Annotated in this window: 44 protein-coding genes and 3 pseudogenes; 21 read left to right on the top strand and 26 right to left on the bottom strand. The window is 49.6% G+C overall.

Going from position 1 to position 47346, the window contains the following annotated elements; translation table 11 throughout:
* Window positions 1-98 precede the first annotated feature (98 nt).
* The 4 genes and pseudogenes from HMPREF1487_RS27140 to HMPREF1487_RS26570 all read right to left on the bottom strand — a co-directional run bounded on the left by HMPREF1487_RS27140 (window position 99) and on the right by HMPREF1487_RS26570 (window position 3036).
* Window positions 99-904 (bottom strand): IS5 family transposase gene (locus HMPREF1487_RS27140; protein ID WP_154982434.1). Its coding sequence is split into 2 segments (ribosomal slippage): window positions 99-574 and window positions 574-904, totalling 807 coding nucleotides; the frame shifts between segments, so codons are not numbered across the junction.
* Window positions 905-935: 31 nt separating this feature from the next.
* Window positions 936-1223, bottom strand: a complete 288-nt coding sequence (locus tag HMPREF1487_RS25820; protein WP_010799754.1) for a phytochrome family protein — start codon at window positions 1221-1223, stop codon at window positions 936-938.
* 779 nt (window positions 1224-2002) lie between these two features.
* Window positions 2003-2364: pseudogene (locus HMPREF1487_RS28215) on the bottom strand (hypothetical protein); the annotation flags it as partial.
* A gap of 102 nt (window positions 2365-2466) precedes the next feature.
* A complete protein-coding gene (locus tag HMPREF1487_RS26570) occupies window positions 2467-3036 on the bottom strand; it encodes an HD domain-containing protein (RefSeq protein WP_154982433.1) in 570 nt (189 codons plus the stop codon).
* A 107-nt stretch (window positions 3037-3143) separates the two neighbouring features.
* Between HMPREF1487_RS26570 and HMPREF1487_RS25805 the strand changes: the two genes are divergently transcribed.
* From HMPREF1487_RS25805 to HMPREF1487_RS25785, 5 genes are all read left to right on the top strand, one after another.
* Window positions 3144-4013 (top strand): BrxR family helix-turn-helix transcriptional regulator, encoded by an 870-nt coding sequence (locus HMPREF1487_RS25805; RefSeq protein ID WP_010799750.1) that lies wholly within the window; start codon window positions 3144-3146, stop codon window positions 4011-4013.
* A gap of 469 nt (window positions 4014-4482) precedes the next feature.
* Entirely contained in the window at window positions 4483-4785 is a 303-nt protein-coding gene (locus HMPREF1487_RS25800; RefSeq protein WP_010799749.1) for a type II toxin-antitoxin system HigB family toxin, read from the top strand.
* Window positions 4786-4840: 55 nt separating this feature from the next.
* Window positions 4841-5245, top strand: a complete 405-nt coding sequence (locus HMPREF1487_RS25795; protein ID WP_010799748.1) for a helix-turn-helix domain-containing protein — start codon at window positions 4841-4843, stop codon at window positions 5243-5245.
* A gap of 636 nt (window positions 5246-5881) precedes the next feature.
* A complete protein-coding gene (locus tag HMPREF1487_RS25790; RefSeq protein WP_010799747.1) occupies window positions 5882-6652 on the top strand; it encodes a ubiquinol-cytochrome C chaperone family protein in 771 nt (256 codons plus the stop codon).
* Window positions 6645-7595, top strand: a complete 951-nt coding sequence (locus HMPREF1487_RS25785) for a hypothetical protein (protein ID WP_010799746.1) — start codon at window positions 6645-6647, stop codon at window positions 7593-7595. The genes HMPREF1487_RS25790 and HMPREF1487_RS25785 overlap by 8 nt, the downstream gene beginning before the upstream one ends.
* A gap of 350 nt (window positions 7596-7945) precedes the next feature.
* On the opposite strand, the gene HMPREF1487_RS25780 is transcribed toward HMPREF1487_RS25785, so the two are convergent.
* Window positions 7946-8668: a hypothetical protein gene (locus HMPREF1487_RS25780; protein ID WP_010799745.1), complete on the bottom strand. Its 723-nt coding sequence runs from the start codon at window positions 8666-8668 to the stop codon at window positions 7946-7948.
* Window positions 8669-8817: 149 nt separating this feature from the next.
* On the opposite strand from HMPREF1487_RS25780, the gene HMPREF1487_RS25775 reads away from it, so the two are divergent.
* Window positions 8818-9147 (top strand): cyclic-phosphate processing receiver domain-containing protein, encoded by a 330-nt coding sequence (locus HMPREF1487_RS25775; RefSeq protein ID WP_010799744.1) that lies wholly within the window; start codon window positions 8818-8820, stop codon window positions 9145-9147.
* A 295-nt stretch (window positions 9148-9442) separates the two neighbouring features.
* Window positions 9443-9736 (top strand): hypothetical protein, encoded by a 294-nt coding sequence (locus HMPREF1487_RS27635; protein WP_177325237.1) that lies wholly within the window; start codon window positions 9443-9445, stop codon window positions 9734-9736.
* 538 nt (window positions 9737-10274) lie between these two features.
* On the opposite strand, the gene HMPREF1487_RS25770 is transcribed toward HMPREF1487_RS27635, so the two are convergent.
* From HMPREF1487_RS25770 to HMPREF1487_RS27630, 5 genes are all read right to left on the bottom strand, one after another.
* Window positions 10275-13268 carry an AAA family ATPase gene (locus HMPREF1487_RS25770; RefSeq protein WP_010799742.1) on the bottom strand — a complete coding sequence of 998 codons (2994 nt, stop codon included), beginning with the start codon at window positions 13266-13268 and terminating at the stop codon, window positions 10275-10277.
* On the bottom strand, window positions 13265-13858 hold the full coding sequence (locus HMPREF1487_RS25765) for an ABC-three component system middle component 1 (protein ID WP_010799741.1): 594 nt from the start codon (window positions 13856-13858) through the stop codon (window positions 13265-13267). Before HMPREF1487_RS25765 ends, HMPREF1487_RS25770 begins: the two co-directional genes overlap by 4 nt.
* A complete protein-coding gene (locus HMPREF1487_RS25760; RefSeq protein ID WP_010799740.1) occupies window positions 13852-15798 on the bottom strand; it encodes an ABC-three component system protein in 1947 nt (648 codons plus the stop codon). Before HMPREF1487_RS25760 ends, HMPREF1487_RS25765 begins: the two co-directional genes overlap by 7 nt.
* 346 nt (window positions 15799-16144) lie before the next feature.
* The gene (locus HMPREF1487_RS25755; protein ID WP_010799739.1) at window positions 16145-17068 is read right to left on the bottom strand and encodes a Kiwa anti-phage protein KwaB-like domain-containing protein; all 924 of its coding nucleotides are present in this window, start codon (window positions 17066-17068) and stop codon (window positions 16145-16147) included.
* A 3-nt stretch (window positions 17069-17071) separates the two neighbouring features.
* Complete coding sequence (locus tag HMPREF1487_RS27630) at window positions 17072-17650, bottom strand: hypothetical protein (RefSeq protein ID WP_010799738.1); 579 nt, start codon at window positions 17648-17650, stop codon at window positions 17072-17074.
* Window positions 17651-17864: 214 nt separating this feature from the next.
* On the opposite strand from HMPREF1487_RS27630, the gene HMPREF1487_RS25745 reads away from it, so the two are divergent.
* From HMPREF1487_RS25745 to HMPREF1487_RS25720, 6 genes are all read left to right on the top strand, one after another.
* A complete protein-coding gene (locus HMPREF1487_RS25745; protein ID WP_010799737.1) occupies window positions 17865-18341 on the top strand; it encodes a hypothetical protein in 477 nt (158 codons plus the stop codon).
* A 44-nt stretch (window positions 18342-18385) separates the two neighbouring features.
* The gene (gene hsdR / locus HMPREF1487_RS25740) at window positions 18386-20761 is read left to right on the top strand and encodes an EcoAI/FtnUII family type I restriction enzme subunit R (protein WP_010799736.1); all 2376 of its coding nucleotides are present in this window, start codon (window positions 18386-18388) and stop codon (window positions 20759-20761) included.
* Entirely contained in the window at window positions 20761-21489 is a 729-nt protein-coding gene (locus HMPREF1487_RS25735) for a DUF3800 domain-containing protein (RefSeq protein ID WP_010799735.1), read from the top strand. The genes hsdR and HMPREF1487_RS25735 overlap by 1 nt, the downstream gene beginning before the upstream one ends.
* A 127-nt stretch (window positions 21490-21616) precedes the next feature.
* Window positions 21617-23086 carry a type I restriction-modification system subunit M gene (locus HMPREF1487_RS25730; RefSeq protein ID WP_010799734.1) on the top strand — a complete coding sequence of 490 codons (1470 nt, stop codon included), beginning with the start codon at window positions 21617-21619 and terminating at the stop codon, window positions 23084-23086.
* Window positions 23083-24804, top strand: coding sequence for a restriction endonuclease subunit S (locus tag HMPREF1487_RS25725; RefSeq protein WP_010799733.1), 1722 nt, complete (start codon window positions 23083-23085; stop codon window positions 24802-24804). Before HMPREF1487_RS25730 ends, HMPREF1487_RS25725 begins: the two co-directional genes overlap by 4 nt.
* A gap of 15 nt (window positions 24805-24819) precedes the next feature.
* Window positions 24820-25902 (top strand): endonuclease NucS domain-containing protein, encoded by a 1083-nt coding sequence (locus HMPREF1487_RS25720; protein WP_010799732.1) that lies wholly within the window; start codon window positions 24820-24822, stop codon window positions 25900-25902.
* 25 nt (window positions 25903-25927) lie between these two features.
* Here the strand turns inward: HMPREF1487_RS25720 and HMPREF1487_RS25715 are convergent, their stop codons facing one another.
* On the bottom strand, window positions 25928-26890 hold the full coding sequence (locus HMPREF1487_RS25715; protein WP_010799731.1) for a tyrosine-type recombinase/integrase: 963 nt from the start codon (window positions 26888-26890) through the stop codon (window positions 25928-25930).
* A gap of 234 nt (window positions 26891-27124) precedes the next feature.
* Between HMPREF1487_RS25715 and HMPREF1487_RS25710 the strand changes: the two genes are divergently transcribed.
* The 7 genes from HMPREF1487_RS25710 (at window position 27125) to HMPREF1487_RS25685 (ending at window position 32758) form a co-directional block, all read left to right on the top strand.
* On the top strand, window positions 27125-27670 hold the full coding sequence (locus HMPREF1487_RS25710) for a hypothetical protein (RefSeq protein ID WP_010799730.1): 546 nt from the start codon (window positions 27125-27127) through the stop codon (window positions 27668-27670).
* Between the two features lie 23 nt (window positions 27671-27693).
* On the top strand, window positions 27694-28134 hold the full coding sequence (locus tag HMPREF1487_RS25705) for a hypothetical protein (protein ID WP_010799729.1): 441 nt from the start codon (window positions 27694-27696) through the stop codon (window positions 28132-28134).
* 655 nt (window positions 28135-28789) lie between these two features.
* Window positions 28790-30604, top strand: a complete 1815-nt coding sequence (locus HMPREF1487_RS28630) for an inositol monophosphatase family protein (RefSeq protein ID WP_010799727.1) — start codon at window positions 28790-28792, stop codon at window positions 30602-30604.
* 84 nt (window positions 30605-30688) lie between these two features.
* On the top strand, window positions 30689-31087 hold the full coding sequence (locus HMPREF1487_RS25695) for a hypothetical protein (protein ID WP_010799726.1): 399 nt from the start codon (window positions 30689-30691) through the stop codon (window positions 31085-31087).
* A gap of 96 nt (window positions 31088-31183) precedes the next feature.
* Complete coding sequence (locus tag HMPREF1487_RS27625) at window positions 31184-31957, top strand: hypothetical protein (protein WP_010799725.1); 774 nt, start codon at window positions 31184-31186, stop codon at window positions 31955-31957.
* Window positions 31958-32127: 170 nt separating this feature from the next.
* Window positions 32128-32391 carry a hypothetical protein gene (locus HMPREF1487_RS25690; RefSeq protein ID WP_010799724.1) on the top strand — a complete coding sequence of 88 codons (264 nt, stop codon included), beginning with the start codon at window positions 32128-32130 and terminating at the stop codon, window positions 32389-32391.
* A gap of 19 nt (window positions 32392-32410) precedes the next feature.
* Window positions 32411-32758, top strand: coding sequence for a hypothetical protein (locus tag HMPREF1487_RS25685; RefSeq protein WP_010799723.1), 348 nt, complete (start codon window positions 32411-32413; stop codon window positions 32756-32758).
* Between the two features lie 490 nt (window positions 32759-33248).
* On the opposite strand, the pseudogene HMPREF1487_RS25680 reads toward HMPREF1487_RS25685, so the two are convergent.
* The 4 genes and pseudogenes from HMPREF1487_RS25680 to HMPREF1487_RS25665 all read right to left on the bottom strand — a co-directional run.
* Window positions 33249-34219 (bottom strand): annotated as a pseudogene (locus tag HMPREF1487_RS25680) (IS5 family transposase).
* A 163-nt stretch (window positions 34220-34382) separates the two neighbouring features.
* Window positions 34383-35549, bottom strand: coding sequence for a hypothetical protein (locus HMPREF1487_RS25675; protein WP_010799720.1), 1167 nt, complete (start codon window positions 35547-35549; stop codon window positions 34383-34385).
* A 559-nt stretch (window positions 35550-36108) separates the two neighbouring features.
* Window positions 36109-36477, bottom strand: a complete 369-nt coding sequence (locus tag HMPREF1487_RS25670) for a histone-like nucleoid-structuring protein, MvaT/MvaU family (RefSeq protein WP_010799719.1) — start codon at window positions 36475-36477, stop codon at window positions 36109-36111.
* 395 nt (window positions 36478-36872) lie between these two features.
* Window positions 36873-37175 (bottom strand): annotated as a pseudogene (locus HMPREF1487_RS25665) (integrase core domain-containing protein); the annotation flags it as partial.
* 555 nt (window positions 37176-37730) lie between these two features.
* Here HMPREF1487_RS25665 and HMPREF1487_RS25660 point away from each other — a divergent pair.
* Entirely contained in the window at window positions 37731-38069 is a 339-nt protein-coding gene (locus HMPREF1487_RS25660; protein WP_010799717.1) for a hypothetical protein, read from the top strand.
* 862 nt (window positions 38070-38931) lie between these two features.
* Here HMPREF1487_RS25660 and HMPREF1487_RS27620 read toward each other — a convergent pair.
* The 11 genes from HMPREF1487_RS27620 to HMPREF1487_RS25620 all read right to left on the bottom strand — a co-directional run bounded on the left by HMPREF1487_RS27620 (window position 38932) and on the right by HMPREF1487_RS25620 (window position 47208).
* The gene (locus tag HMPREF1487_RS27620; RefSeq protein ID WP_010799715.1) at window positions 38932-39117 is read right to left on the bottom strand and encodes a hypothetical protein; all 186 of its coding nucleotides are present in this window, start codon (window positions 39115-39117) and stop codon (window positions 38932-38934) included.
* Window positions 39080-39403, bottom strand: coding sequence for a hypothetical protein (locus tag HMPREF1487_RS26560; protein ID WP_010799714.1), 324 nt, complete (start codon window positions 39401-39403; stop codon window positions 39080-39082). The genes HMPREF1487_RS27620 and HMPREF1487_RS26560 overlap by 38 nt, the downstream gene beginning before the upstream one ends.
* Window positions 39404-39439: 36 nt before the next feature.
* Window positions 39440-39805, bottom strand: coding sequence for a 3'-5' exonuclease (locus HMPREF1487_RS28200; protein WP_010799713.1), 366 nt, complete (start codon window positions 39803-39805; stop codon window positions 39440-39442).
* Between the two features lie 5 nt (window positions 39806-39810).
* The gene (locus HMPREF1487_RS28195; RefSeq protein ID WP_256205802.1) at window positions 39811-40179 is read right to left on the bottom strand and encodes a hypothetical protein; all 369 of its coding nucleotides are present in this window, start codon (window positions 40177-40179) and stop codon (window positions 39811-39813) included.
* A 315-nt stretch (window positions 40180-40494) separates the two neighbouring features.
* On the bottom strand, window positions 40495-40644 hold the full coding sequence (locus tag HMPREF1487_RS27615) for a hypothetical protein (protein ID WP_010799711.1): 150 nt from the start codon (window positions 40642-40644) through the stop codon (window positions 40495-40497).
* A gap of 483 nt (window positions 40645-41127) precedes the next feature.
* Complete coding sequence (locus HMPREF1487_RS25640; RefSeq protein WP_010799710.1) at window positions 41128-42180, bottom strand: helix-turn-helix domain-containing protein; 1053 nt, start codon at window positions 42178-42180, stop codon at window positions 41128-41130.
* Between the two features lie 215 nt (window positions 42181-42395).
* The gene (locus tag HMPREF1487_RS26555) at window positions 42396-43478 is read right to left on the bottom strand and encodes a ParB/RepB/Spo0J family partition protein (RefSeq protein WP_010799709.1); all 1083 of its coding nucleotides are present in this window, start codon (window positions 43476-43478) and stop codon (window positions 42396-42398) included.
* Window positions 43478-44659 (bottom strand): AAA family ATPase, encoded by a 1182-nt coding sequence (locus HMPREF1487_RS25630; protein ID WP_010799708.1) that lies wholly within the window; start codon window positions 44657-44659, stop codon window positions 43478-43480. Before HMPREF1487_RS25630 ends, HMPREF1487_RS26555 begins: the two co-directional genes overlap by 1 nt.
* Window positions 44660-45116: 457 nt before the next feature.
* The gene (locus HMPREF1487_RS28190; RefSeq protein WP_010799707.1) at window positions 45117-45392 is read right to left on the bottom strand and encodes a hypothetical protein; all 276 of its coding nucleotides are present in this window, start codon (window positions 45390-45392) and stop codon (window positions 45117-45119) included.
* Between the two features lie 47 nt (window positions 45393-45439).
* Window positions 45440-45562, bottom strand: coding sequence for a hypothetical protein (locus tag HMPREF1487_RS28185; protein WP_010799706.1), 123 nt, complete (start codon window positions 45560-45562; stop codon window positions 45440-45442).
* Window positions 45563-46428: 866 nt separating this feature from the next.
* The gene (locus HMPREF1487_RS25620; RefSeq protein ID WP_010799705.1) at window positions 46429-47208 is read right to left on the bottom strand and encodes a 5'-nucleotidase, lipoprotein e(P4) family; all 780 of its coding nucleotides are present in this window, start codon (window positions 47206-47208) and stop codon (window positions 46429-46431) included.
* Window positions 47209-47346 lie beyond the last annotated feature (138 nt).

The raw sequence follows: 47346 nt of genomic DNA, 5'->3' as shown, positions 1-47346 counted from the left end.
CTCGGTCGCTGCAGCCTGGGTATGGCTGGCCAATGCGCGTATCTTGCTCAATAGACTGGCTTGAAAGGTTTTGTTTTGTCTACACCCTCTAAGAGCCGCTAACAAAACCTCTCTAATGACCGTAGACAGATGATGCTACACGCCAGCGATAACAGGGCTCGGTGAGTATCTAACCTGCGCTCAAAACGGATACGCAGCTTGCCCATACCGGCCAACCAGGCATGGGTACGCTCCACCACCCAGCGATGCTGGCCAAGTCGTTCCTTGCTATCTACCCCTTTACGGGCGATTCGATCAGCGATCCCTCGCGTGCGCAGATATCTGTGGCAGCGCTCTATGTCATACGCTTTGTCAGCGTGTAGCTTCTCAGGCCAACGCCTGGCTCTACTGGGTTTGTCTCTAGGTGTAGGTAAGGCATCAACCAGCGGCTCGAACATAATCGAGTCATGTCGATTAGCTCCGCTGACATAGAAGGCAAGCGGCACACCGTTACGGTCGGTAATCAGGTGCCGCTTGCTGTCAAGTTTGCCTCGATCTGTCGGGTTTGGGCCGGTGCATAGGCCCCCCGGGGGCTGGATACGCTGGCAGCATCCACGCTGGCCCGGCTCAGATCCAAACAATCGGCGTCGCGCAGCTCTTCGAGCAAGACACGATGCAAGCGGTGCCAGACACCGCACGCTTGCCATTGCTTAAGACGCCTCCAGCAGGTCATACCGCTGCCATAGCCAAGTTCCTGGGGTAGATCTTCCCAGGGAATGCCGGTACGCAGGACAAATACGATGCCATTAAGGGCGAGCTCATCCTCCAGGCGAGGACGACCGCCTTTGGGTGAGAGTTTATGCTCTGGTAATAGCGGCTTGATGCGCTTCCACAGCGCAGCCGTAATCTCTTTGCGATGTCTCATGCCTCTATCGTGGACATAGCCAAGCTTAGATTCAAGGGGGTTTTGTTAGCGGCTCTAAATACACGGGCTCAGCTTGGTCAGGCTCAACCAGTGAAAGAGAGGCGGCGGCTTTAGCCCCCAGAACCGTAGCGACAGCCTGCCCCAGCAAATCATCAGGGGCCTTGGATAAGAAGGCTAAGGTATCACCGGCTACCTGTTGGATAACCTGCGTGTGAGGGTCAACTGCCAGCAAAACACCGTGTGGTTGAACTGATCCAGGAATATGAATTGGCTCTTTATCACACTGGGAAAGATCAAGGGGCTGGGTTGTTTGATCCATAACAAAAGGTACGCCTGTGGCCGGTGTACGGGTAAAGCAACAGCCTCATGCACGCCTGGCTGCGGCTTCGCTTGCTCTAGGTCTGAGTCAAGACGCCACCATTGGTTCGTTAAAGTTTGCCTTTTTGGCAGGTCTGCTATTTTAACAAAACATTAAGAGCGGAGATGGTTGGATGGATAAGGCAAACTTGTCAGCCGCGCGTCTGTATCAATCACCTTGACCAGAAGGCAGTGCTTTTCCGTTTGCTAGGCTGGGTGTACGAGGAGAGAGATGGGTATAACAATAGAAAAGCGCTTTCTTGAAGCTGACTGGGTTGTCAGACTCAATCATATGAAAGTGGCATTTTCAACTGAAGCGCAGGCCCGGGCCTATGCGGATCGGTTGCATGCTCGATTAAGTGCCACTCATACAGCTCCCATAGGGGGGTATGAAGCATGAGCTAAACAAACCCTCAGAAAACAGGAATAGCCTGATCAATTCTGACGGTTCCGCCTGTTAGCCTCTTCAGCTATGCGGCGAGCCCTTTTCTCTAGGGAACTTGTGCTACTCGTCTTTTTTGTAAACCAAGCCTTTATGCATAAAAAGAAAATAAACAGGCCACTAAAAATTGAAAGTGCTACTACCCAAGTGTTATAGGCCGCAGCGCTGGGAATACTCTCAATTAAAAGCCATGGCAGGAGCACTACGGCAATCAATATAAGAGCTAATGGAATGGTAAAGCGCATCTTGTCTTCCGGGCAAAGCGAGCATTTTACCATGTGCCCTATATCCAAGCCGAGTTAATGGATTGAGGCAGGCCACAGAGGCAAACAAGGTAAATACAGATTAACGGGGTAGAACCCCTTGAGATTGGCCTGAATCAGATTGTCGAAGGCGCCTCCATCAAGTCGGGTCAGCTTGGGCATGTAGCGCGAGTAGACGCGGAGCAGCATCTCGGTAGTCGGGGACCCATCTGCCGAGCGATCCACCCCGGCTTTTCACCCGCAGCCAGCCATAGGGTCGCGGCTGTATGGCGAGTCTGATAAGGGCGCCGCTCACGCAATCCTAAGTGGCGAAGCAGAGGAAACCAGATCCTGTTATTGATGTTGCGATATGAATAAGGCGTGCCTTCTCGAGAACAGAAAACAAAATGACCAGTGCCTTATGGACCGGCCCATGGCTAACCTGCAATTTTTATTCAAGTAATAGCACTGATTGGCAAAGCGTGTTTAATGCCTAAAGGCAATTATACTTGCTCTAGCTATTAGCCTGCTTTAAGCATTACCCGCGTGACAACATCCTTAAGGGCCTTGTACGGTATCAGGGGGTATTTTGAGAAACCCCAGATAAGCGACTCGTAATAACTGACCGCGGTCAGCCTGTGATGGGCACTCCTATAACGTGCATCGCCCGCATGAAGGGCACGTAACAAGCGGTTCGCGCCGTCAATGGCCGAGCAAACACTGACCAATAGGGAGTCGTGCTGCATCTCGGCTAGGTGGTCCATAAGTAGGCCTGAGTCCACTGGCTCAAGATAGCCTTGCTTTGGCATGAGCAAACCGCATTCCAATACGATGCGCAGCACGCGGCCGCCAAACTGACGATGAATACGCGAGACATGAGTGGGCTGATGCCCGTGGACATGGCCTAGAAGTAGGGCAGCGATGACCTGTTCTTCATCACCGCCGTTTTCCATCACCAGCGCAGCGGTACCCATGGCTTGAGCAAGATTCTGCTCACCTCTGTTATATGCGGCTACTGCTTGGGCAAACGCAATAAAAAGGTTGCCAGTGCCATAGGCGTCCTTGCTTCTCTGCATCAATGTACTGCTCAAGATTGTTGCTTCCTGACTATTCGGTAAGTCAAACGATATGTATCCTGAGACGACACGTCTACCGTGTAGACGTGTACAGGTAAACAATTCGTACAGATGAGGAAGACATGAAAAGGCAGCAGTCCTTGGACCAGATTCGCTGGGATCTGGCCCTGCGGTATCGACTGATCGAAACCATTGCCTGGTGGGAGGGACGCCTGACCACAGGACACCTGATGCAGAGTTTTGGCATCAGTCGCCAGCAGGCCTCAAAAGATATTAATACCTACCTCACCGAGCATGCGCCCAATAACCTTACATATGACCGATACCTAAAGGGCTACAAGCCTTCGGCTACGTTCAGGCCACGGTTTATTGATGGCAGTGCTGGGGCTTACCTGCACATGATCAATCAGAACCGTGAAAAGGCGGCACATATCAGCGGTCTGGCGGTTGCCTATTCTCACATTGAGCTACTGGACGTACCTGATCGGACCATTAGGCCCGAAGTGCTCCGGCCCATCCTCAAGGCCTGCCGGGAAGGGCTGCGATTAGAAACCGAGTACGTCTCGATGTCGACTCCAACCCGAGAAATCCGGGTCATGGCGCCCCACACTCTAGTCTATGATGGGCTACGCTGGCACGTCCGGGCCTACTGTGAAAAGAACAAGGGCTACCGGGACTTCGTACTGAGTCGCTTTCGCGGTGAGCCGGATCTAATGGACCCCACCACCCATGGCCAGAGCGAGGATGAGGGCTGGAATACCGAGCTTGAGGTGATCCTTGCTCCAGACACCCGCTTAAGCGATGAGCAAAAGGAGATTATCGCAGCCGACTTTGGCATGGAAAAGGGCCGGCTCGTCATTCCAACCCGCGGTGCGCTGGTGCCTTATGTACTCAAACGCTACCAGTTAAGCACCGATAGCGTTGCAGCAAACGCTGTTGCTCAACAAATCTATGTTGAGAATGGAGAGCTATTAAAGAAGTGGCTCATCTGAAATAAAGAGCGCCACGTTGGCGCTCTCCTTAAGCCTCTCGAATAGATCATGACCCTACGTTCTGTCTGAAAAATCGATTTGCTAGGCTGTCTTGTCTTTTCCAGGTGGAAATCAGAAATGACAAGCTGTTACCGGGTGACGTAACCATGAATAGCAGCTGCAAGAACGTGCAGGCAGAGGGGACGTACGGGCCCGTTAAGGGCAGCGTGTATAAACCATCTGGATGACGTAGCGGCAAATTTGATTACCGGCAACGTGAGTACTTTTATCACGCATTATCTGTATATAACTGTATATGAAAGAATATCCCCTAGAGCCCCATATAGCGGTCCTTTTAGCAAGTCTGTTGTCGTTTCGGACTCAGGCCAGGCGCTTCAAAAATAGATCAACAACCTAAATATCGCATGTTGCGATAAATCTAGTAATGTCCTATCCTTTGTTTATCGCAAATTGCTATACGGGATAAGGGATGCGGATCATCAGTGAAGCCCATATTCGGGAGGCGAAGGAAAAGTGGCCGCATGCAGCCAACGCATTGGAGAAATGGCGAGAGCTGATTAAGAAAAGTCACTTCAAGGACTTTGCGGCGCTAAAGCAGGCCAATCCCGCACTGGACCTGTTTAAAGGTAAGAACATCGATCTGCATATTTTCGATATCGGCGGTAACAAGATTCGCATCATTGCCAAGGTAGATTTTGAGTGCCAGCTACTGTTTATCAAACACGTGTTAGATCACAAGGAATACGACGCCGGTAACTGGAAAAAGACGTAGTAAGGGTATGCCAGAGCTGGCAAGACGCCAAAACGCTAACCTGAAGGATCTGATTATGAGCGCACTACTAAAACAAGCTATTGAACATTGGGACTTTGTAGCACCACTGCTGCAAAAGCCCAAAAATGACGACGAATATCGGATCATGGCTGAGTCCGTGGACGAACTGCTGGAAATCATTGGCAGGGATGAGAATCACCCGCTGAAAAGCCTTCTGCTGCGGATGGCGGATTTACTGGAAGCCTATGACGCAGAAACCTACCCCGATGAACCTTCCGATCCCAAGGGAATGCTGGCTTTCCTGATGGAACAGCACAAGTTGCGTCAGAGTGACTTGCCGGAAGTAGGTACCCAGTCAGTTGTTTCCGAGATCCTAAGCGGCAAGCGTGAACTGAACGTCCGCCAGATCAAGGCACTGTGTGAACGTTTCGGCTGTAGCCCGGCAGTATTCATGCCGTGACGAATAAGGAGCTGCTTATAACCGTCGAACCCCGGCCAGTTGAAGAGCTCAACGGCCCGCAAGCAATACAGTTTAGCGGACCTGATTGTGCAGTAGTTCCTATATCGACACTGAACGTAAAGAGCTAGGCGCTTGAGCCAGCATGGAGCCGATACGGCTTGACCAGATGTATGGAGCCTTGGGGACGTGGTTATAGTTGACCTGACAGGCAACTTGACCATCTCTTGAGTTTAATTAGGCCCAAAGCCCCTACCCCCGGCATGCATTAACCAACTCCGCTTGGTCAATCAAAAGGCCGAAGCTCTTAAAGTGAAGCAAGCTTAACCTCAGCCGTGACTTGCATGGCCATAAAAGTGGTCGGAGCAGGAAATTCTAGTAAGAGGCAGGGCACTGGCGATGTCTGATATTCAAGCTGGACATAGCCTAAGACCGTTCGGAAGCATCCATGACCTGAAACGCCTCCCACGGGGCGTAAACATGCGAAGAATTAAAGTTGAATTCTACCAAGACGATACCTTCTGCGGCGTTGGAATTTAATCATCGGGTCATAGGTTGTCCTATTCAAGCTTGGTCGAAAGCAAGGCTGCTTAAAGGGAAGCTTGACTCTTCCACTCAGTACTACAAGGAGTTGTCGCAATGAGCGACATTGATTACAGTAATACCCGACAGCTGTTGCAACAAGCTAGCAATGAGGACTTGGAGCTCCTTGTCGAGTACATCCTCAAAGCTAAGACCGAGTCTCTTTCTAACAGTGTGGGCTTTAAGCGCTGGCATCCTGACCACCGGCATTATGCTAGCGAGATTTTCGATGAGCTACGTTTGTTTGGCGGCAATAGTTTCGCCAATGTGTGGCGCAAGAGCGGACCTTCCTACACCGAGTTAGTCCGAGATGTCGCTGGCAAGTTCAAGGTCAAGAATACTTCCGCGTTAGAGCTGATCGAGCTGGAAGAGGCTTTGGTGCAATCCATCCTGAGACAGGCATTGAAAAAGTCGTCCGGTGAAGATCGCCGTGCCCTTGAGGAGATTTTGCGCGAAGCGGGTCTCGACAGCACGAAGATGATGGCTCTACTAAACGGCTCATCACTTTCCGCTCTAGTTGTGCCAGCAGTGGCACGGATGATCCTTTTTCAGACTTCGACAGTGATTGTTAATTCTATGGCGACCCAGTTGCTAGGACATGGTTTGCGCAGTGCAGTAGTTGCAGGTGGCACTTTTGCTGGCGGGCGAGTTGTTGCAGCGTTGGCTGGGCCTGTTGGTTGGGTAATCGCTGGCGTGTGGACGGCTGTCGATCTTGCAGGGCCGGCTTATCGTGTCACCATTCCTTGCGTGCTACATATCTCCATGTTGCGTTTAAAGACCCGAGCGTTGGCAGCTACTCAGTTTATGGAAGGCAAATTTGATGGCTGAGCTAAATGTAATCTTCGATGTGCCCGAAACGATTGTCGAGGGGCTGAAGAATGGAGTACTTGAACGAGTTGGCGGTGTGATCCGTAAGGTGAGCGATAAGCAGATCGTCATGTGGCTACAAGAAGGCGTGTTGCTGGAGCGCGATACAGCCGAGCAGTTGCTAGAACAGGGATCGGAGCAGATCCAGTTATTGCGTGAGCAGGCTGATCAATTGCAACTGCTTGGCGTCCATCAACAGATTTTAATGGGGCTGCAGGTTGCCAACCTGGCAGTGAGCGTCGCTGGTTTTGCACTGACACTTTATAAGCTGCAAGGTATTGAAAATCAGCTCAAACACCTGGATGGTAAGCTTGATAGTATCCGCCGTGGAGTAGAGTGGCTTAATGCCAAGCAGATGATCGAGCGCTTGGCCCCGCTAGATGCTGCATTGCAGCATCTGCGCGATGCAGAACTGTACTGCAATACTAGCTTGATGCAACAACAACTACTCATTGCCAGCGACCGGCTGGCCGAAGGGCAAAGCTATTTTTCGGGACTGATCCGGCAGGTTCAGGGCCAGGGTCTAGAGTGCGTCCAAGCTGCTGAATTGGGCGCGGCCTACCGTGGCTGGGTTATGTCTGCTCAGGGACGAATGCAGGTTCTTGCCCGTTTAGGGGAAGTGCCTCTCGCTGCAAAGGTGGCCAGTGATTTCAAGGCGTTACATGGAGATTTCGGCAGGCAGCTGCAGCAACATCTTGCTGATCCGTCATCGCTAGTGCGATCCGGTGATAATCACGAGGGCTACAGTCGCCTATTAGGTATGGCTCGGCAGGCAGTCGGCGCACATGAAATTATTCATGGCAATATGCTGCAACTGGAGTTCATGCGTGACGAACGTTTGGAGTTGCCGGCCATTAATGCTCCAGTAGGATATCAGGGGCTGGCGTTCTGCCGAGTTAGTTGAAAACTGTAAATTGATAATGTAGTGGGAGTACTTGCATCTGTTCACAGCGTTTGTCGTTACGGTGTTAATTTCCCGTCGCGATATTTCCTAACGAAACTCAAAAGCCATCTACTGACAACCCGTCTCTAAATGACGAGCCAGTTTGATGGCTTCTCGTTTGTCTTTTAAGGCTTCATTTATCGCGCTTGGATGTAAAAAAACAACTTTGACGGCTTTTGGTTTCCTCAAAAAGCCAATCCAGAAGTTCCCCGCTAACACTTAACACATATGGCAAAGGTGTTTCGCATAATGCGTATTGAGTTAAATAGGCAGGGCGGCACAGGTACGTACCGCCACGCTTATGTAGAAGCTTAAGCCAGCTCTCTAGAAAGTGAGGTGCTGAGGCTAGGTCTATCGCTAATAGCCGCAAGAAAAGTATCGAGGCCATTTTTCCCGTTCCGACGTGGACGATTCCACCATGCGGAAGATGGATGAACGGTTGATTTAACCGTTACCCCATGGGAACGCAAAACATCATCCAGGTCAGCCGATCTCGCTGCCTTCCAACCTAGCGAGGTGCAGAAGATGGCTAAGTCTGGTTTAAGGACTGATACTACCTGGGCAACAACCTCTGCGCTGCGTATGACATCAAGCGGGGCTACCCGTATCGAATCACCAGTAATCTGAGCGGGACGCTGGAAATAATTCATATAAGCGATTTCACCAAAAGGCCCATCAGCACATCCGTGCCCTATCCCTTTTGTCTCTAACGCTTTGGCAATGTTGCGATAAATCGCTTTCGACTTACGTTTCCAATTCGTCGCGATACAGTTAGAAACGGTGCCTCTCGTTCTAAACCAATTTAAGTCTTCTTCAAAAACATTAGTAAGGTCAACGCCGGCATACCAAGCTATTGGATCCAGATGATACGTGCTGCCATCCTTAAGGTAATGGCTTTCCCCAATGACAAGTAGCTTAGAGTTGGCATCACGGTAGTTTTTACCAATCCAGGGTAGAAGGCTTGGATAGAGAACAAAATGATCAATCGCTTCTAGCTGTGCGTCGTAAGAGGCGTCATGAGGTACTGAAGACATCTTTATCCCTGATATCAAAATAGAAAGCGTAAGCTGACTGTTTAAATGATTTCATTATGATATCGATCAGGGTGAAAGAAACTGTAACTGGGTTGGATGACTAATCTGCTTTCAATCTTTTCAGAGCTCATCGATCACGAGGCCTACCAATGAAAATTTACCTGGATGATGAGCGTGCTACGCCTGATGGGTGGCACCGAGCATATTGGCCCGAAGAGGTTATCAGTCATCTACAAAATGGCTATGTAACAGAAGTCAGTCTCGACCACGACCTGGGAGACGATGTCCACGGTACCGGCTATGACGTCATCTTATGGATCGAAGAAGCTGTAGCACTAAATGGATTCATTCCACCCAAGATTCATGTCCACTCGGCTAACTCATCCGCCGTAGCAAAGATGTTGGCTGGAGTTGAAGCCATAGAAAGACTAGCTTACTCAGGTCAAGCTTTTCTTAGTGAGAATCGCACGGATAGCTAAAGGCTTACACGGTATAGCGGCAAGCTGCTCTATTGCACCCTCAGTAAAGCCCGTAATCTACACCTATCAACTGCAGCACAGGATGTGCTCAGAGAGATCAAGGATGATTGATCATCGCCTGGATGGCAGCTCGACAGGACGTTGAGTATGATCAACAAGAACCCGCTTCGGCGGGTTTTTTGTTGCCTGTAAGAAACAGTGAGTCATATTTATATGAAGTTTTCCGCGGCAGCTATTTACGTCCTAAATTGAGCCCTAGGGTAAACATTCCTAGCTGCAGTATCTGGTGAAAGACATGCCCTTACCCATGACGGACCGGCAACAGGATTTGTTAGCTGTGCTTTTAAGACGTGCCCCAAAAGCAGGCTATATCGCTTTGGTAGTAGGTGATGCATTGGATTCTGCACGAGCTCCTATTAATGACGGTTATCTACTACGAGACATTACAACTGCTCTTTTTGAGCGTTGGGCAAAGGACCCTGCCGGAATGACTCCTACTGTTCAGGAGCATTTAGAAATCTGGCGTGACTGCGGGGCATTAAGCAGCGCCTCGTATGAATCATTGATAGAAAAAATAAAGTACAGATAGCTGATGGTTAACAGGGTCATTGCCGTCCAGCCGTACGTAACAAACCTAATAACGACTGTAGCTCAGCACCTGGCGCGCGCAGTCGTCCCCCCACCACGCCTGCGGGATAAATAGGTCGTTTTTTCTGCACCCCTGCACAGGGCTCTACGCGTCCCACAGCGGGCCTGCGCGGCGTTTTCAGGCACAGGCAAACCCTGCAAAACCCTGCAGTGTTTTAACTTTTTGACTGAGGTCTATGCCATCGCTGGTATAGTCATTAGACGTAGCGATTTAGAGGTGTAGCCGTATAAGTCGCTTTGCCTATTTATCGCTACATCTGAATGACCCATTTTAGGTGTAGTCGCTGGAGTACACCCTAATGACTACAAGGCCCTAAGTGGCAGCTATCGGCCAAAAGCGGTCATTCCCCAAGAGCTGTTTTCGGCCCCAAGATGGCGAATCTATAGATGCGTATCTACCGCTGCGCGAAACCAAACCTCCGTTAGGGCTTGGCTCGCGCTCAGCTTGCACTAAAATCGACGCCCGAAATATATCTGCATTATTGAATGCGCGGTTTCCAGCCCCCTTCTTGCGCAGTGACACCATTTTCAGTCGGCACGAGCGTCCAAATCTTCGCCTCAATCCCATCGTTTTGCAGCTTGCGCAGGAAGTAACGCGCCTGCAGAGCATCATGGGTAGCGATCACGACCTGAAAACCATGATCAACGATGTAGTCACGCAGCAAATCGAAAACCGCAGAGGCATGCACCAGGTCGTGGTGCTGAGTCGGGTCGTCCAACAACAGTGCTTTCCAAGGAGACCACGGATGACTCATGGCCATTGAGAGTAGGAAGGTCAGTTGAAGATCCGTCAACTGTGCCTCACTCGCGATATCATGTACTGGTACCGCTTTATCGCCAAGCGGTACAGAAACGCCGGCACGATCCTTGTTATAAGAGCTGAAGAACTTCAGGTTTGCCTCATGGAACCTGGACTCCCGCACAACTCGTTTCAGCAGCGCCTGCCAGCGGGGTACCACCTTGCCGACATGCTTCTGAACGTTCTCAATTTCTTTCTTGAGTGAGCCATCCAGCAAATCCATCGCGTCCGAGATCAAGGTCAATCGCAAGAAGCTGGATCGTGCCGCGTTGATGCTGTCATTGAGGAAAGCTTCAAAGGCCTCTTCTGAACGGTCAAGACGCTGAGCATCAATCAGCCGCTGGGCCAGTTGTGATTCATTCAACTTGGCCCAAGCAGAAATTTCTACCCCAATGCCTTCGAGTGTTGAAACATAGCCCTCTAGGAGGGTCAACGTAGCGCGCAGCGTTGCTTCACGGGCTTGCGCAGCTTCTGCAAGTGGGTCGCCGGTCAACTCCAGCTCTTGCCAGCTTGCCCGGAATTGAAGAAGGAGCGTTTGAACCCTTCTGATTTCTTCCTCAATCCCTTGGACAACGGCTGATGACTCAAGCAACTGATGCTGTTGGGTGTCCAGGGAGGATTGCACAGTCCCGACCTTACCGTTGAGATCGCTGATATGCTGTTCTAGCTGAGCTTTTGCTGCAGTGAGTTGCTCAAGCGTACGAGCCAGCGGTTCCCCAGAGGTGAGCGCGGCCAGTGCGGCGACTGCTTGATCCAGTCGTGTGGCCGCTTGGCTCTGTTGAACTCGGGCCAAGTCAAGCATGTGCTGTGCCGAGTTGAATGCTCGCTCGGTTTGTTCAAAGGCTTCAGGGGTAGGGAGAACGTCCAACGCCGCTCGCTGATCAGCCAAACGCTTTTTGGCAGGAGCAATACTATCGAGTTGCTGCCTGAGCGCCTCCCTTGCCAACGGGAGCGAGTCACTAGCCAAAATCGGGTCGGTACGAAACTGCGAAACTTGCCGTCCCAGCTCCTGGCGGCTGGACTCCAAAACACCCAACTCTCCTCGACTGAGGTCTATCGCTTGCTGCGCTTTCTCAACCGCGACCTCACTGGCCGTTAACGCTTCCACCGCAGCCCGCAATTGCTGCTCAGCTGAGGTCAAACTAGGATTGATCGCCTCAAGGGCTTGAGCCACACGGAACTGAAGTTTGGCTGCACCATGCGGCTCCAGACAAAGCGGGCATTTATCTTGGTCAGCGGGAAGATGTTGCGCTATGGCTGCAACAGCCTGACGGATTGCGTCGGCGGAAGAACTGAGCATCTCATAGTGTGATCGGGCAGTGGCCTCCGCAACCTTACACGTCTCATACGAGGAACGTTCGGCATCTCGATCGATGCTCTGTTTATCGATGAGCACTTCGAGAGCTGTGATTTGCTGAACAACCTCGCTGATCCGCTGCTCAGTGGCCTGCCAGTCGGCAAGCATTAGTCGACCCGCGTCCAGGCGCTGCTCGGTCTGACTAATGCCCTGAAGCTGGGCGTCAATTTGAGCATGCTGGTTACGAACACGTTGGTTGTACTCATGCTGCTCGCGAAGTACGCGAGAACCTTTTTCGGCCTCACGTAGGGCAGCAATCGCTGACGTCAACGCATCATTACGGTGATCGATCTCCTGTTTGGCAGTTGTTTCTCCGATTAGGCGCTCAAGTTGCTGCGCGATACTGGCGAGTTCTTGCTGTGCAGAGTGGATACTGGCCTTATGCTCCTGCAATGCGGCACTGCTTTGAGCCCTTGTAGTTGTGTGGCGGTCAAACGTTTCACTCACTACTGTGAAGTCTGCATTGAGCTTTTCAAGCTGCTCCCGCGCCGCAACGTAGCTTTCAACAAGATCATTTACCAAGGCGAGGTTTGAGATTTGCGTCCGAGCCCGCTCGACCTTTCCTTTCAAAATCTCGGACAGTGCGGAATGTGCAATTGTTAGCTCCTCCTGGCTCACAGGCCCGGTCAACAAGCCAGGCGGAATCTGACTCAAGCTTTGCGTCTGGTTCGCAGCGTCAGAGAGAATGTCCGCAATTCGATCGCGCGGACGCAATGCACCTACTGCACCAGCAGCGGCGATGTCACGCTCTTCAAGCAGACGATTCCACTTGTTCAAATCAGCCTCATGCCCCATCAGCACTTCTTCTGCGCGGGCTTTTTGCTCCGTGAGCGACCGTCGCACAGCTGCGAGGTTGGCGCGAGCTTTAGAACCGTCGCGACTAATCGGCAGCTTCGCCAGCTGGGATCCGGCTTCCTTTTCTTCCGCATTGACGATCCATCCGTTCTCCCTCTGATCCAAAAGGTGGGTTAGTCGTAATAAGAATGGGATGTCACTTGCGGACACATTAGGAAAGACGCTGCTTAAGTCTCCGTCCTGGCTGACCTTGCCCGCTGCAGTGACACGTGATGTCGCGGTAAGCTCAGAAAAATTCAGTCTGACTGCCGCTGCGGTCTGATCATCACGAATGATGTGGGCAATGTCGTCACGAAGCCGTGCGATTTTCCCGGTCAGACCAAACTCGATCGCCTCAAATACGGTTGTTTTGCCCGTACCATTCGGTGCGAGCAAAATAGTCGCTCCAGGACTCAGCTCAATGGTGACGTCAGACCCGAATTTACGCAGGTTCGACAGGGTGATGGAATTCAACTTACTCACGACTGAGCCTCGCTTTCACTCAGCGAATCGGTAAGGACACGCACCACATCCGCTCCGTTTTTGTTGGTCAGAAGCTGTGCTCTCCAGGCAGCGATGTGTGGAGCCGACCAAGGGTGCGCATTGGACAGCGTGTTCAACGCCGACACCAAAGGGTCGCTAAGCGTCTCGACATCGCCAGCAGGATCCAAAGCCGCCAAGAATGTCCGGTTAAGAAAATCACCAGCCGCTTCAGATTCGCGCACGACAACCTTGCGGCAAAATCTGTCATCAGTCTCAATCCGAGCAGCATCATCCTTGGCGATACCGCTGATCATCAGAAACATATAGAGGTCTGCAGTCTCAGGCTCCGGCAGCACATCTCGGACATCGGCGGCCCACTGGTTGGCTGCCTGCAGGGCCTTTAGTGGAAGCTCGATGAGCAGAACCGTCCGCCAGCCCGCCCGTTCGATGTAGGAGCGCTTGAGCCGAAGAACATGCGAGTCGTACTCGACCTCAGGCAGCATAAGCTCCGTTACGTCCCGGGGACACACGTCATACCGACCCTCTACACGCTGAATGATTGCGCTAGCCAATTCCTGCACTGTCAGCATGATAAGTGCCCTTCCCCCTTAGCTTCGATTGCTGCTTCGCGCGCGTCGCGCCAAGCATCCCAATGACGTTTGAATTGCCGCTGTAGCTGGGTGAGTGTCCCGGTACGCAGGTACTTGAGCACCTCAAATCGTGTCACCAGCAACCTGGGCTGTCGCTCAGCTGCCATGCTGTTACTGGTTTCAAAATCATCAGCCATTCCGGACTCGAGCAGGCTCGTGGGAGACCCTTCGACGCCCGCAAGAATGACTACCGGTGCCGGTGAAGGCCCTAAAACAGCCGTTAGCTCATCGGCAACAGGCCTGGCACCGCTGTTATCGCCGGATGCGCCTGACCAGTTTTTCAACGCGATGCTGCGAACCTCCCCTAGATCTGGGATTTCGAGCCAATTGCCGTCGTCATTACCGATCGCGACGCACACCAGAAGCAGCATTAAAATGGCGGTTTCCATCAGATCTGCAGTACGAGGCCCGACGCGCAGCGCGTGCTTCCCGTCCAGACCTTCTGTTTTAGGGTACATCAGTTGCTCAAACAACAAATCACGCGCAGTGGCGTCAGCTGTAAGCTCAGCGGCCCAAGAGCGCCACTTCGGTTCCAATGCTGCAAGTAATGGCGTGTCGGACACCGAGTTCAATCTAGTCGTGATGCGGCTTTGTAGCTGCTCCCACACAAGATCATTCATTGCCCTGTGAAGTGCTGAAGATTCATCTCGTGCCTCCAGGATCGTCGAGAGCTCGCGACCCGACGCACAGGACAGCGCTTCTGAATTGTCTATCCAAGGAAGCTCATCGAGGTCACTTTCGCTGATCCCAAGCGTTCTACCCAGTTCGTTCCCGGCACCTTGGCGCCAGAGCGGCTCACCCAAAAGCAGGCAATGACTACCGCTTTTCAAGTGCAGAGCCAAGCGAAGGATAGCGGAGGGAAGGGCCACTGTATTTGGCGTCGGCGGGCAATACGTAGCGTGCAGCCGCAGCTTTCTGTTGTTACCGCCCGCCGTCCAGTGGTGACCGACAATTTCCGTAGCTGCATGGGACACTGGCAAGCCCGTCGTACCATTTAGGTTGTGGGTACCGGCGACCATCCAACTCGACCCAGCCAGCGGCTTCATGAGGTATTGCGTCCAGGTCATAGCATCTGACCGGCGTGCGTCTTTGAGATGGTTGGCCATCGCATAACAGCTGATGGCGTTAACATCCGTGGTACTTGTAGAAATGTATCCCACTAGCTTCTCAAGGGTTGCCCGCGGATCATTGAAGTGCCGTCCTAACGACTCGCACGCACGCTCTTCAAGGTTTTCTTCTCCCCCAACGGCATGGATCGTGAGTGTCCGCATCGTTTGTCGAACATGATCCCAGTCGGTAAAGCCGCACCATGTTGTCAACCATTTGTAGACGTTTTGCGTTGGGATATCGGGGCGGCTAGATAGGGCAGCCAGATCAAGGCCGTCCTGCTTGCAGAGCCGACAAAACTCATGCAAGTGGTTGGCGGTGATGAAGTCGCTCGATTTGCCCTTGATGACGACTTCCAAGCCGAGCAAGATGAGTGAAAAGGCACGGGCTGGCGGCTGCTTGGACTGCGGAGTGAGACTCCAGACAGACAAGCTCTGCATGGCCTTATCAAGCTCAGAGTCGATTTTGCTATCGAGCGGGACAGCTGACGCATTGCTGCCGCCCTTGGGCTTATAGGACTTAATGTAGTCGGCTTTATCGATGTGCTTATCGCTGAAGGGAGTCGTCTGCCGCTTGATCTGGAAGTGCTCGTAGTGCTCATCCGCATGGTAAATAACCACGTCATCCCATTCGCCGATACCGCCCTGCTCGGCGCCGATCAGCAACGGTGCAGTGCGTCCATCCAGGTATTTGTCCACCATGTCCGATAAACGTTGAGCAATTACCAGCTTCTCGTAGTGGCCTTTTTGCTCAAGCCGGAACCTTCTAATCATTCTGAATCCCTTCAAGCATTTCGGTACTCAAGGCACCAATGGCAGGTGGCTACATGATAGCGAGACGGCTTGGCCGAAGGACAGGGCTCTCGACGTCTCGCCGTATTTAGTAAGCAGCTGGCTTTAGAGTCTAGCCTGCGAGCAGTCAACTCAGCGCTGTAAGAAAGCTGCCTGGTTCAGGCTTGTTACGACAGGCTGCTTTTGGCCGATAGCGGTCACTCAGGTCACAAGGGTAGCCCCAAATAACTATTGGGCTGTTACAGGGCGGCTACGCGCAACGGACGTTATGGTAAATCCATATTGGTTATGGTAGACCACAGGGTGTATATAGGCTCCGTCGTTTCAATCATGCGACAGGATTAGCCGAAGGTACATCAAAATCATCTCCAGTTAATTCTGAGTGCAGCCTTTGATTCAGCAATACTTGTATTATTGTTCGTGCCGAGTCGACTGATGGAATGATCCTACCTTCATTATCAAAAGCTATGCTCCATTGTCGCTCTTGGCTGATTTGACGCAACTTTTCCATGAAGACCGCGTCATTATAATAGCCCCGCTCTTGAACTACGGCCATTCTTCGCAAATGCATTGTATTGGTTCCTACATAATCAACAAGAATTCTTATGTCTGAGAAGATGGCTTGAAACCCTGCATCAGCTTGGAGATCGGCAAATGAAGTTACGTATGTTTGCTTATATTCTAAAATCGATTCAAAGTTACCTTTATTTAGAACTAAGATATCTTTATTTAATACAAAAAAGTCGAATCGCTTGGGGATGATAAATGCCTGATCATTCGCCAGATCAAGTTGGTTACGGTTAAGTACAAGATTAAGGAGTTGCGCGCGTTTTTTGACTTTCCAGTCGTTGCCCAGGCGGCAGACGCAATAGAGTGTATCCTCGCCAATGCTCAGCCGAATTAGATAACCTAAGCTTCCTTCCAGATCTGAAAGATTTTCAATGCGATGCTCTTGGGGCGGTTGGCTTACAAGCTCCTCAAGCTTAGGAAAAATGGTCTCATCGGACTCAAGGTATAAACAAGAACTTTCATTAGTCATTGTGAGCAGACTGTAGTCATCAATCTCAGTGCAACGATCAATGCATTGACGAGCGATACGGCTTAACTCATTTTTCAAATCTGAAGTTACGACAACTGATAAGGCACGGAATTTAGCATTTTTGCTAGCGCTCTTTTTGAATGCCCAAACGCTGACTATAGCGTTTTGAAGATCTAAACCTTGGAGCTTGTTCAACACATCAATTGCAGCCATCGCCTACTCCTTTTTTGTAAGAACGTAAATTCCTTGAATGACGCATGAATTGAGAGTATTTCCTGGATAGACTCTAGTTTTGGCAAGCGCGATTACACTACGTTCTTTACCGGATGTGATTATTTCCAACTCATGTAATTGCCAACCTATTGCTAGCAACAGGGGATTCATCAATATTTGCCCTGAACGATAAGTTATAAGAAACATCCAGGATAAGAAGACTAAAAAACCATAGAATTTACCGTTACTTCCTAAATCAAGCCCCATAAACGAAACGACGTAAGGGAAAACGTAATTGATAAGGTCATTAGGTACCGTTTTCGCTTCTCTAACGGTGAGTTCATCATCGGATGGTAAACTTTTTAAAACCCAAGTAAAGAAGGCGAGGCTAATTAAGCAAAGGATGAATAACGGTAGAGAGCGGTCTGGGTTCATTAATGTTGGAAGAGTGCAGTTGTCTAGTGACCAACAAATAGATTGCTTCCAGGTGGCTTCAGAGACATCTTGAAGCAGTAAGATCACGCTCAGAGGAAAATAAGAGCCTAAAAACAGGAAGATTGCTGGAAGGATCTTGACCTTCATCGCGTCCGCTCCCTGGCGTATACATCAATGGAAGACATTTAGAGAGATACTAGATCAGGCTCGCTCTAACTGCTATGAAAAAGCGACTAAAGCGCTTTGTTTGCTATTTTAATTAGCGGATAGGTTTAGACTTAGTATCAATATTTTAGGCTTTCGTACTGTTGTAGTTTACTGGTTTACATACGAGCATAGGGGTTGCCAAGGAGGCAGGGGTATGAAGGAATCGTACAAGCTGGTGGAGTCACTCAACAAAAACCGACTTAAACCGCTTATTGATAGCAAGAAGCTTCTTTTTTCTCCGCTCTATAGCGAGGCTTTAAGCTTTGCAATCGAGCAATTCCTGACCCATAAAAACCTGACGTGTCTGGAGACACTCATCAACGTCTTTGAGGATAGACAGTACAAACTGTTTGCAGCGCACTGGGTCGAAGAACGACTCGGTCTAAAGTGTTCAGCCAAGGCTGAGTCATACAAGCTATCCAGAACGGATGCCCTGCCCAATGACAAGCTATCCTTAAAGGTAAGCTTAGAGCTGTTTGCCAAAAATGGCTTCAAGTCCAAGGAAAGCCCGCAGCCGAGTGCAGGTAAACCCGGTTCGGGTAAAGCCGGCAGGAAAGGGGCAAAAAGAGTCGACATGTTAGACTCCTGGGCCAGACTGCCTGGGTGCTATGGTACAGGCAAAAGGCAATAGGCTGTCTTCCAGGATGCCTAGGCTAGTAAAGGATTTTGGAGTTCATGGATAAAAAGCAGCTATCCGAGCGGGACATTTGTACCAAGTTCATCACGCCGGCCATTGAACAGGCGGGATGGGATATCCAAAAGCAGGTCCGTGAGGAAGTCAGCTTTACCAAAGGCCGCATTATCGTGCGGGGTAAACTGCATAGCCGTGGCGAGTCTCGGCGGGCAGATTACATCCTTTACCATAAGCCAAACCTACCCCTTGCGGTTATCGAGGCCAAGGATAACAAGCACACCGTTGGCCACGGCATCCAGCAAGCGCAGGCTTATGCCGAAGCGCTGGACGTACCTTTTGTATTTAGCAGTAACGGCGATGGTTTCCTGTTCCACGACCGGAGCGATACTGGTACCCAGAAGGAAACCCACCTGAGCCTGGCCCAGTTTCCAAGCCCTGACGAGCTCTGGCAGCGCTACTGCCAATGGAAAGGCCTGGAAGGCGACGCCCAGCAGAAGGTCGAAGCGCCCTACTACGATGACGGCTCAGGCCGCATGCCCCGCTATTACCAGACCAATGCCATCAACCGTACGGTAGAGGCCGTTGCCAGAGGTCAGGACCGTATCCTGTTGGTAATGGCTACCGGAACCGGCAAGACCTATACAGCGTTCCAGATTATTTGGCGGTTGTGGAAGTCCAAACAGAAGAAGCGGATCCTGTTCCTCGCTGACCGGAATATTCTCGTTGACCAAACTCGGAACAACGATTTCAAGCCCTTCGGTCAAGCGATGACCAAGATCAGCAAGCGTCAGATCGATACCTCGTATGAAGTGTATCTGTCGCTCTATCAGGCGGTGACGGGTAACGACGAAGAGCGCAATGTCTACAAGCAGTTCTCACCGGACTTCTTTGACTTGGTGGTGATTGATGAATGCCACCGGGGAAGCGCCGCCGAGGATTCAGCCTGGCGTGAAATCCTTGAATACTTCAAGAACGCGACCCATGTTGGCCTTACCGCAACGCCCAAGGAAACCAAGGAAGTATCCAGCATCACTTACTTTGGGGAGCCAGTGTATAGCTATACCCTGAAGCAGGGTATTGAGGATGGCTTCCTTGCCCCCTACAAAGTCGTTCGTATTGATTTTGACCGAGACCTGCAGGGGTGGCGTCCGCCTAAGGGCATGGTCGACAAAAATGGGCAGCTGATCGAAGACCGGATCTATAACCTGCAGGACATGGACCGCACCCTGGTTATCGAAGCCCGAACGCAGCTGGTGGCACAGAAGGTCACGGAGTTTCTCAAGGCAACCGACCCTATGCAAAAGACCATCATCTTTTGCGATGACATTAACCACGCTGAGCGTATGCGTGAGGCCCTGGTTAACCTTAACCCCCAGCAAGTAGCCAAGAACCGTAAATACATCATGCGGATCACCGGCGATGAGCTGGAGGGCAAGGCTGAGCTGGACAACTTCATTGATCCTGAGAACCCCTATCCCGTTATTGCTACCACCAGCAAGCTGATGACCACGGGGGTGGATGCCCAGACCTGCAAGCTGGTGGTGCTTGATCAGCACATCAAGTCGATGACCGAGTTCAAGCAGATCATTGGCCGTGGTACCCGGATCAATGAGGAGCATAACAAGTTCTGGTTCACCATCATGGATTTCAAGAAGGCTACCGAGCTCTTTGCTGACCCGGCCTTTGATGGTGAGCCTGTCGTGATCTACAGCCCTGACGGCGGCGAGCCTCCTGTTCCACCGGAAGACACCACCAAGGAAGGTGATGGCGTTACTGCAGGCGGCACCGGCTCTAGTGATATCGAACCTGAGCCAGAGGAGGGACAGAAACGCGTCAAGTACGTTATTGATAACCTTACCATCTCAGTGATTGGCGAGCGCGTCATGTATTACGGGCCTGACGGTAAGCTCATTACCGAATCTCTGCATGACTACACCCGTACCTGCGTTAAAAAGCAGTACGCCTCACTCGATGACTTCCTGCGTCACTGGAGTACCGCTGAACAGAAGAAAGCGATCATTGATGAACTGGCCAGCCAGGGCGTCCTGTGGGAAGCATTAGCGGAAGAGGTCGAGAAGAAGCGCGGTGCCACACTGGATCCGTTTGATCTGATCTGTCACATCGTCTTTGACCAACCGCCCCTTACCCGCAAGGAGCGCGCCGAACAGGTCAAGAAGCGCAACTATTTCACCAAGTACCAGGGTGCAGCACGGCAGGTGCTAGAAGCCTTGCTGGAAAAATATGCGGATACCGGTATTGAACACATTGAGGACATCAAAATCCTGCGGCTTGATCCCTTTCGCTCACTGGGCTCACCCGTAGAGCTCCTGACTGCATTCGGCGGCAAACCTGGCTATCAGCAAGCCATCCAGCAGTTGGAGCAGGCACTGTACGACGCAGGCAATGGGGCAGCTTGATGTCGTTTAGTGATTACATCGTGTATGTGGACGAGAGCGGGGATCATGGCCTCGCGTCGCTAGACCCCAACTACCCTGTCTTTGTCCTGGCATTCTGCATTTTTGCCAAGCAACACTACAGCGAGCGGGTAGTCCCTGCGCTCCAGGCCTTCAAGTTTCGTCACTTCGGCCATGACCTTGTTATTCTGCACGAGCATGAGATCCGTAAGGAGGCTGGGGACTTCAAGCTCTTCCGAAGTCGACAAGAGAAGAATGCGTTTCTCAATGAGCTGACTGTGATCATTGAAGAAGCCGACTTTACCCTGGTTGCCTGTGTGATTGAGAAAGAGCGGCTTCTCCAGCGCTACGCCTCTCCCAACAATCCCTATCATCTGGCCCTCGCATTTGGCCTGGAGCGGGTCTATCGATTCCTGGAAAGCCAAGGACAAGGCGATCGGCTAACACATATCGTTGTGGAGTGCCGCGGCAGGAAGGAAGATGATGAGCTCGAGCTTGAGTTTCGGCGCATCTGTGACGGCGCAAATTGGTTTAATAAGCCACTGCCCTTGGCTATTCGCTTTGCTGACAAGAAGACCAACTCTGCAGGGCTACAGCTAGCCGATATGGTTGCCCGTCCCATCGGTTTATCGGTTTTGCGCCCCGACCAGCCCAACCGGGCCTATGATGTGCTCCGCAAAAAACTCTATGGCGGAGAAAAGGCGGGATGGGGATTAAAATGCTTCCCCTAAAAAGCGAAAGGCCCCGGTGATCACACCGAGGCCCAGACGCCGACCGGGTAACTCCCAGTCCATTTGTACCTAATTCTACCAGAAATAATTCACTGGCCAAGGTGCTTGGTCAGAAACAGGATTTTCCATGTCTATCAGCTCTACGATCAAATCTATCCAGGACATCATGCGCAAGGACGTAGGCGTCGATGGCGACGCTCAACGTATTGGTCAGCTCGTGTGGATGCTGTTTCTCAAGATTCTGGACGATCGAGAGATGGAGTGGGAACTGTTTGATGAGAGTTACCGCTCGCCATTGCCTGAGAGCTGCCGGTGGCGTACCTGGGCGGCAGACCCAGAAGGGATTACGGGCGATGAGCTGAAGGATTTCATCGACAACAAGCTGTTTCCCGAGCTACAAAACTTGCATCAGTACAGCACTACCCCTATGGCCTATGTCGTCCGCGGCGTTTTTGAGGACGCCTACAACTATATGAAGTCAGGCCAGCTGATCCGCCAGGTGATCAACAAGATTCAGGAAGGCGTTGACTTCAACCGTGCTCAGGAGCGGCATGAGTTCGGTAACCTCTACGAGCAGCTCTTGCGTGACCTGCAGAGCGCAGGGAATGCCGGTGAGTTCTACACGCCGCGCCCAGTTACCGAGTTTATGGTCCGCATGGTAGATCCCAAGCTGGACGAGAAGGTAATGGATCCAGCCTGTGGTACAGGCGGCTTTCTAACCTGCACGATTGAGCACAAGCGTAAGCACTACGTTAAGACTGCTGAGGATGAGCAAACCCTCCAGCACAGTATCTTTGGCGTTGAGAAAAAGCCGCTGCCGCACCTCTTGGCAACAACAAACATGATCCTTCATGGGATCGAAGTACCTAATCAGGTCCGTCATGACAATACCCTGTCCAAGCCACTGACCAGCTGGACATCCAAAGAGCGTGTGGACTGCATTGTGGCGAATCCGCCCTTTGGTGGCATGGAAGAAGATGGGGTCGAAAACAACTTTCCTACAGCCTTCCGTACACGGGAAACCGCTGATCTCTTTCTTGTACTGATCATGCATCTCTTGAAAGACGGCGGCCGCGCTGCAGTAGTGCTGCCAGACGGCTTCCTGTTTGGTGAGGGTATCAAGAGCCGTATCAAGGAAAAGCTGCTGACCGAATGCAATCTGCATACGATCGTTCGCCTACCTAATGGTGTGTTCAACCCTTACACAGGTATCAAGACCAATCTGCTGTTTTTTACCAAGGGCACGCCGACCCAAGCTGTGTGGTTCTACGAGCATCAGTACCCGGCTGGCTACAAGAACTACTCCAAGACGCGCCCTATGCGTATTGAGGAATTTGACATTGAGGCGGCCTGGTGGGGCAGCGAGGCAGATGGCTTTGCGACACGGGTCGATAATGAGTTCGCCTGGAAAGTCAGCCGCGAAGAGCTTGAAGCGCGTAACTGGAACCTCGACTGCAAGAATCCGCATGTTGGTGAACAGATCAGCCATGATCCGGACGAGCTTCTACGCGGTTATGCGAAGCTGCAAGATGAGATTACTGATCTGCGTGAGCAGCTCAAGGCCGTGCTTTCCGAGGCTCTGGAGCGTCAGGTATGAACATGCTTAACGAACCAGGTTTGATCGCTTCTGAAACGACAAGCCCATCGAACTTGTTGACGGGCAACCTGCCGCTGCTAGCCGGCGCGCCGAATGGAGTACAGAAGCTACGCAAGCTGATTCTGGAACTGGCTGTACGCGGCAAACTGGTACCACAAGATCCAAGTGATGAGCCAGCAAGTGAGTTGCTGAAAAAAATTATTAAGGAAAACTCTCAATCTTTAAAAAGGGGAGCGGCCAATGAAAGAACTCTACCTGCTGCAATTGACGAGGCGGCCTTTCCATACGAGACCGCATCCAATTGGCTATGGATAAAGCTTGGCGACATCGCCTTAATCGAGCGTGGTGGCTCGCCTAGGCCAATCAAGGATTATCTTACGGAGAGTCCTGACGGACTCAATTGGATAAAAATTAGTGATACCGATAAGGGTGGCAAATACATAACTTCTTCGCGTGAAAAAATAAGACGTGAAGGTCTAGCTAAGACACGTATGGTATATCCAGGCGATTTTCTATTAACAAACTCAATGAGTTTCGGTAGGCCATATATTACGCAGATAGCAGGATGTATTCACGATGGATGGCTAAGAATTAGCCCACCATCTTTATTGGTTAAAGACTACCTTTACCTCTTACTTTCCTCACCCTATGTATATGGGTTCTTTGTCCAAGCAGCGGCTGGGGCTGTAGTCCTAAACTTGAATGCTGACAAAGTTAGAGAGCTTCCTGTCCCCATTCCTCCTCTCGCCGAACAACATCGTATCGTCGCTAAAGTGGATGAGCTGATGGCCCTATGCGACCGCCTAGAAGCACAGCAGGCCGATGCTGAAAGCGCCCACGCTCGGCTGGTACAAGCGCTGCTCGATAGCCTGACTCAAGCCTCTGACGCCGATGACTTTGCAGCCAGCTGGAAGCGCTTAGCTGAGCACTTCCACACGCTGTTCACCACTGAATCCAGTATCGATGCCCTCAAGCAGGCACTGCTGCAACTGGCCGTGATGGGCAAGCTGGTGCCGCAAGATCCAAGCGATGAGCCAGCTGCTGAGTTGCTCAAGCACATCGCTAAGAAAAAGGCACAGCTAATAACGGAAGGAAAAATCAAAAAGCAGAAGCCTCTCGTGGAGATTAGTCAGGAAGAAAAGCCTTTCAATTTACCTAAGGGATGGGAATGGGCGCGATTTGGAAATATTTGCTCTATCAGTAGCGAGCTGGTTCGCCCAGAGGACTTTCCTGAGCTGCGCCAGGTTGCACCAGACTGTATTGAAAAAGGCACAGGGCTACTTACCGAAAGACGAACAGTTAAGGAGTCAGGGGTTAAAGGTCCTAACAATAGATTTTATGCAGGACAAATTATCTATTCGAAAATACGTCCCTCTCTGTCGAAAGCTGTTTTGGTTGATTTTGAAGGCCTTTGCAGTGCTGACATGTATCCTCTGGACGTATTTATTGATCCGCAATTTCTGCTGAATGAAATCCTTTCCGAAGTGTTTCTTCGTCAAGTTAGAATTGCGGAAAACCGAATCAAAATGCCGAAGCTAAATAAGGAAAGTCTGGCTAGCTTTGTGCTGCCGATCCCGCCTCTTCTCGAACAACACCGCATTGTCAACAAAATCTATCAAATAGTTACCCTTTGTAATCAACTCAAAGGCCATATACGCCTAGTCCAGCAAGTGCAAGTACGTCTGACTAATGCCTTAGTAGAACAGGCCGTAGCTTAAAAGGAGAACGCAGGGATGCCTATTCGTACCCAAATCTGGGCTGTCGGAGCACAACCGGAGCTGTTGAAAGGTGCGCAGCTCATCAGTGAACAATTGCTGGAGGATATGATTGTGCAGGCGCCTAGCCTGCTGTCAGACGACTGGATGCTGATCGGCCGACAGGAAAATACCGGTCATGGCGGGCGTATTGATCTGCTGGCCCTTGCCCCAGATGCCTCATTAGTGCTGATAGAGCTCAAACGTGATCGCACCCCACGCGAAGTAGTCGCGCAGGCTCTGGACTATGCCGCATGGGTGGAAAAGCTGAAGGTGGAGGAAATCGCTGCTATCTATCGCCGCTTCAAACCTGGAGGCGATCTGGTAACGGATTATGAGACTCGCTTCGGCTTGGAGTGGAACGAGGAAGCGCTTAACCAGAGCCACCAGATCGTAATCGTTGCTGCTGAGCTTGATGCCAGCAGTGAGCGAATCGTTGCCTACCTGAGTGAGCGCGATATTGCTATTAACGTCTTGTGCTTCCAGGTTTTCCAGCTGGGCGACCAACAACTTATCAGCCGCGCCTGGCTACGCGACCCGGTGGAAACCCAGCTCAATGTAGTCAGCAAGCCCGCTGGTACTAATGAGCCCTGGAATGGTGAGTACTACTGCTCGTTTGGGGAGGGGCCTAGCCGCTCCTGGGAAGATGCTGTGGAGTTCGGCTTCATTTGTGGCGGTGGTGGTAGCTGGTACAGCCGCACCCTGCAATTGCTGGAGCCTGGTAACCGCGTATGGGTCAACGTACCGAAACAGGGATACGTAGGCGTAGGACAGGTTACTGGCCGTGCGACCTCAGCCGGAGAGTTCTATGTAAAGGCTCAAAATGGCATAGAGCGGTCAGTGCTGGAAGCAGCCACTCGTGCTAATTATCATCTCGAGTTAGTCAATGATCCCGAGCACTGCGAGTATTTTGTGCCTGTTCAGTGGCTGCATACGGTCCCGCTTACGCAGGCTGTACGCGAAACAGGGCTTTTCGGTAACCAGAACACCATCTGCCGCCCTACAACGCCACAATGGCGCATCACCGTAGAGCGGTTGAAAGAACACTTCCAAGTTTCGTAGTTGAGCAAGGATATTAGGTAGTTCCTTAAATATGTATCCGTTCGACTTCCCCTAAACTGATGTCATCGCGGCGCCGGTCATACAGCTGGGTCGTCTTGGTTGAGGAATGATTAGCCATGGCTGCCGCGATCTCAATCGTGCCCCCATTTTTGAGATACGCCGTAATCCCTGTGGCTCGAAAGGTATGGTTGCCGATCTGAGTCTCGATCCCCGCAGCCTTGGCCCGCCGGCGTACCATGGCATGCGCATTGGACTGATGCAGCGGCGTGTTGCTGAGCTGATCAGTCCCCCGCTTGATAGTTCGGAAAAGCGGCCCTTTAGGGTCACTTCCAATACCGGTTTGATCCAGATAGGTGTGCAGGTACTCCTCTAGGGCGTGATGGCACGGCATCTCATGCCGTTTGCCGCCCTTCTCTTTCAACCGCACCCACAGCCGGCGATTCTGGATATAGAGATCCTCCACCTTCATCGCCAGCGCGGCGCCGATACGGGCAAAGGAAAACACCATCAGCCCAATCAGGGCGCGGTCTCTGAGCCCAGCCGGCGTACTGATATCGATGCTGTCTAATAGCTGCCGCGCTTCCATGGCGTCTAAAACAGGCGTCTTGCCCTGACGCGCCGTGTGCCGTGGCCCGCGCACCGAAGCCGCGGGATTCGTCGGAATCACCTGCCCTGTTACCAGCCAGTCAAAGAGATGTTTCAGTGCTGCTAGACGCTGCTTGACCGTAGGTGCCGAGACCTGTTGCGAGAGCAACTCGATCCAGGCTGCTACGTGTAGCGGCTGCACCTGGGTAATGGAGCCAACTCCTACTTCCTGACACCACTGCAGGAAATCTGCCACCGCTCGGCCATAGGCGCGTCCGGTATTCGGATTGCGGATATTCGAGGTAAAGAATTCCAGGAAGCGAAGTTGCGCGCGATCCCCTGCGTCATGGATGAGTGCCGGCAGTGAAGGCAGGGAAGAAGCGGAAAGCAGGCTAGGCAACATGGAATCTATTAATCTCGTCTTTCTGATTAGAAATTTTCATACAGGAGCCAAAACGACCCTTTGCCTCAGGATAGCTGAAAAGAGCGTTTGATAAAGGACATTATCACATATATATGATAACCAGACACTCTCTCGCTTCGTTTATTTGATTGTTTTTGTTTCATTTATTTTGTTGTTGACACGAAACTGGATCTGCGTCAGAATGCGCTTCTTTCGATAACCTGGTAAAGGTGCATGAGCAACGTTCAGTTCATTCTTGATGAGGATAAAACTCCTATTTATGCCATCGTGCCTTATGGAGATTATTTAAAACTCTTAGAGGGAGGCTCCCCAGGTGATTTAGCCGCTGGGCCTACTTTACTCAGTGAAGACAGCCTACAGATCCGCTTGCCTTATGGCGGAGAGGCGTCAATAGACCTAGTAAGACTGGTTGATTACTGCGATCACTATGCTATTTCGAGTATAGCAATCAATAAACGAACACAAGCTCTTGAACGTTTCCCTGCTAATCAGCGAGATACACTGGATCCTCTTTTGAGAATCTGCTTTTTGCCAGAAGACTCACCTTATAAAAACACTATGCAGGCAACCTCAGAGGTGGTCGATGCCCTTGTTGAGACAGGTATTTTCAAGCGATCAAAGCGTATTTTCAAAGATGTGTTCTATCGTCCAGTAAACGCTATTGATTACCAGTCTGAGAAAGGAGCCGCCTTTCTTAAAGATAAACAGCCGCCGGAAAACCCTATTAGAAGGGAAAAAGATTTAGGCCTACCTGAATAACCTAGCAATCAAAGGATACTGACATGGATAAACGAGTAGCGGCTTTAAAGAACCCAGAAGATTGTCTTCGCTTTATAAAAAACGCTCTTAATGCAGGCCGAGAGGATCTTGTACAACAGGCTAGGCAGCGTCGAGTAACTCTTCTTGCAGAAGCAACCGATGCAAAAAACGAAGCGGAACGCGATGCTTATGCCGTACTGTATGCCTATGAGGAAACGCTACTACAAAAGCATGGCAAGAAAATGCGTGCTACCTATACACGGCGAATGATTAAGGAGCTAGGGATTCTTCCTGCCGTTGAGCGAGCCGTAAACAAACCTACTGAAACCGTTGGCTATAAGGCGCTTCAAGAAATGGGTCTGCAATCATTTTCTTTTGAAGCAGTAGTTTTAAAGTATCCAGAGCTTTTTTCAAAAGAAGCCACTGCGCGATGTTTAGAACGCATTAATAAGCAGTACATCTAAGCCGCTAGATATATAAATTCTCTTTACGCTCAGGAAAATTAATCTTCTCGAAATTTCTTGATTATTGCTTTACCAATGAAAGCTAATAACTCAGTAATAGGAATTATATAAATGAGAAGACCATGTTTCAAAGGGCTTGAAGCCGATATGCTTGGGATGCCCGCTTACAAATACCAGTCTTACGCAAGCGGAATGCACCCAAACGTATATGCTTATAAATACTATTGGTGGGTATTTTATAAAGATAGTCCATGTGACGGTTACGATTTTCTATCTGATAAATATCGTCTAACTACTGCAGCCGCATTTGGGCTCATGCAGCAGCTTCAAAAAGCTGGTCACCCTTATTGGGTATATAATAAACGTGCTCCTAGAAAGCCTTCCAAATTCTCTCCACCCTGGAATTTAAACTCTCCTCACTGGAAAGATACGGAATGGGCTCCGTCTTATCCAGACGATAGCGACCTGACATACAAAGGGCATAAATAAATCCCTCTAACTATTATCTAGTTAGTCTATTTTGCAAACAACTTATTATTTTGTTTGGCTGATGTCTATAGCCCGGAATTTGTATTTATCGATATATACAACGCTTATTGTATATAGGCTCTATTAGCAAAATACCGGCGTACTAATTATAGGGAAGAAATATACCGTGCAAAAACAGGATCTATCAGAGCTGTTGGATAAGGTAATTGCTCTAGTCGAAACTGCAGGCGAACGACTAATTGAGGAATGGCAACGTGACGGCGGTCCTCGCGGTATGGACGATAAGGCTGAAATTGATGAGGAGCTTGAGGTTTTCTTTCAAGAGGAGCTGCCTGAGTTACTAGAGGCCGATTTCTGGGGTGAAGAAACACTGCCCCATCTAAGCGGCAACCCTTATTGCTGGGTAGTAGATCCACATGACGGTACCCGTGACTTTCTTTATGGATTACCAGGTAGTTCTATTTCGGTAGCCCTGTTGTATCACCAGGTACCAGTACTAGGCGTTATCTATGCGCCTATTAGCCCTGACCGCGGTAAGGACTGCATTGCCTGGGCTGAAGGCTTGCCCTATCTATTACGCAATCGCGAACCGCTTAAAGTTAATCTTTCCAAGCGTGAGCTGGGACGTGACAGCATTATCTTTCTTAGCGCTGCAGCCGCTAAAAAACCTTACGTTAATGCTGAGCTATGCGAGCCGGCGCGCTTTATCGCCATGCCCAGTATTGCCTATCGCCTAGCTCGAGTAGCGGCAGGTGACGGTATTTGCGGGGTATCGCTGGTAGGTCTGTCTGCTCATGATGTAGCAGGTGGCCACGCCCTACTGCGTGGAGCCGGCGGCATACTCGTGGATCAACAGGGCTATGAGATAAATTACCAAGACATGGATAGGGTCTCGACCCATTGTTTTGGCGGAGCGCCTGATGCCTGCGCCGAGTTGTTACAGCGCCCTTGGAATCAAGTTTACAGCACACCTACAACATCTCCTCGCCGCTCCATAGGATCGCCTACGTTTCCTCGGATAACGCTGATGCAACGAGCGCAAGGCTGCTTGGCTGGCCTTCTGGCTGGTGACAATTTAGGTGCGCAGGTTGAATTCATGAGCGCGGCGCGAATCGCGCTGCGCTGTGAGACTCAGCCCCTGATCATGGAAGACGGCGGTGCCTGGAATATCCAAGCAGGTCAGCCTACCGATGATGGAGAGCTCGCTCTAGCCTTAGCGCGAAGCCTCGTTAGTAGCGGCACCTACAACGTAGAGGCAGCGGCTAAAGCTTATGTTGAATGGGTTCACTCATCGCCTTTTGATGTGGGAAACACCATACGTCAGGCCTTACTGGGCCCTCTTCGGCATCCTGATCTTTCAGTAGCTGAAGCATGCCGATTAGCTGCATCACCAAATAGCCAAGCCAATGGTGCATTGATGCGTGTTGCACCCATAGGTATTGCAGCCTATGGTCGTCCTGACCTTGCTGCCGCCTGGGCTCGGCAGGATGCCTTGCTAACCCACCCGCATCCGGTGTGTCTGGAGGCCAATGCTGCTTATGCCGCTGCGATTGCTGCAGGTGTTCAAGGATATACGCGAAAGGAAATGTTTGAGGCCGCTATGGATGTGCTGGACCACAGCCCATCCGCAGAGATTGTTAAGGAATGTCTTCTGTCTGCTGAAGACGGGTATATGCCAGAAGACTATATGGAGCATATGGGCTGGGTACTCATTGCCTTACAGAACGCTTTCTGCCATCTCATGGCAGGCCATGGCGTAGAGAAAGCTGTTGTCGAATCGGCTCTTCAGGGCGGTGATACCGATACCAATGCCTGTATTACAGGCGCACTGATTGGCGCTGCAGATGGAATAAAAGGCATCAACAAAAACTGGCTTCTTCACTTACAAGCCTGCCGGCCGCATAAAGACAGCCTAACCCCTCGTCCCTTGTGTTACTGGCCAGATGATTTTCTCAAACTGAGTAAAGCCTTATTAGCTTGAGCTCCCTTAATAATATTTTGCCAAAAAGAGGATATTTATAATCATCTTTTTATGGCATATGTGTAGTCCTTTGGAGATATATAGATGAACACTGCAGAAGTACTTAATAAGGTTTGGTCTGATATTAAAAATCTTACCGGGCTAAATACCCCAGATAAAAATGTGCCATTTACAATCCATACAGTTAAAAATGATCGTGTAGTAATAATAACCAATGGCGGAAGCCCTATCGTCTTGTGGCGATCAGCATTCGAAGCTGTAATTCAATATCTTCATGAAAATAAAATTTACGGAGAAGAGAACCGAGTTGAGATTGGATCAAGCAATAAAGAAAAAGAAGCAAAATCTCTATGTGTGGTTTCTCGCGAACACCGTAAAACCCGTGTCATAAACTATATTCTTCCAATTTTGGAAAAATTTGAAATAGTTAAAACAAAAAAGAAGAATAGCAAAGAAAAGTCTAGTGCCTGGTTAAACAAATAAAATATAAAAATCCTAGAGCCATATTAGGTTCTAGGATTGAATTTACTGTCGCTACCTTTGCCTTGTACTGCACTATTATTCAGGGAAAATCGATTTTTGATTGATCAGTTACCTCAAATGGAAGCGCCCAAATGGATAATGGAAGCGAATCGAAACTCTATCTTATATAGTAAGTTTCCGCTCGACTCTATTCTTCAAAATTCGGTTTACTATCCTGCTTCAGGCACTGACGGCGACCCTATTAAATATCTGGCAGGTAACTTTTACAGTTTTGTGTACGTAGATTATGGATACAACCGAGAGGAGCTAAGCAAAGCATTAGCTCAACGTGGCTTTCGAGGCTATAAACCTATAGCAATCCGTGACGTTACAGAGCAAGAACTCTTAGCCTGTCGGTCACTGCCCCTATTTTTATCTGCCAGGAAGAACCGCTTTCGCTTTTCAAATCAAACATTCGAACCCTTTTGCTATTGGGTTGTTTTTCAAAGACTAGACGCCATGCCAGATAGCCATGGCCCTAAACGGTTTAGTCTCCTCTATATATGTGCAGACGGGGTGGCTACTTACGAGGCGCTTTACACGGCTAATGAAATAGCGCCTAGCTGTATTGCTATTATCCAGCCTGGCCGTGGATTTGGTGGTAACTGGACTAGTTTTGAAGACCCACACGACAGCTTGGCTTGGCTTGTACGAGGGAAGCCAGGATGCCCGCGACCACGCTATCTCATTAATGGAGGTAGTGGTCTAAAAGAGTTTTACCGTACTCCATGTTGGCCAGAATATAACCGTCCGATTCGCCTGTTACTAAAGGCTGGGCAAGGATCAATTCGAATTTGGGAAAGCAGCTTGAAGTCACCTGCTAATGATTAATAGTTAATCCTATAAGGCTTTTTTTTAAAAACTCCCTTTAGACTTCCAGATCTAGGAATAACCTAAGATGACAAAGCTAGTTGAGACAAGGAGCGAGCCAGAATTTTAGCCGTGTAAAGCTATTACTTAGTGGTTCATAAATAATTTCATAATTGCATGGAGAAATAGCTTTGACAGCCAATAAGAATTATAACGAAGGAAAACAGCTAGCCGCTGATAGCGAAACAATTAATTCTTCTCAGACAAATCAGCTCGACGTTTCTGATCGTTTAGAGATTGATGATTACAGTAAAGATTTTGTCGAACGTATTCTGAGCCAGAAGGAAAGCGATTTCGTAGAAGTCGATTGCGACGCGCTTATCGCCATGCTGGATCGCATGATTGATGAGGCTGAGCGAATGGAAGCATTAGATCGTAAAGAACAAGGTGAGTAGCCTTAAAAGGAGAGCTCCAGTGTCAGATTGGAATACAGCAAAAGAAACTGCTCGAGGAATTTTAGTTAGACACGCCAAAAGACGCGCAGCCCAAACTATTACTTATGGTGATCTTGTAGCGCAGCTGCCTATTTCACTTGAGGCTAATGATCCAAGACTAAGCGTAATGTTGGACGAAATATCGAAAGAAGAATACAAGGCGGGACGTGGATTCCTAACTGTCCTTGTCGTCCATAAAAGCGGTGATCTGATGCCTGGTCAGGGGTTCTTTAAGATGGCGACCGAGTGCGGAGCGGTCTTTATTGATCGTGAGCGCTTTTGGTGTGATGCATTCAAGAAAGTTATTACTTACTGGCAGAACAACTGAACATTGTTAAAAAAGCCAAACGTATAAGATGGCGTCCAGACAGCAGCTGTATCTACCTGTGTGAATGACAAGACATGAAGTTAACTGACCGGCGTTACGGTTAGTCAACTTCATCTATCTTGCCCGGATCAAAGATCGGATTTTATGAGGCCACCGTCGATTAATGAGGCATAACGAAAAGCCCTCTAAAACAGGATCGAGACGCTCTAGGCAGCGTGATGAACAAGGGTCCCGATGACGCCCAGACGGGTGATGAACAATTCTCAACCTAATTTCTAATTGATAAATTATTGAAAAATAGAGAACAGGATCGAACTTGCATTTCTATTTAGATTTTGTTTCTTAAGGATGGTCTGAAGTAGCCCTATATTTCCGCCGCCTTCAGTCCCGCCGATTTGGAAAGCGGCGAATCAATCAAAAATGATCGGATCGTCTGCTCATTTCGGTGTTTCTGGTCGCCGCGACAGCCTCCCTGGGGCTATTCCTCACCTTACAGGCGCACCTCTCCTGCATTCGTTATCAAATGTCGGCGAGCCATCCAAAGGTTCGCCAAGGCGAACAGCGTCACCAACTGTGTGGTGTTCTTCAGCAGCCCGCGAAAGCGCACCTTGGTATAGCCAAACTGCCGCTTGATCACCCGGAACGGATGCTCGACCTTGGCGCGCACCTGAGCCTTGGTTTGCTCGATCTTGCGCTTGGCTTTGTATAGCACGCTGCGTTTGCCAAAGTGCTTGTACGTACTGCGGCGGGCCGCGATTTGCCAGATCCCTTCATGTTCCGGGCGCTTCTCTACGCCAGTGTAGCCGGCATCTGCGCAGACCACATTCTCGTCGCCATGCAGCAGCTTGTCGACCTGGGTAACGTCTGCAATGTTAGCCGCCGTGCCGACCACGCTGTGCACCAGGCCGGACTCGCCATCCACCCCAATGTGCGCCTTCATCCCGAAGTAGTACTGGTTTCCTTTCTTCGTCTGGTGCATCTCGGGATCGCGCTTGCCATCCTTGTTCTTGGTCGAACTTGGCGCATGGATCAGCGTGGCATCGACAAGGGTGCCCTGGCGCAGCGAAAGGTCACGATCCCCAGATAACCATTGATCGCCGCCAGAATCCCAGCCGCCAACTCGTGCTTCTCCAGCAGACGACGAAAGTTGAGGATGGTGGTTTCGTCTGGAATACGCTCCAGGTTCAGCTCGGCAAACTGACGCTGGATGGTGGTCTCGTACAGCGCTTCTTCCATCGCCGGATCGCTGTAGCCGAACCAGTTCTGCATCAGATGCACACGCAGCATCGCTATCAATGGATACGCCGGACGGCCGCCTTCACCCTTGGGGTAGTGCGGCTCGATTAGAGCAACCAAGTCCTCCCACGGCACCACCTTATCCATCTCGATCAGGAACAACTCCTTGCGGGTCCGCTTGCGCTTGCTAGCATACTCGGCGTCGGCAAAGGTCATCTGCTTCATCAGGATACTCGGGCAACGGGCTCGGCGTATTTCACCAGAGTCGGGAAGTCTTCTCCAGAGTTTCCCTAGATAGCAGTAACTGATAGAAGCTAAATAGCCTGTAGCTATAAATTAATGAAGCATATCGAAACGAGCTGTCCTATCGGGCAGCTCGTTTGAATAATTAATTTTGAATAAGCGCAGCAGTATTTCCAGTACCATTCTGCGTTAGGCTTATATTGTTTTTACCTGAGCTTTGGCTAATCGATGCAGTATTGTTCAAGCCGGACTGATTGAGAGCAACTATATTTGCATCGCCGGTCTGTTGAATATTGGCCACTTGGCCGATATCATTTTGAATTACTTCAAGCGAATTGACGCTCCCGTTACTAAAGCCTGAAAGCTCGTTTCCATCACCCGTCTGGCTTACGGTTAGAGTATTACTATCGCCATTCTGCCGAAAATAAAGTTCATTCCTATTGCCAACCTGATCGACTGCTAGCTGATTACCATTTCCGATCTGAGGTAGGTAAGATGGAGAATTACCATACTCAGCAATTAAATTATTATTTCCCGTTTGATTCAAGCTAGCTGTATTACTCTTTCCATCTTGAGAGATACGACCAACGTTTTGATTACCTGTCTGCGTGATATTTATCTCGTTAAATGAGCCATTTAGCCTTTGAATTGCACCAGCTTGGTTCTGATTTCCGTACTGTGAAACTGAGCTGAATGAATATGTTGTAGTAGCCTGCTCACTAAAGCTATCGTTTGAATTACCAACTTGAGTTGTTTCCATTACGTTATAGGAGCCATGTTGGTAATTTCCTGCGAAGTTATCATCTCCCTCTTGATATATTGATGCTGAAGAAAAAGGTGCATCGTATTGAGCGTTAGAGCCGGAATTGTTATCGCCATACTGGGCAACTACGCCATAGCTATTCTCAGCATTAGACTGGCTTGTGCCGCCGCCATTATTGTTGCCCTCTTGAATAATCGCGATTGATGAAGAGGTAACGTTGCTTTGAGAGTTGTAATGTGTATTATCATTTCCAACTTGAGAAGCAGTTATATAGTTACTACTGTTTACGCCGTAGGAAAAGTTAGCAGCATCATTATTCGAACCTGTTTGATAACTATGAATTTCATTGCTATTTCCATCTTCGCGGATAGTCGCAAAGTTGTTGTCTCCGTCCTGATCGACAATTGCAATGTGTTCTGAGCCGTTTTGCTCAACTTTCACATCGTTGGTTTGTCCGAACTGGGTAACATCAGCGCTATTATTTTCAGCGTAGGCTTGCCCTGCTAAAGCTCCAAGCATGGCTACTACAAGCAAATTCGGCTTGAACATTTGACTCGCTCCATAATTCATAAGATACCCACGTCTTCCTTACATTTGATAGGAAGCTAAATGTGGCAGCCAAATGATCCCCTCTAGAGCGATAACTACAATCCATCTAAAGATGGATAATTCGGGAACAGTGGTCAAATAAATTGACAACCAGATCACAGAATTTCTTTTTTAAAAACTATTTCCTCTGATGGTCAAAGCTTTAGGTGTGAATAGCCAGAGTCCAGCTCTCGCCTTTCATGAGCTGGCCTTAAAAGAAAATATTTAGATATTTATAAAAACTATTAAGGATTTTCTGAAAAATTAATTTCCCATGCTGTCATGTCTTCTCCACAGTCACATGGGAAATGACAAGCAGCTAGCCATAACAGTGTTTTAAAAATGTATTCGGTTACATATTAAATGTAAATTCGAATAATTCATGCGCAGTTTAATTATGCATAATAAAAGTATTTAATAAATATTGATGTTTTCAAGAGCCCGCAATACTTCATCAAGATGGCTGTTCTGCAATCAAACAGAACGGCCATACATAACCAAAAATCAGTAGGCCGCTACCTTATTCAAGCCAGCCTTCGACCACATCAGCTCCATGCTCGACTTTCCAGGCCTTGATCGTTTTGTGGTTGCCGCCTTTGGTCTCAATAACCTCACCGGTTTCCGGATGCTTATAACGCTTGATACTACGGACACGACGAGGTGCTTTTTCAGGGTGGACTACCAACCCGCGAGGCTTTTTAGAGAAGGCAGGGTCAATGATCGCAATGATATCGGCCAGGTTTTTGCTGTACTCCTGCATAAGCTCTTGAAGTTTGCTTTCAAACTCCATTTCACGCTTAAGTGACTCGTCATTTTTTAGTGATTCAAGAAGCTGCAGTTGTGCTTTCAGCTGTTCTTCGGCAACGCGGAATTCGGCTAGCTTGGACATATGATCTCGTTTTACTTGAATTAAAGTTGGCTCGATTTTATATAAAATAGGAGAGAATGCCTAGTAAGGCATTGCTGGAATAGTACATAGCTCTTAATTAATAATGCTAGATATTTTTAAAAGCTTTTCAGTTTGCGAGTAAACAACCCGCTTTTTATTTAAGTCTGCTGAATCTTTACTATTCAGATAAAGACCATAATACTGCCCACCTTCTACCTCATAAAAAGGGCTCTGATTCCCCCTCACCATTCTCTACCATCGAGGCAGTAATTAACCGCTCCATCTTCCAACTGGGGCTTTTGTTCAAATATTTGAGTGTTATCAGAAAAATCTCCTGGATCCATTCCTGCTAAGTCTATGGACTTGCCCCTACCAAACCGGACACCAACTCCCCGTTAAACTGATGCTGCTGCCAAACGCCTAAACTCTCTCGGCGACCGATATTTCAAAGTGCTGTGCGGATGCTGCTCGTTGTGATGCGCGAAGGCAATCGCCAGATTGCGCAGCGCCGTTTCTCGATCCGGTTTAGGTATATGTGCCACATAATCACGCTTGATCGTTTTCACGTAGCTCTCTGCCATGCCGTTGCTTTGCGGGCTGCACACCGGCGTGGTCACCGGCTGCAAGCCGATCTGGCGGGCAAACAGGCGCGTCTGCTCGGCGATATAGGCCGAGCCGTTATCGCTCAACCATTGCACCGGCGTGCCTGGCCTCTAGAAGATCCCATGGCCCCTGATATAGACGCAGCGCCCGCTTCATTCAGCTAGAGCTGAAAGTGTATTACCACGAGTCGAAATTCAGCAGATACAGTTATCTGTGTCTGCTTGCCGGAACGATTTATTTTAAATCGAGGCAGAAACACTACACAGACTGTATCCCAGTTTAGCCAGCCAACAGGAATAACTTAAGTAGCGACCAGGCAGATCCCAAGTCTTTGGATATCAGCGTGTTTAGCCTTTTCTGAAGCCTTAGCTCCCAAAACCTCAGAGCTGTTAATGTGGTGCAGAGCCTTTTCGTAACAAACAGATTTATGTAAGTCCACTTCCCCACCTACGAAATTATCTCAGCGCGTGCTGCGTAATAGACCGGCACAGCCAGGATTGAGCGGCATTAAGGCTACGCCAACTGGTACCCCTACTTCCTAAATGGCTGGCTTTACAAAATAGCTGCCATTTTTGCTGGGTACATTATTGCAGGTTATAAAAAAGGCAGGTAATGTAGGCTCTAGTTCTCGACACTTCTATGAGGTTGCCATGCAAGAATTCGATGCAGGTTCGTTCTCTGATGTATTCAACACACCTATAGGTCAAGCGGTATGGGAGTTTCTTCATAAGGAGACGTCCATTGCCTGTCTGGAAACTACTACATACCTGAGACGTCCGGCACTGGAAGGGCTTCAGCCACACCTTCAGGCCGCATTTGGTAAAGATATTGAAGACGACCGGGTGAAGCGTATGACCGGCAAGATGGTTCGGCAGGTCATGGAGAGCATCGGGTACGAGCTTGATCAGCGAGACGTTGGCATACGAATTAAGGGCATTTACAAAACAGCTGCTCGATATAAGAAGGTAGGGGGTACGAGCCATGAGTAAGCTGATCTGGAACGAAAAGAATCTCCCAACCCTCGGCCTCATTTACCTGCGCACCATGCGGGATAATATGCGAGAGGAAACATCAACCGTAAGGCTTGGAACAACTGGGAAGGGTATTGCCCCACACTACGAAATTACGCTTGCGTCCGGTGTGCATAAACGAAATGGTCTGAATCACTGCCTTTTTAAAGACAACGATAAATTCGACTCAAGCAATCTATCTGAGCCATTTTCATACGCGCAGATCACGAAGGCATACTGTGCATGCCGAGATAGGTAGAGTCGACAGCAGCCCGGCCCGGCAGGCTAGTTCAATTACCTTCGAGCCGGTTTGCTCTGCTTTTGAATGGTTCATGTGTTTGTCCTTATTGCCGGGACGATTAGCGAAACTGGCCTGCAGCTTTGAGAGCCAGATATGTAGGTGAAATAAAGACTATAAGCTCCTGCCAGGAAACGGACCTTATGACTACAGAAAGCCCCGATGCGTTTTACGGTTATACATTCAAACCGAGGTCAGTAGAGGACGGCGAATGGTTAATAAAATTAGGCTGACTGCAAGGTTTAGCTTTGGCGTACGGACATTATTTTATTCTCATGTCTGTAACCGTAGAAAGCTGTTAAGCGCTCTGGATAAAATAAAACCATAACTTATTGATTTTAATAAATATTTACTATAAAGCAGCATACCTAAAAGCACCTGATTTTTAGCTAATACTTACTTTACAGAACAGTCATTTTGATAAGTAACTAATATTTATTAGGAATGCTCACCTAATAAAAACGTAAAGATTGACATGCATAAAAAAGCCCCGTCTAAAACAGGGCTCTTTACATTTTTCATTTACGTAAAAATTACGGCTCTTTACATGAAAAGACTGTGGATTACATAACCTACAACCAAACCGCCTGCAATAATTCCTGCCGAACTGGAAATCACTTTCAAGAACAACGGAAAGCCCTGATAAGCGCGCTCCTCTCGACGTTGCTCTTGGATCAGCTCATCGAGCATTTCAGCGTCCGACTTTACGTTTTGTTCTGATGTAGTCATCTACGGCTTCCTCAAAGGCTTGTTGAAGCTCGGCTTCGGTATCGCAATGAAACCCTACGATGTCGTTATCAGTAACGACAAGATGCCCCACGAAACAAGCATCCTTGTCGCTGTATTCAATGGTAGCTACATATCCCTTGTAATGGTCTACTTCCACAACTTGCCCCGCGCCTCCCGCTGCAATCGCTTCGTTCATCTCTTCAATGCTAACACTACGGTTCCCGGCTTTTACTATGCCTTTTAGTACTGAAACCGAATTAGTTTTACTCATCAAATCGCTTCTCATAAAGGGATTACCTCTATTGATGTTAGCATTTTATGATTAGGCGACTTCTAAGCTCCGACTCACTTTACTGATAGCGTCTTGTACCCGTCGGGTAAAGTTTGAGGGTTCACGGTAGGTCATGACTAGACGGTCAATAGCTCGGGGCATGGCGACATAGAGCAGGCGTGCCTCATCGGCATCCGGCTCGCCTTCTTTAGGCAGCTCGCCCAGGCAGGGAATCATTACCAGGCCAAACTCCAGCCCTTTGCTCGAATGCATACTGACTACCTTGACCGAGTCTTTCTCGCCATACAACGCGCCGCGTTTACTGGAAGATACACCCGACTGGTAAGGGATATCCGCCTGGGCCAGGACGCGCTCGATTTCCTTACCTTGGCTGGTGGTACGGTAGATCACAGCCATATCGCTCAGCGCTCTGCCCTTGCCTTGCCTTGCCGCTCAACCAGACAATTCCATTCCTGCCAAGCGGAATCACAGCGAATAAACTCAGGAAAAGCTCCTAGCCGTCCGGCACTTTCCGGGATCAGCACGGGTACGCCATCCTCAGCGGCTTCACGTCCCCTCAAGAGCTCTGTCGCAAACCCTCGAGCCACCGACAGCACCTCAATGGTGTTGCGGTAGTTGAGCTTTAGGATCGTGGTTCTCCCCTGGGCCTGAATACCCACACTGGCAAAGCTGAAATCCAGTCCCCTCTTCCCCGTCTTGCTGCGGTAGATCGCCTGGGCATCGTCATACAGGACCAGAAGCGAATTGGTTTCCGGATCAATCATCTGCACAACGGGCTTGAACCACTCCGGTTGGAAGTCATGGCCTTAATCAATCAGCACCGCCGCATACTGCGCGTGAAATCGCATTAGTGTCTACGGGTTCTACCCCATTTCCACGGACAGTTTGAAAAGGGCTGCAAACTTTAGATCTTGCCGGGCGGCTCTACGATGCATTCATGGATTATGAAACCGCTCGATGACTCTCTGGCAAAGTACGCTGCTGGGTCTCTTAAAAATCACGCTCCTTAGTCACTCGGGTTAACTCGAGATTAAGTCGGGAGAATTCCTCATCTCGCCGGATTCCCGTTCCAGGAAAGGGCTTCCTTATGCCCGGATGAGCCTCTCGAACCCAGCGACTGAGCATGTTGGCGCAACGCCGATTTCCTGGCTTGTCTGCTGCCAATTGGCACCGGAGCAACGTACCAGTTCAACCGCTTCCCGCTTGAGTTCAGAGCTGTATTTCTTGCGCTTCATGAACATTCCTTTGGCTCAATGTGAGCTTACTCGAAAGTGTCCGTGGAAACGGGGTAGAACCCTCTGCAGTGATGCCTCGATCATGGGGCTTGCTCGGCAACAGATTCTTAATCCGTTCCTGTTGTTTATCATAAAGAAGCCTATGGCGGCTCATCCGTTGCTCCAAATCGACTGAAGGTTACGAATTTCACCTTTTCGATTCAAATGGGAACTCCTCTTAGCAGAAGTGCCTTGTACGACTCACATCACCATAGGCTAAGCGATATAACTTTTTAATCCTGCAAACACCCATGACGAGTGTATGTAAAATGCCTTTTTCAGCTATTAGTATTTCATAGTTTTCCCACTGTTAGCCTATCGCTAGATAAACTTTGTCACAGCACAGCTTTGGTTCTCAAAAGGTTCCAGGTTGTACCCAATGCAAGTTGTTACAGTGTCATTGTGATTGCCCGTGTGCTTTTCATTTAAAAGCAACCTCTGGAATCAAATAACAAAACGGGGCGCTGTCCAGCGTCCCTCACGTATCAGTTTCAAGGCAATATTTATGGCTTTAGCCAAGTTGAATTTGGCAAGACTTCCCTTCTCTATTGCTACTGCAATTTCGTCCACATAACGCCATGGATCTGAATTAAGTGCTTTTCGCTGCTTAATTTGCCGATAGATCCAAAACCGAAGCCCGCCGGGCTCGTTTGTTCTTTTGTTATTGTCTTCCTTCGGAATACTTTCTTGGCTAGCAAATCTGCTACCCCTATCAATTGCAAGTTTGCCACCCTCATCGTCCTCATCATGTTGCTCGTACACACTTCTATCTGGTGATGTAAGGGCTCGCCTTTGCCCCTCATGTTTGTACCCATTGGACCCTAGCTTATTTACTGTCTGTTGTTGAGCCTCTAGAAGATATCCGGCTCTTGCTCGAATAGCATTTAGCCGCTGGACTAATTTGCAGTCACGGGTATGCGAATCGCTTGTTTCTACATGTGTAGTCGACGCAACGTCTACGTCTTGTTGTATTTTTGAACACTCTTCCAAATTACCGTTGTCGTAATTTACAGATTCAGAATTTTTAAATTGATAATTTACTTCTGCGTCTACGTGCTTAGTACTCGCAGTTATCTCACTGGATTTAACTTCGATAATTTGATCAGTACGTCTACCTTTTCGATCAGGTATCTGCTTTCTTAGCATTGCGACAACCTGTTCTGGAGCGGTAACTCTATAGATGGAAGGTAACTGTCTTTGGTTTACGTCATACTGCTCGTCAATTGCTAAATAGCCATTACTTTGTAGTTGGTTGACGTAACGTCTAATAGTATCGACTGACTTATCAAGTCTCTTGGCCAAAAAGCCTAACGTCAGCTTACGTTTACGCTCGGTCTCTAAAGCACATAGCTCCCAGAGTGAAAACCATAAAACCTTTGCTCCGTCAGTTAAGGTTGACGTACTAATTACGTGACGCATAAGGGGAGCGCTTAATATCCTAAATTCCTTGTCTTTTAACAGATCGTCTATAGCCGTAGACGTAGCAGCTAGGTTCATGGACTTTTCTCCAGGTATAAAAAAACCCGCCTGTTGGCGGGTTCTGGGGGAGAGCTTTGTCAGCCCTGGGCCAGGTGGTATTGGTTTACCTGGCGGGGCATTTGGCGGTAATGTTGGTGAGCTTATTATTCGATGCTCACTAAAGGTTGTAGGCCTACAACCTGAATCAGCAGCTCTAGTTGTAGGCCTACAACTCAGTTTATTGATAATTATTCTCATTTAAAGGCGGCCTTCAGTCGAGCTTCAACTTCTTCTTCAGAAAGGTCTCGAGTAAGGTCTTTCGCTAACGTAACACTCCAAACACCACGTTCTGTTCGGCGCATAGAAAAAAGTTTATTGCCGGAGGCATCAAGAACAGATTTGGTCCCGTTAGGGTAGGGACTAGAGGTACGTGCAGCCTCAACGGTCCGCGTCAATGCTTTGTCCGCCATTTTTCCGCTTTGAATCAGGGCGGCGTTTGCAATGATGTGTTCGATATTGGCCTTGTCTTCGGCAAGACTAAGAATAGCCTTGACCGTTCCTATCCCTACCTTTGCAAATGAGCCTACTGCCGAGGCAATTTCATTAGGGATACGGTTGTAGATCATGATGTTCGAAAGCGTGGCTTTGTTAAGGCCCAAATGAGCAGCAAGGGCTGCCTGACTAGGATAAACACCCATATCCAAAGCCTTCTTGTAGCTCAAGGCGCGTGCCCAACTGGATATATCTTCCCGTCCGGCATTCTCATTGACCATGGCCTGATAGGCGCCTTGATCAGTGAGCTTACGAACAAAAGCCTTAACCTTCAGCCCTAATTCCTTGCAGGCTGTCCACCGGCGACGTCCATAGATCAGCTCGTAGCGTCCGCCTTTTTTTGGCCGTACCAGTATGGGGACAATCTGGCCATGCTGATTGATTCGTAAGGTCAGGTCACTTATGTCGCCGAACTCATCAACAGGCCGGTCATTTAACTCCCACTCATCAATAAGATCTGGATCAAGCTCAACAATAGTGTCTTCGTTGGCTACTTGTCTGGAAGATTTATCTTTGGTGGGCTCTACTGCGGCTGGAGTAGTAAGAGAGAGGGGGACTTTTCTTACCTCTTCCTCGAAACGCTCTGCAGCTGACGGGGCGGAAGATCCTTCTTTAGCTGATGCGGGTTCAGCCTGCACGCGCTCTGGCGAGGTATCTGCAGGGTGAGAATCGGCGTAGGGCTTCTTTATCCGAACCTGCGCGGCCGCACGCTTTTCCTCTCGCTTGCGGTTAAGGTCGTTGATAAAGTATCCAGCAATTCCAGGTACTGCCGGGTGATCACTCATCACTCAACTCCCTTGGCCGCTTCGGCCTGTCTATTCCAGAGAAGTTTGAGATCATCGATGATCTCGTTGTTTACCGCGTCTATAATGTCGATGGCTCTCTGATACTGACGACGGTTGTTCTTACCCTTCACTTGGTCATAAACAGAAGACATTTCTGCACTAGCCTTCTCTATCTCCGCTGTCATGCCCACGACATTATTCAGTACATACTCGCCATAGAGTTTGCGAATACGATTCTCAACAAGCGCAGAACCTTTGTTACCAGGATGCTTGGTAATAACGATGCGAAGATAATCAAGGCTCTTCTCAAGGGAGGCGAACAGAGAAGTCAATGTGGTTGAAAGCATCACGAAGGACGCATGGTCGTAAGTGCTGGGCGGTATCGGGATAAGTACGGCGTTGCACGCAGCCATCGCGTTTAGCGAAGCAGCACCCATGTTTGGGCCGCAATCGAGCAGGATAATATCGTAATCCTCACGTACCACTTCAAGCGCTCTTGATAGTCGCTCAGCTGGAACACCCAGGCGGTCTTCGTTTTCCCGGTCGGTGTAGAGGAACTCCAACGACTGAAGATGAAGATTCGACGGTACTAGCCGAATGCCAGGAAAGTAAGAATCGCAGATAACAGACTTGATGAGCTGCGGATCCTTGGTCATCGCATTATTGATGATGTCGTCTGGACCCAGCTCCATGTCTGGGATTAATGGCCCAAGGTTGAACGTCGTGGAAGCTTGCGGATCAAGGTCTACTACTAGTACACGCAACCCGTCGATTGCGGCCTTCTGTGCCAAATGCACCGTTGTAGTGGTTTTGGCCACTCCACCTTTGAAATTACTAACCGCCAGGATGGCTGCCTGAGAACCTGTGGGCCGCTTGTACCGAGTGCCATATTTCTCACGGAAATAATTGATGTCATCCAGTGAGTAGACCCACGCACCACGCGCATCTTTCTGACGGACATCTTGATTCAATCGCAGACTGTTAGGATGACGACCAATTAGCTTGGCGGCTTCGGTAATGGACCAGATACGAGCCTGCTTTTGCTCTTCTGGACTGATGATAGAAGTACGAAGAGCTTCTAATTCCTCGTTTCCCTCAGCTGAGAACTTAGCGAAAAGCTGCGCAGCATTCTCAACGCCGAGGACTATTGAGGAAAGAGGCTCTTTAGTGACATCTCTCATGCCGACTCACCTTAGCGTAATTGGTTAAAAATAGATTATCGATGATAGACAGAACGGCATTGGTAAGTAAAGCATAGATATGTGCGACTTACCTTACCAATGTTAGACAATATGGACTATTACATCATAAGCTTAGCTTGTGAAGGTCAGACCTTTGGGGTCTAGTCTTAATAGATTGTCAATCCTAGGCACTGGAAGGTATTGGCTTGGAAGGCATAGCCTACCCTAGGCGCAGGGCAGCCAAAACTCGTGGTTATTACCCACGCGGGTACCAACTATGAGTTCGCGGACTGGCAAAATTGATTCAGACTATTTTATGCGAAGTAGAAAATGAAAGGACGGGTCTAACTGCTTTGGCATCTGCCTCTAAGAACCAGCAGGCAATTGCACGAGGTGACCGTTGCACGGTGTAACACTAGGACTGAGCCTAGAGGATGTCGCACGGTGCAACACCTAATCAACCGGAAGGTAATGCCTTTAATGCCAATAGTCGGCCTGCCGTAGCGCGTAAGGCGCTAAGACAGGTTATGGTATCCAATCCCATCTGGGCACTGACAATATTCAGACAGAGCCCTCCAAGCTGGAACACCTTGTCAGGTGTAATGGGAGCGTTAAGCATGGTATTGGGCGCCATTACCTTGGCAAACAGCACGCCGGCTTCGGGCTGGTTGATCAGATCCAGTCCCTTATTTTTCTGTGGGCCGTGATTACGGGCCTGAAAAGTAGTTTGCATACCCAGTACACAGCAGAGCAGAGCAGGCAGCTCTCGTTCTGAAAACGTCAGTGTAATCCGGTTCTGCCAGTCAAACGTACCGGCTGATCCTTGTAATGGCCCTGCTCGAATTTCAACGCTGCGCTAGTGGCGTAGACATGAAAACCCTGAGGCTTTTCGAACTCAAACATACGCATCCCCTGGTTGGGTAATTGGCACGGCCAGCCACACATAATGACAGGCAAGCCAAAGCCAAAGCCAAAGCCAAAGCCAAAGCCAAAGCCAAAGCCAAAGCCAAAGCATCTTCTTTAAATAATACCACCCCTATGAAATATCCACTTACACCCCAAAACCTCCCACCTATGACTCCTTACCCTGACTGCACGCGCTTGCGCGAATGAAGGATAGATGGAGAGGAAGAAAAGGATAAAGAGAGGAAAAGGTAAAGGATTAGTCTAGGGGGAAGGGAGCTTTATATGAGTTGAAGTGAAATTTATAAGGGCTGGTATTACATAGATCCTAGCAACAAGGATACATAGCCTAGCGCACAAGCGAAACGGTGGGGAGACGAGATTGTTATAGCACCAATGTGGGGAGCGAAATTTAATGCTTTAGGGCCACTTCAATACATAGACGTGGAGGAACACAACATGCTAGGAAAGCTTGTTTATGCTGATTCGCCAGTCGGACCTCCTAAATGCAGGCCAACACTGTTCTATGCAAGCGCCGTTTTGTGAGCTTCGCATAATATTAAATAGCTAGTTGTATAGCTCCCCTGTGCTTTTCTGGCTTATAGCGCTACTGCGAACCCTGCCATACTGATCTGAACTATAGAGCGCAGTCCTATCGGTATCGTTGTCCACTAGGCGGCCTCTTTCTTCACGCAAAACACATATCGAAGAGCCTTGCGACCTATCCATTCGAATAGATACATACCGGTGTCTGGAAACTCACAAACCCGGGTCAATGCGTTCGCATAGCTGGACAAAAAGGGCCAGTATTATTCCAGCACGAAGCTTGTCTTCCAGTGCCTTAATGGCTACGCGCACCAGTCGACTTACCAGGGCTCGATGACCGACTTGGCCTCCCAAGCCTTTAAGGAAGCCTTGGACCAAGTGCCATAGGTCGCATTGGGGAACACTATCCATTCGCTGCCCCACTTGTCCTTTTCGCTGGCCACTGTGCTGCGCTGATGATCCAGAGGCGTCTTGCGAAAACGCACGTCGAAGTCATGCAGGGTATCGCCCAAGAGCAGCACGATCTGATGGTCGGCACTGACAATGGCGCGCCGCTCAAGCTTGGGTGGCCCTAGCAGCAGCACGCTATCCTCGGCTACCTGCGGCAGGCCAAGTTTGCTAAGGGTGGCCAGGGTGTAGGGCTTCTGCTTGTCGGCCCGGTCGGAGATATAGCGAATGGTCACACCCAACTTGTCGGCATGCTGTAGAAACTGTTTGGCGCCGGGAATCAGCGCGGGGGTGCCGTCACGCTCCCAGGGCAGCCAGGTGTCCCAGGCATCGTAGGTGTGACAGTTGGCCAGATCGCGTGCTAGCAGAGCGCTGTTGTCGATCACAGTCTCATCCAGATCAGTCACCACAGCGAGCTTCGATGGATCCTTGGCCGCCGCTACGGCCTTGTCCAGCTTTTCAGTGGCGATATTGTAGGCTTGCAGTTGCAGCGCTTGGATTTCTGCCGACTGCTGTTGGAAGCGCAGCCCCATGGTGAACTCGGCAACCGTGCAGTCCTGCTTGTCCTGTGCATCGGCAAAAGCCGCCGGGACGGCCAGTAAGGATAGTGCAAGGCCCAGCCAGAGACGGCCGTTTTCAATCTTTTCGGTCATTGAATACTCACTCTTCCTTAATGGTTCACGGACCTACATGCCCTAGGGAAGGTCTGAAGTAGCCCTGTATTTCCGGTCGACTTCAGCCCTCGCTGCTTTTGAAAGCGGGCCGTCGATCAAAATCGACCAGGTAACCCG

Origin of the sequence: Pseudomonas sp. HPB0071 (genome assembly GCF_000478505.2) — a bacterium.
GTDB classification, from domain to species: domain Bacteria; phylum Pseudomonadota; class Gammaproteobacteria; order Pseudomonadales; family Pseudomonadaceae; genus Chryseomonas; species Chryseomonas luteola.
This window is presented reverse-complemented; position numbering and strand designations above follow the sequence as displayed.

Coding starts and splice junctions, on each gene's coding strand:
- HMPREF1487_RS25630 (WP_010799708.1), bottom strand. CDS start 44,659: ATGAGAGATGTCACTAAAGAGCCTCTTTCCTCAATAGTCCTCGGCGTT.
- HMPREF1487_RS25640 (WP_010799710.1), bottom strand. CDS start 42,180: ATGAACCTAGCTGCTACGTCTACGGCTATAGACGATCTGTTAAAAGAC.
- HMPREF1487_RS25670 (WP_010799719.1), bottom strand. CDS start 36,477: ATGTCCAAGCTAGCCGAATTCCGCGTTGCCGAAGAACAGCTGAAAGCA.
- HMPREF1487_RS25725 (WP_010799733.1), top strand. CDS start 23,083: ATGAACATGCTTAACGAACCAGGTTTGATCGCTTCTGAAACGACAAGC.
- HMPREF1487_RS25730 (WP_010799734.1), top strand. CDS start 21,617: ATGTCTATCAGCTCTACGATCAAATCTATCCAGGACATCATGCGCAAG.
- HMPREF1487_RS25735 (WP_010799735.1), top strand. CDS start 20,761: ATGTCGTTTAGTGATTACATCGTGTATGTGGACGAGAGCGGGGATCAT.
- HMPREF1487_RS28185 (WP_010799706.1), bottom strand. CDS start 45,562: ATGTTTGAGTTCGAAAAGCCTCAGGGTTTTCATGTCTACGCCACTAGC.
- HMPREF1487_RS25785 (WP_010799746.1), top strand. CDS start 6,645: ATGGCTGAGCTAAATGTAATCTTCGATGTGCCCGAAACGATTGTCGAG.
- HMPREF1487_RS25695 (WP_010799726.1), top strand. CDS start 30,689: ATGAACACTGCAGAAGTACTTAATAAGGTTTGGTCTGATATTAAAAAT.
- HMPREF1487_RS25620 (WP_010799705.1), bottom strand. CDS start 47,208: ATGACCGAAAAGATTGAAAACGGCCGTCTCTGGCTGGGCCTTGCACTA.
- HMPREF1487_RS25795 (WP_010799748.1), top strand. CDS start 4,841: ATGAGCGCACTACTAAAACAAGCTATTGAACATTGGGACTTTGTAGCA.
- HMPREF1487_RS25675 (WP_010799720.1), bottom strand. CDS start 35,549: ATGTTCAAGCCGAATTTGCTTGTAGTAGCCATGCTTGGAGCTTTAGCA.
- HMPREF1487_RS25755 (WP_010799739.1), bottom strand. CDS start 17,068: ATGGCTGCAATTGATGTGTTGAACAAGCTCCAAGGTTTAGATCTTCAA.
- HMPREF1487_RS25765 (WP_010799741.1), bottom strand. CDS start 13,858: ATGCTGACAGTGCAGGAATTGGCTAGCGCAATCATTCAGCGTGTAGAG.
- HMPREF1487_RS26555 (WP_010799709.1), bottom strand. CDS start 43,478: ATGAGTGATCACCCGGCAGTACCTGGAATTGCTGGATACTTTATCAAC.
- HMPREF1487_RS27630 (WP_010799738.1), bottom strand. CDS start 17,650: ATGAAGGTCAAGATCCTTCCAGCAATCTTCCTGTTTTTAGGCTCTTAT.
- HMPREF1487_RS25705 (WP_010799729.1), top strand. CDS start 27,694: ATGGATAAACGAGTAGCGGCTTTAAAGAACCCAGAAGATTGTCTTCGC.
- hsdR (WP_010799736.1), top strand. CDS start 18,386: ATGGATAAAAAGCAGCTATCCGAGCGGGACATTTGTACCAAGTTCATC.
- HMPREF1487_RS25775 (WP_010799744.1), top strand. CDS start 8,818: ATGAAAATTTACCTGGATGATGAGCGTGCTACGCCTGATGGGTGGCAC.
- HMPREF1487_RS28190 (WP_010799707.1), bottom strand. CDS start 45,392: ATGCAAACTACTTTTCAGGCCCGTAATCACGGCCCACAGAAAAATAAG.
- HMPREF1487_RS27615 (WP_010799711.1), bottom strand. CDS start 40,644: ATGAAGCGCAAGAAATACAGCTCTGAACTCAAGCGGGAAGCGGTTGAA.
- HMPREF1487_RS25715 (WP_010799731.1), bottom strand. CDS start 26,890: ATGTTGCCTAGCCTGCTTTCCGCTTCTTCCCTGCCTTCACTGCCGGCA.
- HMPREF1487_RS27620 (WP_010799715.1), bottom strand. CDS start 39,117: ATGACTACATCAGAACAAAACGTAAAGTCGGACGCTGAAATGCTCGAT.
- HMPREF1487_RS25710 (WP_010799730.1), top strand. CDS start 27,125: ATGAGCAACGTTCAGTTCATTCTTGATGAGGATAAAACTCCTATTTAT.
- HMPREF1487_RS25800 (WP_010799749.1), top strand. CDS start 4,483: ATGCGGATCATCAGTGAAGCCCATATTCGGGAGGCGAAGGAAAAGTGG.
- HMPREF1487_RS25780 (WP_010799745.1), bottom strand. CDS start 8,668: ATGTCTTCAGTACCTCATGACGCCTCTTACGACGCACAGCTAGAAGCG.
- HMPREF1487_RS27635 (WP_177325237.1), top strand. CDS start 9,443: ATGCCCTTACCCATGACGGACCGGCAACAGGATTTGTTAGCTGTGCTT.
- HMPREF1487_RS25820 (WP_010799754.1), bottom strand. CDS start 1,223: ATGGATCAAACAACCCAGCCCCTTGATCTTTCCCAGTGTGATAAAGAG.
- HMPREF1487_RS25760 (WP_010799740.1), bottom strand. CDS start 15,798: ATGATTAGAAGGTTCCGGCTTGAGCAAAAAGGCCACTACGAGAAGCTG.
- HMPREF1487_RS25745 (WP_010799737.1), top strand. CDS start 17,865: ATGAAGGAATCGTACAAGCTGGTGGAGTCACTCAACAAAAACCGACTT.
- HMPREF1487_RS26560 (WP_010799714.1), bottom strand. CDS start 39,403: ATGAGAAGCGATTTGATGAGTAAAACTAATTCGGTTTCAGTACTAAAA.
- HMPREF1487_RS25720 (WP_010799732.1), top strand. CDS start 24,820: ATGCCTATTCGTACCCAAATCTGGGCTGTCGGAGCACAACCGGAGCTG.
- HMPREF1487_RS25790 (WP_010799747.1), top strand. CDS start 5,882: ATGAGCGACATTGATTACAGTAATACCCGACAGCTGTTGCAACAAGCT.
- HMPREF1487_RS25805 (WP_010799750.1), top strand. CDS start 3,144: ATGAAAAGGCAGCAGTCCTTGGACCAGATTCGCTGGGATCTGGCCCTG.
- HMPREF1487_RS28200 (WP_010799713.1), bottom strand. CDS start 39,805: ATGGCTGTGATCTACCGTACCACCAGCCAAGGTAAGGAAATCGAGCGC.
- HMPREF1487_RS25660 (WP_010799717.1), top strand. CDS start 37,731: ATGCAAGAATTCGATGCAGGTTCGTTCTCTGATGTATTCAACACACCT.